The sequence below is a fragment of the Rhabdothermincola sp. genome (assembly GCF_036846205.1).
GTDB lineage: Bacteria > Actinomycetota > Acidimicrobiia > Acidimicrobiales > Acidimicrobilacustridaceae > Rhabdothermincola.
In genome coordinates this window covers 1-40,487 of record NZ_DAIUCK010000005.1, presented here as the reverse complement: position 1 = coordinate 40,487, position 40,487 = coordinate 1, and the positions used below count along the sequence as shown (strand labels likewise).

Annotated in this window: 39 protein-coding genes; 20 read left to right on the top strand and 19 right to left on the bottom strand. The window is 70.8% G+C overall.

Features of this window, described 5'->3' with window-relative positions; genetic code table 11:
- Positions 1 to 106: 106 nt before the first annotated feature.
- The 6 genes from V7004_RS01645 to V7004_RS01620 all read right to left on the bottom strand — a co-directional run bounded on the left by V7004_RS01645 (position 107) and on the right by V7004_RS01620 (position 5,182).
- Complete coding sequence (locus tag V7004_RS01645) at positions 107 to 1,267, bottom strand: hypothetical protein (protein ID WP_334141454.1); 1,161 nt, start codon at positions 1,265 to 1,267, stop codon at positions 107 to 109.
- Between the two features lie 73 nt (positions 1,268 to 1,340).
- Entirely contained in the window at positions 1,341 to 2,294 is a 954-nt protein-coding gene (locus tag V7004_RS01640) for an RNA polymerase subunit sigma-70 (protein ID WP_334141453.1), read from the bottom strand.
- Entirely contained in the window at positions 2,291 to 2,497 is a 207-nt protein-coding gene (locus V7004_RS01635) for a nuclear transport factor 2 family protein (RefSeq protein WP_334141452.1), read from the bottom strand. Before V7004_RS01635 ends, V7004_RS01640 begins: the two co-directional genes overlap by 4 nt.
- A 293-nt stretch (positions 2,498 to 2,790) precedes the next feature.
- A complete protein-coding gene (locus V7004_RS01630; protein ID WP_334141451.1) occupies positions 2,791 to 3,279 on the bottom strand; it encodes an SRPBCC family protein in 489 nt (162 codons plus the stop codon).
- Positions 3,276 to 3,641, bottom strand: a complete 366-nt coding sequence (locus tag V7004_RS01625) for an ArsR/SmtB family transcription factor (RefSeq protein WP_334141450.1) — start codon at positions 3,639 to 3,641, stop codon at positions 3,276 to 3,278. The genes V7004_RS01630 and V7004_RS01625 overlap by 4 nt, the downstream gene beginning before the upstream one ends.
- Before the next feature lie 158 nt (positions 3,642 to 3,799).
- The gene (locus V7004_RS01620; RefSeq protein ID WP_334141449.1) at positions 3,800 to 5,182 is read right to left on the bottom strand and encodes a hypothetical protein; all 1,383 of its coding nucleotides are present in this window, start codon (positions 5,180 to 5,182) and stop codon (positions 3,800 to 3,802) included.
- Positions 5,183 to 5,442: 260 nt separating this feature from the next.
- Between V7004_RS01620 and V7004_RS01615 the strand changes: the two genes are divergently transcribed.
- From V7004_RS01615 to V7004_RS01600, 4 genes are all read left to right on the top strand, one after another.
- Positions 5,443 to 8,145, top strand: a complete 2,703-nt coding sequence (locus V7004_RS01615) for a LuxR C-terminal-related transcriptional regulator (protein WP_334141447.1) — start codon at positions 5,443 to 5,445, stop codon at positions 8,143 to 8,145.
- Positions 8,146 to 8,237: 92 nt separating this feature from the next.
- Positions 8,238 to 8,435 (top strand): hypothetical protein, encoded by a 198-nt coding sequence (locus V7004_RS01610; protein ID WP_334141446.1) that lies wholly within the window; start codon positions 8,238 to 8,240, stop codon positions 8,433 to 8,435.
- Between the two features lie 11 nt (positions 8,436 to 8,446).
- On the top strand, positions 8,447 to 9,541 hold the full coding sequence (locus V7004_RS01605) for a hypothetical protein (protein WP_334141445.1): 1,095 nt from the start codon (positions 8,447 to 8,449) through the stop codon (positions 9,539 to 9,541).
- A gap of 97 nt (positions 9,542 to 9,638) precedes the next feature.
- Positions 9,639 to 10,127, top strand: a complete 489-nt coding sequence (locus V7004_RS01600; RefSeq protein ID WP_334141444.1) for a hypothetical protein — start codon at positions 9,639 to 9,641, stop codon at positions 10,125 to 10,127.
- Positions 10,128 to 10,220: 93 nt separating this feature from the next.
- On the opposite strand, the gene V7004_RS01595 is transcribed toward V7004_RS01600, so the two are convergent.
- On the bottom strand, positions 10,221 to 10,634 hold the full coding sequence (locus V7004_RS01595; protein ID WP_334141443.1) for a DUF1801 domain-containing protein: 414 nt from the start codon (positions 10,632 to 10,634) through the stop codon (positions 10,221 to 10,223).
- Between the two features lie 80 nt (positions 10,635 to 10,714).
- Between V7004_RS01595 and V7004_RS01590 the strand changes: the two genes are divergently transcribed.
- Positions 10,715 to 11,944, top strand: coding sequence for an MFS transporter (locus tag V7004_RS01590; RefSeq protein ID WP_334141441.1), 1,230 nt, complete (start codon positions 10,715 to 10,717; stop codon positions 11,942 to 11,944).
- A 52-nt stretch (positions 11,945 to 11,996) separates the two neighbouring features.
- Positions 11,997 to 13,253 carry a lipase family protein gene (locus tag V7004_RS01585; RefSeq protein WP_334141439.1) on the top strand — a complete coding sequence of 419 codons (1,257 nt, stop codon included), beginning with the start codon at positions 11,997 to 11,999 and terminating at the stop codon, positions 13,251 to 13,253.
- 18 nt (positions 13,254 to 13,271) lie between these two features.
- Here the strand turns inward: V7004_RS01585 and V7004_RS01580 are convergent, their stop codons facing one another.
- Together V7004_RS01580 and V7004_RS01575 are read right to left on the bottom strand one after the other, a co-directional pair.
- Positions 13,272 to 13,766 carry an SRPBCC family protein gene (locus V7004_RS01580; RefSeq protein WP_334141438.1) on the bottom strand — a complete coding sequence of 165 codons (495 nt, stop codon included), beginning with the start codon at positions 13,764 to 13,766 and terminating at the stop codon, positions 13,272 to 13,274.
- A gap of 16 nt (positions 13,767 to 13,782) precedes the next feature.
- Positions 13,783 to 14,118, bottom strand: coding sequence for an ArsR/SmtB family transcription factor (locus V7004_RS01575; protein ID WP_334141437.1), 336 nt, complete (start codon positions 14,116 to 14,118; stop codon positions 13,783 to 13,785).
- 119 nt (positions 14,119 to 14,237) lie between these two features.
- On the opposite strand from V7004_RS01575, the gene V7004_RS01570 reads away from it, so the two are divergent.
- Positions 14,238 to 14,681 carry a nitroreductase family deazaflavin-dependent oxidoreductase gene (locus V7004_RS01570; RefSeq protein WP_334141435.1) on the top strand — a complete coding sequence of 148 codons (444 nt, stop codon included), beginning with the start codon at positions 14,238 to 14,240 and terminating at the stop codon, positions 14,679 to 14,681.
- 10 nt (positions 14,682 to 14,691) lie between these two features.
- Here V7004_RS01570 and V7004_RS01565 read toward each other — a convergent pair whose 3' ends face one another.
- Positions 14,692 to 15,777 (bottom strand): helix-turn-helix transcriptional regulator, encoded by a 1,086-nt coding sequence (locus V7004_RS01565; RefSeq protein ID WP_334141434.1) that lies wholly within the window; start codon positions 15,775 to 15,777, stop codon positions 14,692 to 14,694.
- Between the two features lie 131 nt (positions 15,778 to 15,908).
- On the opposite strand from V7004_RS01565, the gene V7004_RS01560 reads away from it, so the two are divergent.
- Entirely contained in the window at positions 15,909 to 16,754 is an 846-nt protein-coding gene (locus tag V7004_RS01560) for an MBL fold metallo-hydrolase (RefSeq protein ID WP_334141432.1), read from the top strand.
- Positions 16,755 to 16,790: 36 nt separating this feature from the next.
- On the opposite strand, the gene V7004_RS01555 is transcribed toward V7004_RS01560, so the two are convergent.
- Together V7004_RS01555 and V7004_RS01550 are read right to left on the bottom strand one after the other, a co-directional pair.
- The gene (locus V7004_RS01555) at positions 16,791 to 17,543 is read right to left on the bottom strand and encodes a universal stress protein (RefSeq protein WP_334141431.1); all 753 of its coding nucleotides are present in this window, start codon (positions 17,541 to 17,543) and stop codon (positions 16,791 to 16,793) included.
- On the bottom strand, positions 17,540 to 20,056 hold the full coding sequence (locus V7004_RS01550; protein WP_334141430.1) for a glycosyl hydrolase family 65 protein: 2,517 nt from the start codon (positions 20,054 to 20,056) through the stop codon (positions 17,540 to 17,542). The genes V7004_RS01555 and V7004_RS01550 overlap by 4 nt, the downstream gene beginning before the upstream one ends.
- A gap of 390 nt (positions 20,057 to 20,446) precedes the next feature.
- Here V7004_RS01550 and V7004_RS01545 point away from each other — a divergent pair, with 390 nt between their 5' ends.
- Positions 20,447 to 21,097, top strand: a complete 651-nt coding sequence (locus V7004_RS01545) for a TetR/AcrR family transcriptional regulator (RefSeq protein WP_334141428.1) — start codon at positions 20,447 to 20,449, stop codon at positions 21,095 to 21,097.
- Positions 21,098 to 21,159: 62 nt separating this feature from the next.
- Positions 21,160 to 21,390: a hypothetical protein gene (locus V7004_RS01540; protein ID WP_334141426.1), complete on the top strand. Its 231-nt coding sequence runs from the start codon at positions 21,160 to 21,162 to the stop codon at positions 21,388 to 21,390.
- A gap of 48 nt (positions 21,391 to 21,438) precedes the next feature.
- On the opposite strand, the gene V7004_RS01535 is transcribed toward V7004_RS01540, so the two are convergent.
- Positions 21,439 to 23,619: a beta-glucosidase family protein gene (locus tag V7004_RS01535; protein WP_334141424.1), complete on the bottom strand. Its 2,181-nt coding sequence runs from the start codon at positions 23,617 to 23,619 to the stop codon at positions 21,439 to 21,441.
- Positions 23,620 to 23,770: 151 nt separating this feature from the next.
- On the opposite strand from V7004_RS01535, the gene nifJ reads away from it, so the two are divergent.
- The gene (nifJ, locus tag V7004_RS01530) at positions 23,771 to 27,403 is read left to right on the top strand and encodes a pyruvate:ferredoxin (flavodoxin) oxidoreductase (RefSeq protein WP_442967988.1); all 3,633 of its coding nucleotides are present in this window, start codon (positions 23,771 to 23,773) and stop codon (positions 27,401 to 27,403) included.
- Positions 27,400 to 28,440 (top strand): dihydroorotate dehydrogenase-like protein, encoded by a 1,041-nt coding sequence (locus V7004_RS01525; RefSeq protein WP_334141422.1) that lies wholly within the window; start codon positions 27,400 to 27,402, stop codon positions 28,438 to 28,440. Before nifJ ends, V7004_RS01525 begins: the two co-directional genes overlap by 4 nt.
- A gap of 58 nt (positions 28,441 to 28,498) precedes the next feature.
- On the opposite strand, the gene V7004_RS01520 is transcribed toward V7004_RS01525, so the two are convergent.
- Both V7004_RS01520 and V7004_RS01515 read right to left on the bottom strand, forming a co-directional pair.
- Positions 28,499 to 29,170, bottom strand: coding sequence for a hypothetical protein (locus V7004_RS01520; RefSeq protein ID WP_334141421.1), 672 nt, complete (start codon positions 29,168 to 29,170; stop codon positions 28,499 to 28,501).
- Positions 29,167 to 30,534 (bottom strand): DUF2252 domain-containing protein, encoded by a 1,368-nt coding sequence (locus V7004_RS01515; RefSeq protein WP_334141419.1) that lies wholly within the window; start codon positions 30,532 to 30,534, stop codon positions 29,167 to 29,169. Before V7004_RS01515 ends, V7004_RS01520 begins: the two co-directional genes overlap by 4 nt.
- A gap of 159 nt (positions 30,535 to 30,693) precedes the next feature.
- Between V7004_RS01515 and V7004_RS01510 the strand changes: the two genes are divergently transcribed.
- The 4 genes from V7004_RS01510 to V7004_RS01495 all read left to right on the top strand — a co-directional run bounded on the left by V7004_RS01510 (position 30,694) and on the right by V7004_RS01495 (position 35,165).
- Positions 30,694 to 32,070, top strand: a complete 1,377-nt coding sequence (locus V7004_RS01510) for a glutamate decarboxylase (RefSeq protein ID WP_334141417.1) — start codon at positions 30,694 to 30,696, stop codon at positions 32,068 to 32,070.
- A gap of 175 nt (positions 32,071 to 32,245) precedes the next feature.
- Positions 32,246 to 32,752 (top strand): DUF7144 family membrane protein, encoded by a 507-nt coding sequence (locus V7004_RS01505; RefSeq protein ID WP_334141415.1) that lies wholly within the window; start codon positions 32,246 to 32,248, stop codon positions 32,750 to 32,752.
- Positions 32,753 to 32,856: 104 nt separating this feature from the next.
- Complete coding sequence (locus tag V7004_RS01500; RefSeq protein ID WP_334141413.1) at positions 32,857 to 34,140, top strand: class-III pyridoxal-phosphate-dependent aminotransferase; 1,284 nt, start codon at positions 32,857 to 32,859, stop codon at positions 34,138 to 34,140.
- A complete protein-coding gene (locus tag V7004_RS01495) occupies positions 34,137 to 35,165 on the top strand; it encodes a phosphotransferase enzyme family protein (protein ID WP_334141412.1) in 1,029 nt (342 codons plus the stop codon). Before V7004_RS01500 ends, V7004_RS01495 begins: the two co-directional genes overlap by 4 nt.
- 28 nt (positions 35,166 to 35,193) lie before the next feature.
- On the opposite strand, the gene V7004_RS01490 is transcribed toward V7004_RS01495, so the two are convergent.
- Positions 35,194 to 35,760, bottom strand: coding sequence for a YceI family protein (locus tag V7004_RS01490; RefSeq protein ID WP_334141411.1), 567 nt, complete (start codon positions 35,758 to 35,760; stop codon positions 35,194 to 35,196).
- An 89-nt stretch (positions 35,761 to 35,849) separates the two neighbouring features.
- Between V7004_RS01490 and V7004_RS01485 the strand changes: the two genes are divergently transcribed.
- Genes V7004_RS01485 through hepT form a run of 4 tightly spaced genes read left to right on the top strand, consistent with a single transcriptional unit; the run spans position 35,850 to position 37,651 of the window.
- Entirely contained in the window at positions 35,850 to 36,326 is a 477-nt protein-coding gene (locus V7004_RS01485; protein ID WP_334141410.1) for a MarR family winged helix-turn-helix transcriptional regulator, read from the top strand.
- The gene (locus V7004_RS01480) at positions 36,323 to 36,784 is read left to right on the top strand and encodes a (4Fe-4S)-binding protein (protein ID WP_334141408.1); all 462 of its coding nucleotides are present in this window, start codon (positions 36,323 to 36,325) and stop codon (positions 36,782 to 36,784) included. Before V7004_RS01485 ends, V7004_RS01480 begins: the two co-directional genes overlap by 4 nt.
- Positions 36,785 to 36,809: 25 nt before the next feature.
- Positions 36,810 to 37,214, top strand: coding sequence for a nucleotidyltransferase family protein (locus V7004_RS01475; RefSeq protein ID WP_334141406.1), 405 nt, complete (start codon positions 36,810 to 36,812; stop codon positions 37,212 to 37,214).
- Entirely contained in the window at positions 37,211 to 37,651 is a 441-nt protein-coding gene (gene hepT / locus V7004_RS01470; RefSeq protein WP_334141404.1) for a type VII toxin-antitoxin system HepT family RNase toxin, read from the top strand. Before V7004_RS01475 ends, hepT begins: the two co-directional genes overlap by 4 nt.
- A 52-nt stretch (positions 37,652 to 37,703) precedes the next feature.
- On the opposite strand, the gene V7004_RS01465 is transcribed toward hepT, so the two are convergent.
- From V7004_RS01465 to V7004_RS01455, 3 genes are read right to left on the bottom strand one after another with little or no spacing between them, the layout of a single operon-like run.
- On the bottom strand, positions 37,704 to 39,209 hold the full coding sequence (locus tag V7004_RS01465) for a hypothetical protein (RefSeq protein ID WP_334141400.1): 1,506 nt from the start codon (positions 39,207 to 39,209) through the stop codon (positions 37,704 to 37,706).
- 43 nt (positions 39,210 to 39,252) lie between these two features.
- The gene (locus V7004_RS01460) at positions 39,253 to 39,558 is read right to left on the bottom strand and encodes a hypothetical protein (RefSeq protein ID WP_334141396.1); all 306 of its coding nucleotides are present in this window, start codon (positions 39,556 to 39,558) and stop codon (positions 39,253 to 39,255) included.
- Complete coding sequence (locus V7004_RS01455; protein ID WP_334141394.1) at positions 39,555 to 40,217, bottom strand: hypothetical protein; 663 nt, start codon at positions 40,215 to 40,217, stop codon at positions 39,555 to 39,557. The genes V7004_RS01460 and V7004_RS01455 overlap by 4 nt, the downstream gene beginning before the upstream one ends.
- Positions 40,218 to 40,487 lie beyond the last annotated feature (270 nt).

The window sequence follows — 40,487 nt, the reverse complement described above, 5'->3', positions numbered from 1 at the left end:
CCGGGGGGGTGGCGCCGGCAGTGGCGGTGAGTATCCCACGGTTCGGTGTCGGAGCCGACATGCCGTCGGGGGGTGACGGCCAGCGCCCGTCGCCGGTGAGGTCCGGTCAGTCCGTGAGATCCAGCAGGCGCTCGACCGTGGTCTGGATCCTGGTGAAGTACGGCAGCGCGAACTCGGTCTCGAACAGGCTCTGCATCCCCACCCGGTCCAAGGCTTCCGCCCGGATCTCGGCCCGGACGGCGTCGCGCCACCGCTCGGCGTCGATCGGCACCCCCTGCTCGTGCAGCGTGGACCTGGCCGCCTCGACCACCGTGTGGAACAGGTCGGGATCGAACCCGGGACCGAGACCGAAGGTGAGCAGCTCGACCAGGTCCCTGGTAGGGGTGTCGATCCGCGCGATCTCCCAGTCCAACGCGATCGGCCGGGGACCGGCGAACCCCACGTTGCGTGCGTTGTAGTCGTTGTGCGCGAGGGTGGCGACCAGCTCGTCCTTGGCCCGGTGCCACGAGCTGAGGGTGTCGAGCAGCGCGTGCCGCCGGCGCAGCACCGCATCGGTGACGACCTCCGGGAAGCGGCGATGGGCATCTTCGAGCACCGCCGCGTACAGGTCGGCATCGGCGACCCGGTCTGCCGTGCTCGGCCGGGGCGCGGCCCACGACAGCTCCTCGAGGTGGTCCGCGAGGGCTGCGTGCCAGCAGGCCGCGGCTCGGGCAGCCGCTTCCAGGCGGTGCGGCGGCCAGTCGAGGTGGGCACCACTGGCGTCGAGCCCGTCCAGCTCCACCCAACCGAGCACCAGCGCGTGCTCACCTGACGCGGGGTCGTCGATTCGCCCCAGGTACGGGGGTAGCACCGCCCGCAGCGCCGGCACCGCCTGACCGAGCTCGTACAGGTGAACCTCGCGCTCGCCGGTCGCCCGGGCTTCGGCGGTGGTCCGGAACGAGCCGTACGGCCGCGGCAGATCGATGTCCGCACGCTCGACGATCCAGGGGATCAGGGTTTCCCCGACTCCTCTGACCGGGTTGACCTTGATCGCCAACTTGGTCCGCTGGGGATCGGCGCCCGGTGTGGACCGGGTGGTGACCGTGACCGGCACGACGCCGTGCCAGGCCCGCCGCCCGCTGGGGCCGTACTTGACCTCCAGCCAGGGCTGCCCCGCTTCGGCCGATCGGTCGCGGTGCTCGTCGACCCGCTCGAGGACCAGCTCCGGTGCCTGCCACGCGGTGCGAAGGACCTCCGCCAGCCCCGCCTCGATGATCGTGCGATCCATCGAGCGATTCTGGCGCACGATCCCGCTGCGGCGGTGTGTCACCGGCACGAAGCCGCTGCGTCGGCCCGCAACGTCAGCGGCCGAGGACGCGAAGCGGGAGCTCGAAGGCCTGGAATGCTCGATCGCCGAGGAAGCAGCGGATGGCCACGATCCGCTCGCCTCGGATGTCGAGCACGTCGATGGACAGCGCCCGGTACTCGTCGTCGCCATCGCGGCGGAGGTAGTTGGCGGTGGCGGGCCGGCCGTTCGCGCGCACGGCCTCGAGCCTCCAGCTCCCAGGCCGATCGGGGCCGAGGATCGCGTGGAAGAACTCGGCCGCGGACGGCGCGCCGAGACACGGCGGTTCGGGCGGCATGGCGATGCGGATGTCGTCGGCGAGCAGGGCCATGATCCCCTCGACGTCGCCATGCTCGTGGGCGTGCACGTACCGGCGTACGAGCCGGGCTGCCCGTGGCTCGGGGACGGCTGTCCGAGGCTGGTCGAGATGGGGCCGTACCCGGGCCCGGGCCCGTTGCACCAGGCTGTTGGCGGAGGGGACGGAGGTCTCGAGCAGCTCCGCGGTCTCCGCGGCGGTCAGCCCGATGAGGTCCCGGGCGATGAACGCCACCCGCTGGCGAGGGGACAGGTACAGGAGGGCGGCCAGGACCGCCAGCTCGGTGGTCTCCTTCGACACCACGGCGTCGCTCGGATCGCCGGGCTCGCCGATCTCGTCGGGGTAGGGGTCCAGGTGGCGGTCCTGCTCGAGGATCGCCCCGGGGGATGCCCACCGCGTCGCCCGCCGCTTCCGTGCGAGGTGGTCGAGACACGCGTTGGTCGCGATGCGGTACAGCCAGGTGCGCAGCGACGCCCGGTGCTCGTAGCGGTCCCGGGCCCGCCAGGCCCGCAGGAAGGTCTCCTGCGTGAGGTCCTCGGCGTCGGTGACCGAGCCGGTCATGCGGTAGCAGTGGACGTGGATCTCCTTGCGGTGCTGGTCGAACGCGGCGGCGAGGTCGCTCGACCGCTCGGGTGGCTCGGGATCGACCGTCATGGCACCAGGCCGGTGGCGGCGAGGCCGGTGGCGGTGTCCACAGGGAACGACACGTGCTGGTGCACCATCAGCCACCGCCCGCCGATCCGGCGGAACACCCGAGTCCCGCGGGACCAGGTGACCTGCTCGTCGGGGCGACCAGGGTGGTTCGCCATGCGGTTGAGAGCCCGGATCTCACGTTCCGGATCGTGGTCGGTGTCCATGGCAGCTCCCTTCGCCGTGCTCACCAGTACAGACGAGCGGGACCGCCTCATTCATCGCGGAGCCGGCTCGAGCGGATGTCGCCCCTGGACGATCAGCTCCGGCGCAGTGGCCACGGCCGCCCTCGGGTCCCGGTGCCCGAGGACGCCGACGCCCAGACCAGGCTGCTGGTGTTCATCGGTCGCACCCCTTGAGCGCCGAACGGGGTGGTCCCCGGATGGCGGACGGGATGCTGGGACGATGGGAAGCCGATGGCGACGACCCCTCAGCCGCGGTCCTGCACGCCGCCGGGGGCTCAGGCAGCTCCGAGATGGCGAGCGAGCTTCTGCATCGTCTGCAGACCCAGTTCGACGGCGCCGAAGCCGATGACCGCGTTGCGCTGCTCCACCGTGGGGTGGAGCTGTCGCAGCGTGAGCACCGTCTTGCCGTCATCCTGCTCATCGAAGGTGATCGTGACCCGGAAACGGGACGGGTCGTCGTCGACGTCCGAGCCGTGGTCCATCACCAGCCGCTCGTTCAGGACGACCTCGACGTAGTCGAACCGGTTCGGGAACACCGTGCCGTCCGGGGTGGTCAGGTCGAAGCGGGCTCGCCCGCCGGGGCGCACGTCCATCTCGTGAACGGTGCAGCGGAACCCGTCGGGGCCGAACCACTGGCAGAACTCCTCGGCCTGGATCCAGGCGGCGAACACCGCCTCGCGGGGAGCGTCGATGACCCGGACGAGGACCGCTTCGCGATCGAGCTCCCAGGTCGTCGCGTTGCTGCCGGGCGGGTTGGTGCTCATCGTGCCTCCGGTCTCGATGGGTTGCGGGTTCGTGCGGCGGAACGGTGGACGTGGGCTTCCAGACGGTCGAGACGCTGTTCCCACGCGGCCCGGGTGTGCTCGGCCCAGGCCGCGATCTCGACGAGCGGCTCCGGCTGCAGTCGGCACGGACGCCGTTGCCCGTCGCGGCGGCGGCTGATGAGACCGGCCTGCTCGAGGATCTTCAGGTGGCGGGAGATGGCCGGGAGGCTGATCGGGAAGGGCTCGGCCAGCTCGAGCACCGTCGCCTCCCCCTCCGCGAGGCGCTGCACGATCGCTCGCCTCGTGGGATCGGACAGGGCGGCGAACACGGCGTCGAACCGGTCGAGGGCAGTGACCGTCATCGCACCTGGCGCGCCAACAGATAGTTCATCTATCAGTTATTTAACAGGAATGTGAACTAGTAGCAAGCCCTGTATGGCGGGAGATGGGGAGCGGGACGGACCCCGACTCCGGTCGTGCGCACCGCTTCGCTGCTGCGGCGGGCGCGCCCCGCCTCCGGTCAGTCCAGCGGGCAGGCGGCGGTCGGTGGGAAGACGTGGCTGGTCGAGGACTTCGCCAGGTCGACCTTGGCTGATGCCTCGTCGTTGATCCCGAAGCCGAGCAAGCCGAACTTCTGCTCGATGCCGGCTCGGCCGACCAGCGACAGGTCGAAGCGGTCGCACTGGGCCATGGCGTGCGCGCCAGTGGTGGTGTAGCCGACGCTGGTCACGAGGTCGACGAACACCCCGGCACTGATGGGCCCGAACCCGATGCCGAACCCGATCCGTGGGAGCTGCAACGCCACCACCATGCCGGCGGCGCCGAAGGTGCTCACCGCCGTGCTGGTCGGCGACTCGACCTCTCGGAGCACCAGCTCGGCGATCGGGGCGAGCGCCCGGTCCTGCAGGGTCCAACCACCGTTCCCGTCGAAGGAGATCTTCAGCGATGCACCGAGCTCGGCCGGTGACGTCGTGAACGACGGGGTGGCCGACAGGCTGGCCTTGAGACTCACGTTGAAGGGGATGCCCGCGATGATGATCGGGTAGCTCTCCTCCCAGGGGACCTTGATGAGGTCGTCGAAGGACTTGTCCCCATTGGTGAACCGGGCGGTGGCTTTCAGCTCGACGCTGCCCGACAGGCTCCCGACTTCGAACCGGCCGCCTCGGACGACCCCGCCGACCACGTCGAGCACGCCGTCGGCCCGGAACGGCTTCTGCGTGGCCTTCGCGCTCATCGTGAAGTCGATCCCGCCTCGGGTACCGGTGACCGCGATCTCCCGGGTCACGTCTCCGCTGGGCTTCTCGGTGGAGGCGATCTTGATCCGGTAGTCGCCGTAGGTGACCTGTGTGGACCCGCTCGACTCGAGCGGCACCCCTCCACCGGTCATCGACGCCAGCCGAGCCCGGGCCGCCCCTTGCGTCGTTGCCTCGGTGACATCGGGACCGGAGTCTTGATCGGAGGGCGGGACCCCGTAGGTGCCGGGGTCCACCGGCTCCTCCCAGACGTGCACGATCGCATCGGACGGTCGCAGCTCGGTCGAGTCGAGCTCGAGCCGGCCTTCCTGGACCAGATCGGTCAACGCCACGGGGCCCAGGGTCACCGCCACGCCGTCACCGGTGGGGCGCGTCGCCTCCACTCGCCCGGCGAGCATCCCGGTGACCAGCAGCACGGAGCCCTCCCTGATCTGGTCGACACCGGCGGCCGAGCGGGCGAGGGTGAACGTGCGGCCATCAGGGGTGACGTCGACCACGACCCCCCGACCGCCCGGCACCACCACCGTCCCGGCAGCGAGCGTGATGCCGTGGTCGCGGGGATCGACCGCCTCGTCGGGTCCTGGCACCCGGGGGAGCAGGTTCGATCCGGAAGGAGCGCCGACGTCTCGGGTGTCGTCGTTCCCCGCCACGGCTCCGGATCCGGGCTCACGGTCCTGAGCGTCGCCGCCGGGGCCTGAGCCGGAGCTGCACGCGGCCAGAACGGCCGCGATCAGCACGGTGGCGAGGACCCGGGTCGAGAGCCCGGGCTGACCGGGATGACCCGGCCGCCTTCGAGGTATGGGTCGTCCTGTCATCGATGCCAACGATGATCGAGCCTTCGGGCGGCGTCGTCCGTAGGCGGCTACGTAGCGCTGCGGCGGCTGAGGCGGTGGCTTGCCATGATGTCGTCGTGACCGTGGGGACGGACGGGGGCGCATCCATCGTCGGTGACCCGTCGACCCGGCGCGCGCAACAGCGGTGGCCGCTCACCGGCCGGGAGCACGAGCTGACCCTGACGGTGGAGACCCTGACGGGCGGACGCGGGGTGGTGCTGGCCGGGCGGGCCGGTGTGGGCAAGACCCGCCTCGCCCGGGAAGCGAGTGCCCGGCTCGCGGCGGGCCGGGACGATGGCCGGGGATCCCACGTCGAGTGGGTGACCGTCACCGCCGGCTCGGTCCCCTTCAGTCCGTTCGCCCACCTGCTCGAGCGGCTTCCCGCTCCCGCCACGGGGCCGCTGCTCAGCTCGCCCGTGGCCCTGGTGCGCCGCACGCTCGGCGACCGGGCCCAGGGGCGCCCCGTGCTGCTGGTGGTCGACGACGCGCATCTCCTCGACGAGCAGTCCGCAGCGCTGGTGCTCCACCTCGCGCGCTCGCCCTCGGTGACCGTCCTGGCCACCGTGCGGACCAACCACCCCTGCCCTGCGCCGGTGGTGGCGCTGTGGAAGGACGACGACGCGGTGCGCCTCGACCTGCAGCCTCTCACCCGCTCGGAGACCGCCACCTTGCTCGCGGCGGTGCTCGGCGGCCCGGCCACGGAGTCCACGGTGGACCGGCTGATGGCCGCCACGTGTGGCAACACGCTTTTCCTCCGCGAGCTGGTGGTCGACGGGCTGGCCAACGGAGCGTTCCAGTTCACGGGCGGGTGGTGGCGATGGACCGGGCAGCTGCGAGTCCCGGAACGGCTTTCCGAGGTGGTCGGCGCGCACCTCGGTCGGCTGGAGCCCGACCAACGCGAAGCGGCGGAGCTGGTCGCGTTGGCGGAGCCCGTCGCGCTCGCGGATCTGGTCGAGCTGGTGCCCGCCGGGACGGTGGAGCAGCTTGAGGAGCACGGTGTGCTGGACACTTCGTCCGAGGAAGGGGTGCTCACCGTGCGGCTCGGCCACCCGCTGATCGGAGAGGTCCTCCTGGCCCGCCTGAGTGCCCCCCGGCGACGCCGGCTGCTCGGGAAGCTCGCCGATGGCCTCACCACGACCGGGTCGCTGCGGGATCTCCTGCGGCGGGTGTCGTGGCTGGTCGAGCTCGAGCGGGAGGTCGCCGTGGCCGAGCTGCTCACCGCGGCCCACCAGTGCGCCATGGTGGCCCCGGATCTCGCCCGTCGCCTGGCGACGCGCGCCGCGGCCGCCGGCGAGCGAGCGGCCGCCGCGGTGGTGCTGGCCCAGACCGACATGTTCGCGGGGCGCAGCGCCCGAGCCGAAGAGACCCTCGCCGCGTTCGTGCCCCCGGAGCTGGACCAGCGCGGGGTGTCGATCGCGGTCATGCGGGCCAACAATCTGGCGTTCGGTCTGCGGCGACCGGAGGACGCGCTGGCGCTGCTCGACGAGCTGGGTGCCCGATCGACCGGTCCGGCCTCGGAGGGCCGCAACGCTGACCCGCTGAGCGGCCCTACCCGCCAGGAATGGCTGGACGGTCAACGGGTCCCCATGCTGCTCCTGGCCGGCCGGCTCGAGGAGTTGACCAACCTCGCGGAGCACCTGCTGGGCACGCCCGCCGCGACCGCGGAGGACCGGATGCGTGCCCGGTTCGGTCTCGTCCCCGCGCTGGCGCTCGCCGGCCGGATCGATGAGGCCATCGACACCGCGCAGGCGGGGCTGCTCGTCGCGCACGAGGTGCGCGATGAGCTGCCGCACACCGTCGGCCAGCTCGGCACCGGGTTGATGCTGGCCCTCCAGTGGTCGGGTCGTTTCGACCAGGCGGATGCCCTCGCTCGGATGGCCTACGAGCACGGTGTGGCAGACGACGTCGCCCTGCAACGGGGCGTGGCCGCACTGCACCTCGGTCTCGGGGCCATCTGGCGGGGTCTGCTGGAGGAAGCCGATCGATGGTTGGCGGCCGCGGTGGCCGACCTGCTCCCCGCCGACCTCGGCTTTCTGCCTTCGGCGGTGGACAACTGGCGAGCCACGCAGGCCCTGCTCGGTCGCCGGGCCCGGATCCCCGAGGTGGGGTCCCGGCTGCCGCTCTACGAGACCGAGCGGCTCCGGCTCGAGGGGGTGGTCGCCGCCGCCGGCGGTGCACTGGAGGAAGCCCGACGGTGCTCGCGGGCGGCGGCGGCGCGGGCCGCGGCGATGGGGGCGGGCACCTACGCCCTGTTCGCCTGGGTGGACGTGGCCCGCCACGGCGATGCCCCCGGGGCGGCGGCGGCGATCGACCGCCTGCCGGCGATGCCCGACGGGCCGCTCGCTCCGGGGTTGGCGGCCGCGGTGGCCGCCCTGGCGAGCGGCGCACCGGACGTGATCGCCGACCACGCTCGGGGACTCGAGGCGTTGGGTTTGCAGTTGCACGCGGCGGAGTGGGCTGCGGCCGCCGCATGGGCCTACCAACGGGCCGGGTCCTCCCGCCGGGCCCGGGCCGAGCAGCATCGGGCCCTGGAGCTGGCCCGCAGGTGCGGCAACCCGCGAACGCCGCTGCTGCGGCGGTTGGCCGAGCTCGAGCACCCCGCGCTGACTGCCCGGGAGCGGGAGGTGGCCGAGCTGGCGGGCGCCGGGCGTTCCAACGCGGAGGTGGCGGACCACCTGGGCCTGTCCGTGCGCACGGTCGAGACCCACCTGCAACGGGTGTACACCAAGCTCGGCATCAACAGCCGCCGCGACCTGGCCGACCTGTTCCAGCTGAGCTGACCGGGGGCCACCCGACACAGCGGGGCCGATCGCCGGGCCCTACGTAGCGCGCTACCGATGACAGGGGGCCGGCTCGGTCGCATCCTTTGCTCATGCCGCCCCGGGATCCCGTCGAGGAGCTGCCGCTGGCGCACCTCGTCGCGCTGCGTCTGGAGCAACTGGCCATCCCCGACCACCAGGCGGCGTGGGTGCTGGGCATGGCCCCGGAGGCGCTGGGACCGCTCCGGGAGGTGGCCCGCCGGCGACTGCGTGATCTGAGGACCGACCTCGACGGTGGGGAGGCCCCGTGAGCGGGCATCGGATGCCGTCGCACCGACCACGCCGGCCGCTCGTGCTGCTGACGCTGCTGGTCGGCCTCGCCGTGGTGGGGGTCGCCGCGGGGTGTGGGCGAGGTAGCGGCACGGCGGATCGATCGGCCGGGCCTGGCGCGGGAAGCGGGGAGGCAGGAGCATCGAGCCGGCCGCTGGCTGAGGGTGAGGCTGCCGACTCCTCCGAGCCGGTGCTGCCCGAGGGCATCTGCGCGCCGAGCCCCGATCTCGTGGACCGGCTGCTCGACGGCGAGCAGGCGAAGCCGGTGATCACGTCCAGCCGGGGCGAGCAGATCTTCTTCGAGGATGTCATCAACCTCGACACGATGATCATCGGTGAGCTGTCCACCTGCGTGTGGGACCCGCCACCGGTGACCACCCATCTGGCCACGTTCGTCGCGTGGGCACCCGGCGACCAGCTCACCTCGCCGGATGAGCTCGGCTCACGGATGTTCGATCGGCTGCTCACCCCTTACACCTCGCAGGGAGGCTCGGCCCCGCTGGTGGACGCCACCGTCCGCACGGTCGCCGGCCTGGGCGAGGATGCTCGGCTGGTCAGCTCACCCGTCGGGTCCGTGAGCTGGTTGATGGCCCGGGACGGGGGGCTGGTGGTGGTCGTGGCCACCCTGGCGGACCCACCCGACGAGGAGGGCCTGCGGGCGGTGGCGCAGGAGCTGCTGGACGCCGGTCGCCAGGCCGTCAGCCGTTCGTCGGTTTCCTCCCCCTCGTCGACGTCGAGCACCTCCGGTTCGGGCGCCGATCAACCGGTGAGCGGCCGGCTCGTCACCACCGGGGATCTGGCCGGTACGTGGTCCTATCGTCCCGGAGGTGCCTTCTCGTGCGACGGGGTGGTGGAGATCCCCCTGGTCAGCACCGACGCGTCGGCGATGGGCTACCTCGAAGTGGACCCGGACGGCTCCGCTCGCTTCGGCAGCGGTGCGCTCGGCCCGAGCCCGTTGCGGGGGCAAGCCGACCTGGCGCGGACCGGCCGCGACGGCGAGCAGACGATCGAGGTCGACGGCACGTTCACCGGCAGCGACGGCACGGTCGTCATCACCGGGACGTTGACCGTGCAGTGCCCCTCATGAGCGCGCCGGCCGGCGTGCTCCCGTGTGAAAGCGAGATGCCATGCATGTACCAGGCCTGATTCCTTCCGGCTCGACCGGGTCGCGGCGCCGAGCGGCGTTGAGCACCGTGCTCGGTCTGATCATGGTGCTGTCGGCCGCTGCGTGTGGCGGCGGTGGTAGCAAGACCACCTCCGCTGCTGGCGGCGACGCACCGTCCACGAGCACGTCGTCGAGTGCGTCCGGGGCCGATGCGGGTGGGGCTGCGTCGAGTGGAGGCTCCTTCACCGGCTCGGCGACGTTGCGTTTCGCCGGCCGCACCGAGACGTTCACGCTCGAGCCCTGCGTCAGCGCGACGGCACAGTCGATCCAGGGCGCCGGCAAAACCGCTGACGGGAAGTGGAGCCTGAGGCTCGAGGTCGATGACGGTACCGGCGAGGTGACCATGAGCGATGTGACCGACCAGATGTCGGTTGTCCTCGACGGGAAAGCCAAGACGCTCACGGTCTCCGACGACGGATCGTTCACCGGGTCCGGCACGGCGGTGTTCGACTTCGCCGAGACACCGTTCGAACTGAGCGGCACCTGCAACACGCTCAACTGGCGGTGACGCCTCCGGGGTGCGATCGGACGCCGTCCGGCCGACCCTTTGCGCCATGCTTCGGAGCGGTGGTCGAGCCGCCCGCCCGGGCTGTCCTGGCCGTCACGCCGGAGGCTCACCCCAACCGGGGGTGCGGCCGGCCTGCTCGATCCAGGCCCGCAGCTGAGGCCGGGCGATCTCCTCCAGGGCGAAGAGCTTCACGTAGCGGGACCGGTCGGTGTCGCCCAGCGGCGGGGGAGGAGCCAGGTCCGCACCACCGAAGAACACCACGTTGATCGACCGGTGGTACGCCGCCAGCTCGATGACCCAGCCGAGCCCGGGCACGCCGTAGTGCGCCTTGCTCCACTTCACCGCATAGTGCAGGTCCGTGATCGTGGCCCGGATCAACTCGTCGACGGCCCGGACGAGCGGAACCATCGCGGGCATCACCTCCCGCATCCAGTCGTCGATGACCTCGTGGCTCGTGGCCGGGACGGGTGGCCGGCGTGACGAGACGGGCTTGCGTGCTTTGGGCATGGCGGGGACGCTAGGCGATGCCCGGCGCCACAACGTCAGCGACTCACATGCTGCCCCGCGCACCGGCCTAGCGTGGGCGGATGGGCGCCGCCGCAGAAGGCCCGGGCCAGGGCCCGATCGCACGTGCCCCCGAGACCTGGCTCACGCCGGGGGTGACGGGCATCGGCGGCGCGAGCCTTCTGGCCGACGCCGGCCACGAGATCCCGACCGCGTTGCTGCCCAGCCTGCTCACCTCCACCCTCGGCGCCCCGGCCTCGGTCCTTGGTCTCATCGAGGGGGTCTCGGACGGACTGGCGGGCCTGGCTCGGCTCGGCGGCGGTGCGCTGGCCGATGATCCGCAACGCCGGCGCGCCATCGCGGTCGGTGGCTACACCACCACCGCGGTGCTCTCGGCCGCCACCGCCGGCGCCACCGCGGCCTGGCAGGTGGCGATCCTGCGCGCCGGCGCCTGGACCGCTCGGGGCCTGCGGGTCCCGGCCCGCAACGCGCTACTGGCGGACATCGCGCCACCCTCCACCTACGGGCGGGCGTACGGACTCGAGCGCGCGATGGACAACCTGGGTGCGGTCATCGGTCCGTTGCTCGCCATCGTGCTCGTCGGGGCGGTGGGTGTCCGCTGGGCCATCGGGTTGTCGATCATCCCCGGGCTGTTGGCGGCGCTGTCGATCGTCTACGCCATCCGCCACACCGTCCAGCCCCGGGTACGGGTCCGGGAACCGATCCGTGTCAGGATCCGTCCGGTGCTCCGGGGCCGGCTCGGTGGGGTGATGGCGGGCATCTCGATCTTCGAGCTCGGCAACTGCGCGGCCACGCTGCTCATCCTGCGGGCGACCGACCTGCTCGGGGCGGGCCGCGATGCCGAGACCGCCGCCCAGCTCGCGATCGGGCTGTATGTCGCCTACAACATCGCCGCCACCCTCGCCAGCATCCCAGCGGGACGCCACGGTGATCGCCGCGGCGCCACCCGCACCCTGGCGATGGGTGTCGCCTTCTTCGCCGTCGCGTACGCGCTGTTCGCCGTCGGCGCATCGACGGTCCTGGGGCTCGCTCCGGCGTTCGTCGCCGCGGGTGTGGCCATCGGCATGGTCGAGACGGCCGAGCACGCGGCGGTGGCGACGCTGGCCCCCGAGACCCTCCGGGGCTCGTCGTTCGGCCTGCTGTCCGCGGTGCAATCCGGGGGCAACCTCGCCGCCAGCGCGATCACCGGCATTCTCTACGGCCTCGTCTCGCCCGCCTGGGCGTTCGGTGCCCTGGCGGCGACGATGGTGGTGTCCTTCGCGGTGCTGGTGGCGACCGGCCGCCCGGACTGACCTCGCCAGCAGTGCCCGTCGTCGCCGAGGCCGCATGCCATGATCGAGGACGATGAAGGTTCTGCGAGTCCTCGGCGCCCTCGTCGGCGTGCTGGTCGTCGTGGCCGTCGTGGTCGTGATCGCGAAGTACATGAGCGACGAGCACCGCAGCCGCCAGGAGCAGCAGGCCCTCGATCCCTTCTACACCCCGCCCGACCCGTTGCCGTCCACCGATCCCGGGCATCTGATCCGCTACGAGCCACTCGGCGAGCAGATCGAAGGGGCCAGCGCGTACCGCATCCTCTACGTGTCCGAGGCCCCGGACGGCTCGCCGACCGTGAGCGGTGGCTTCATCCTGGTGCCCGATACGCCCGCTCCCCCGGGTGGTCGAAAGGTGGTGGCGTGGGCGCATCCCACCGTCGGGCTCGGCGACGCCTGCGCCCCGTCGCGGCGTCCGAGCCCCATCGCCGACAACCTCACCGAGCCCTGGATGCTGCAGATGGTGAAGTTCGGCTGGGTGGTGGTGGCCACCGACTACGCGGGCCTGGGCACCCCCGGCCCCTCGCTGTACCTGATCGGGCGGGCGGAAGCCTACGACGTCGTCAACTCGGTCCGTGCCGCTCGGCAGTTCCCCGGTGCTGAAGCCGGCACGGACTGGGCGGTCTACGGTCATTCCCAGGGTGGTCACTCGGCGCTGTGGACCGGCGTGCTCGCCGGGGAGTACGCGCCCGAGCTCGACCTGGTGGCGGTGACCGCGGCCGCGCCGGCTGCCGAGCTCGTGCCGTTGGTGGACGAGCAGTGGGACCAGGACGTCGCCTGGGTGATCGGGCCCGAGGTGGTCGAGGCGTGGCCGAACGTCTATCCCGATCTGCCCCTCGACGGCATCGTCAACCGGCCCCGCTCGGCCCGAACGGCGCGGCTGGCGGAGGACTGCGTGCTGACCGCGGCGCTCGAAGGGCTGCTACACCAGAAACTGGGGGAGCGTTTCTTCGCCCACAACCCGGCTGACGATGCCCAGTGGGCCGCGGCGCTGACCGACCAGACCCCGCCGCCAGTCACCAACGTCCCGGTCCTGATCGTGCAGGGCACTCACGACGAGGTGGTGGTGCCGAACACGACCGCGCTGCTGGTCGAGCGGTGGTGCGACGCGGGGTCGGACCTGTCGATGGTGTGGCTCGGTGGGCAGGGCCACACCGGAGCGGGCGAGCGGGCCGGCACCCTAGCCGGCGTGTATCTGTGGGACGTGTTCGCTGGCCGGGCCGTGGGCAACACCTGCCACATCCCGCCCACCATCGACCCGTACCCCGCCGCCGTGCCCTCGGGCGAGTGAGCGCCCCGGGCTCGATGCTCAGCTCGTGCCCGCCAGGACCGCGTCGATCTGACCCATCGCCTGCCGTAGCCCTTCTTCCATGCCCATCTCCAGCATGCGGGCCATGGTCTCGGTGGAGGTGAAGGTCGAGCGCACGGTCATGGTCGTGCCGCCGCCCGCCCGCTCGATGAGCTCCACTTCCATGTGGGTGGTGGGCATCTCCGGGTTCGGCTGGCCGTCGTCGTCGGCGAAGCCGTCCACCACCACGAACCGCCGCGGCGGATCCACCTCCAGCACGTCCCAGTAACCGGCGGACTTCTCTCCCTCGGGACCGGTCATCACGTAGGTGACGCGCCCGCCCGGGGTGAGGTCGTGGTCGATCACCGTCGCCGGCCAGGTGGGCGGACCCCAGAACCGCTCGAGCTGTCGAGGGTCGGCGTAGAGCTGCCAGACCCGCTCCGTAGGGGCGTCGTACTCGGCGACGATGGTCAGGGTATGGGCCTCGAGGTCTTTGTCCACTCGGACGATGGGCATCGTTCGCTCCTTCGGTTCAGGGGTCCTCGGCGAGAATCCGCTCCATCTGCGCGACCCGGTCGCGCCAGCGCTGCTCCAAGGCGTCGAGAACCCGGTGCACCGTCCGGACGCGGTCGATGTCACCGCGCACGAGCGATTCCCGGCCCTGCCGCACCTTGGCCACGAGCCCAGCGCTCTCGAGGACCGCCACGTGCTTGTGCACCGCGGTGAAGCTCATCGGGTAGTGGCGGGCCAGCGCCGACACCGAACACTCCTCGACCAGCACCCGACGGACGATGTCGCGCCTCGTCGCGTCGGCGAGCGCGTGGAAGACCCGGTCGGTCTCCGATGGACTCAGATCATCTATAACCATCTGGTTATAGTTTCTACCGTGACCCTCGGGTGGAGGCAAGGGCCGACGGCGACGCCGAGCACCTTCCGAGGAATGACCGAGAATGCCGACCCGGGGCGCAGGCGTGGAAGGATGGACGGATGTCAGCTTTCGACGCCGAATACGAGCCGAGCCCGTGGGAACCGATCGCCGCCGAGGTGGAGCGCTACGAGCGCAGCGGCGGCGCCGAGCCCAGCGAACTGGTCGGTGAGCACTGGATCATCCTGTGGACGTTGGGTGCCAAGTCGGGCAAGGTCCGCAAGACGCCGCTGGTCCGGATCACCGACGGCCAGGGTCGCTACGCGGTGATCGGATCCCAGGGCGGTGCGCCGACCGACCCCCAGTGGGCACGCAACCTGCGGGCGAACCCGATCGCCCGGCTGCAGGACGGCCCGGAGGTCCGCGACTACCACGTGCGGGAGGTCGTCGGTGACGAGCGGGCCACGTGGTGGGCCCGGGCGGTGGAGGTGTGGCCGGACTACGACGCGTACCAGGCCGGCACCGACCGGGTCATCCCCGTCTTCGTGCTCGAGCCCAGCGGCTGACCGCAGGAGGTCACTCGCTGCCCGGCGAGTAGACCGACACTGCGGCGTGGAAGCGCTCCATGATGTGGTTCGAGTAGAGGCTCGCGATGAGCTCGCCTCGACTCGACACGTCGGCCTTCTCGTAGATGGCCTTCAGGTGGTCGCGCACGGTGTGAGCGGAGATGCACAGCTCGGCGCCGATCTCCTTGGTCGACAGGCCCCGGGCCAGCGCCAGCACGATCTCGGTCTCCCGCTGGGTGAGCGCGTACGACTCGAGCAGGATGGGTACCAGGTCAGCGGGATGCGCAGGCTCGATCGTGACCGCCACCAGGTTCGCGTCACCCTCCATCGGCGTGACGTGCAGCCGCATCCACTCGCCGCTGCGGCCGCGCACCCGGGTGACCAGGTTCGTCGGGGTGCGGGCCCATCGAGCCCGGGTGGCCGCGGCACGCACACTGGTCGGGACCTCCGACGGCTCGACCTCCTGGGCCAGCTCGGCGAGCACCTGCCGTGCACCCACGCTCATGTGTGCCACCTCGCCGTCGACGTCGAGCATCACCACCACGGGTGCCATCTCGCTGGCGCGGGCATGGAACCGGCCGACCGCGCGGCGCAGCACCGCGGTGACGATGGGGACCAGCCTGCGGACGTCGTCGAGCTCGGCGCGGGTGAAGGTCCCGTCGCGCTCCGCTCGGACGAACGCACCGATGGCGACGCAGGACCGCTCCGATCCGAAGACCACCCGCAGCTCGTCCGCCGCGCCCAGCGGGGCGTACACGTCCCGGAACCGGGGGCTGCGCTCCAGCGCGCCGTCCACGGCATCGGCCAGCGTCGCCACCGGGTCCGTGCTGCGGGCCAGCACGTTGAACTTGTTGAAGTCGGGGTCGAGCAGCTCGTTGTCCCAGAACGGCGTGCACGCCTCGGGTGGGAACCCTTCGATCACCCCGCCGCTCGGCAGGAACGTGTCGGGATCGGTGGTCAGGACCGCGCACCACGAGAAGGTGGTGATCAGATGGAACGCCCGCACGATCTCCGCCGCGATCACGTCGAACCCGGCATCCGAGCGATCGGCGGCGAGCAACAGGTCACGTGCCCGGGTGAACCGCTCGACGCTCATCGCCGGCACCGTAGGCTCCCGCCGGACCTCACGCCATCCCCCGTCTGTAGGGGGTGCGTCCCCCGATCCGCCGGGACGATCCCCGGGGCTCGGGGATGGTCGCCCCGGCCGGTCCACCGTACGGTCCCGCCATGGCATACGAACCGTTCGAACCGATCCACCAGGAGCCGCTCCAGATCGCTCCCGAGACCTTCGTGGTGCGCTGCGCCCAGCGGGCGCTGGGCGCGCCGCTGTCGGTCTCGCTCAACTCACTCGTGATCCGAGCCGCCGAGCCGGTGCTCGTGGACACGGGCACCATCGCCGGGCGCGAGAGCTGGCTCGAGGACACGTTCTCGCTGGTCGATCCCGGCGACGTCCGCTGGGTCTTCATCTCCCACGACGACGAGGACCACACCGGCAACCTGGCGCAGGTTCTCGAGCGGTGCCCGAAGGCCACGGTGGTGTCCACCTGGGCCGGCAGCGAGCGGATGGGCAACGCGTTCGGGATCCCCGCGGCCCGGCTCCGCTGGGTCGATGACGGCGGCACGTTCGATGCCGGCGACCGTGTGATGCACGCGGTGGCGCCTCCCGTCTACGACTCACCCGCCACCCGCGGGCTGTACGACCCGAGCACGCACGTCTACTGGGCATCGGACTGCTTCGCCACCCCGATGCCCGCGGTGCCGGTCGACCGAGCCGGTGAGCTGCCGGCGCAGATGTGGGCCGAGGGCATGGCGATGTTCCACCATCACGCCCTCGCGCCCTGGCTGTCGATGGTCGACCGCGGTGCGTTCGTTGCCACTGTCCGGCGGCTCGAGGAGCTCGACATCGAGGTCATCGCCGGCGCCCACACCCCGACGGTCGACGGCACCGCGGTGCCGACGGCGATGGCGCAGCTCGCCGCCCTCCCCGACACGGTGCCGCCCCCTCACCCGGATCAAGCAGCGCTCGAGGCCATCATCAGTGGCGGACCCCCGATCGACCAGGCTTCCGTCTGACCGGAGCGTCGGATCCCGGTGGCGAAGTGATGGCGGTCAGCGGGTCCCGACGAGCAGCACCGGGGTCTCGCTCCGCTCGAGGATCTCCCGGGCCACCTCGCCATGACCAGGCCCGGCGCGGCGCGGCCATCCCACCGCCAGGAGCTCGGCGCCGACCGAGCGGGCGACGTCGAGGATCTCCTCTACCGGTGATCCGACCCGCAGCTCCAGGCGGGCGTGGATCGCACTCGGCAGGTTCCGGGCGAAGAACTCTGCCGCGTACACGTCGGTGTCGTGCTGGACCTGATCACAGAAGGGGGGAATGGTGCTCTCGTCGTCGACGTGCACCACGGTGATGTCGAGGCCACTGGCCGTCGCCAGCTCGATCGCCCGGCGGAGATCCACCGGTTTGGTCGGCGTTCCCTTCATAGCCACGAGCACCCGGCTCACCCGCTCCGGAGGGTGCGCGGTCGGGGGCACCACGATGACCGGGTTGTCCGTCCCACTGGCCAGCGCCAGGGGAAGGTGTCCGACACCCCGGCGGGTGCCCGGATGGCTGTGCGCGCCGAGCAGCATCGCCACCACGTCAGGCTCGTCTGCGACCCCTGCGAGCGCCTCGAGTGAGTCGTCCTCCAGTAGCCGAAGCGGCAGCCCCGCCGCCTCGGCCACGGCCTGGGCAGTCTGGAAGCCGTCTTCGACCACGTGCACGCACTCGATGTCGGACCCGACCACCGGCGCGACCGCCAGCGCCATGGCGCACACCGGTCGCGCGGCCACCGAGTTGTCGATTGCCGCGATCAGCTTCGTCATCGGCTCGCCTCCCAGAGGCTCCCCTTCCGGCGGAAGGACCGTCCCTCCGGTCCCGCTCGCCAGGGTTCGCCATCGACGAGCACCTCGATCGGGCGCTCGGCACTGATACGCAGATCCTCGCCAGTGCAGCGCACCATGACCCGGCTGCCGTGGAACCGGGCGGTGACCTCGAGCCCGGACCACCGGGGCGGGAGCACCGGGTCGACCTGGAGCCGCCCCTCCCGGGGCCGTATGCCGGCGAAGCCTTGGACCAGCGCCTGCCAGAGGCCACCCATCGTCGCGAGGTGCAGCCCGCCACCGGTGGTGCCGGTCAGGTCATCGAGGTCGACTCTGCTGGCGATCCGCAGCGCCTCGTAGGCCTGCTCGAGATCTCCGGCCCGGGCGAACAGCGCGGCGTGGATCGCGGGCGACAGCGAGCTGCCGTGTGCGGTTCGGGGCTCGTAGAACCGCAGGTTCGGCTCCAACGTGCCCGGCCGGAGCTCCTCGGGCACGAGATGGTGGAGCATGAGCACGTCGGCCTGCTTGACGACCTGGGCCTGGTGGACCCGTTCCGGGCCGAGCAGCAGGTCGGCGGCGATCGGGCGACGGGGAGCGATCTCGGCCATCACCAGCGGCTCGAGCTGAGAGAAGCCGCGGAACTGCTCGTAGATCCTCGTCTCGGGGTTGTAACCGTCCACGAGTGCCTCCGCGAGATCTCGCCAGCGGTGCCACTCCTCTGATCTGACCCCGAGGTCGCGCTCGGTCGCCACGGCCTCGACCAGCTCCGCGGCTCGGCGCAGGTTCCAGCGGGCCATGACGTTCGTGAACGCGTTGTCGTCGACGCATTCGTGGTACTCGTCCGGTCCGATGACCCCGTCGATGTGCGCGGCCCCGTCGGGATCGATGCGCACCCGCGAGGCCCAGTAGCGAGCTGTCTCGACGAGCAGTTCCAGGCCAGGCCCGCGCTGGAACTCAACATCGCCCGTCCATGCCACGTAGGTGTCTGCCGCCCAGGCCACGTCGGCGACGATGTGCTCCTCGAGCTGACCGGTGCGGATGGCGACGAAGCGGCCGGCACGATCGCGAGCCGATCGGGGGGTGACGTCCCGGCCGTCGTGAGCCGACTCCCAGGGGAAGCGGGCCCCTCGGCGCCCCAGCGACCGGGCGGTGGCCAGAGCCGCGGGCAGTCGCCGCACCCGGTACTCCAGCATCGCTCTCGCCGAGGGCGGGTGGGTGGCCGCGAGGAAGGGGAGCACGAAGACGTCTGCGTCCCAGAACACGTGACCCCGGTAGCCCGTGCCCGTGAGCCCCCGGGCCCCGACGGCCGCCTCGCCCTCGTCGCTCACCGAGCTCATCAGGTGGAACAGGGCGAACCGAGTGGCCAGCTGGAGCTCGTCGTCGCCTTCGATCACCACGTCCGCGTCGGCCCATCGATGCGCCCACTGCTGGCGGTGCTCGGCCAGTAGGTGATCGAATCCGAGCAGCTCCGCCTGGCGCGCCAGGCTGGTTGCGTGCTCGGGGTCGGGTGGGGCGGACGGGTCGGCGACGTACGCGGTGAACTGATCCTCGACGACCGGACGGTCGCCGGGAGGAGTGCCGGAGGCAGGATCGCCGGAGGGCCATCTGGTGGTGGCGACCGCGGCCACGATGCCCCCTCCGAGCGTGCCGGATCGGGTGCGCTGCCACCTGCTGTCGGCCGTCGTGCCCTCATCGGAGACCAGCTCGCCGACCGGCGCGGCCAACGGGCGGGTCGGCGGCGGGCAGGCCCGGGTCCATTCCGCCCGCCGCACCAGCAGGCCCGGTCGGGCCAGCGACGCGAACCGCACCACTCGGGTGATGAGGCCGTTGAGCTCGAAGGTCTCGTGCACCAGCCCGCCACGCAGGTCGAGCACCCGCCGGGCGCGGGTCTCGCTGTTCGCCTCGGTGGGGGACACTCCCGGGACGGGCCCGGGCAGCAGGTGGGTGTCCGCGCCCTGCCCGTCGTAGACGCCGGCCGCGAGCACCATCGCCGTCACCTGGGACTCAGCGAGCGAGGGCGCGCCGTTCCAACCGATCCGGCCGGCGGCGGTGGTCAGCTGGGCGGCGCGGGCCCGCTCGGTGTCGGGGTCGATACCGTCGAAGGTGAGCATCCAGCCCGCGGGCGCGCTGGCTCCGGGGGGCTCGCCGCGCTGGCGGAGCTCGATCTGGGTCGCGAGCAGGCGCGCCAACGCGTCGAGATCCTCCAACGGGGAGAGCGCCAGCGCGGTGGCGGATCCTGGTCCCATCGTCGCGGTCCCTACCCGCAGGCCAGCCTGGTCGTCGTGTGTCACCACCAGCACCGCGCCCGGAGAGATGCCGGCCTCCCAGAGCCGCTGGAGCGCGGCCTGCCATGCGGCCGACGGCTCGCCGTGGGGGAGGGGCGGGATCGACACCACCGGCACACCCGCCGCGGCGAGGGCCGCTGCGGCCGAGGCCACCGGCTCGGTGGCCACCAGCCGGTCGCTGGCGAGAAGCACGGACTCGACCCGTCGATCGGGTCCCTCAGCGCCTCCCATCGCGGGGGAACCTGGGCCGTCAGGAGGCACGTCCCCCCCGTTCCGGTCGCTCGCCGAGCCACCCCAGTCGCTGGATCTCGAGGGTCTGGCTGGCGAGCGCCCGCCGTTCTGCTCGGGTGCGCATCGTGGGCCTCGTCTACTCGGTTTCGGCTGCACCGGGCTGCAGCTTCGGGGTGAACCGCACCAGAGCATCGCAGCCTGCCACGGGTTGGGTGTGGTTGGGTCGCCCGCGCTTGAGTGACAGAAAGTGCGTACGTAGCCACTAAGAGTGATATGACGTGGGCCGTTCGGACCTGCTACGGAGTATCGGGTGATCGACACGATGCCGCTGCCGGGGAGTTGCCACCAGCGGTCCGCTGCCCTTCGCCACCACGCTCGATGGTCGGCGCAGTGATCGCCCCCGATGTGGGCGCGCACGCCCCGAAACGCCGTCGAGGACTGGCCACCAGACAGCGGGTGCTGCAGGTGGCCACCCAGGCGATCGACGAGCACGGGGAAGCGGCGCTGCGGGTGGAGGACGTGGCCCAGGCCGCCGGGGTGTCGGTGGGCACCATCTACCGCTACTTCGGCAACCGGGAGGGGTTGGTGGTGGCGGTCCGGGCCGCCCAGTTCCTCGGCGCCCTCGACGAGGACCTGGACCAGATGGAGCGCCTCATACGCAGCGTCTCCACCCCGGCGGAGTTCGTGGAATCCCTCCAGCGGCTGACCCGGGCGGCGGGGCACCCGTCCCGAGCTCCCCTGCGCATGCAACGAATCGAGATCATCGGGGCCAGCCGGGCCCGGCCCGCGCTGGCTCGGGCCATCGGTGAGGAGCAGGCCCGCATCACCGACCGGTTCGCGGCGATCCTTCGGCGAGGGCAGGAGCGGGGCCTGATCGACCCCTCACTGGACCCTCGGTCACTGGCCCAGTTCGTGCTGGCCTTCACCCTTGGGCAGGTGCTGGCCGAGATCGACACGAGCACACCGTTCGACCTCGATGGCTGGACCACGGTCGCCGAGCGTTTCGCGGCCGCGGTGGCAGCGCGGCCCGAGGCGGGGTAGGGAGCTGCTCGTGCCCGCGAGTGCGGGCCCATCTCAGCCGAGAGGAGGAGCATCCCATGGTCATGACCCATCCCGAGCTCGGGGAGATCACCGGCACGAAGGACAAGGACTACGACCTCATCTGGTTCGCAGAGACCTGCCTTCGCAACGTCCTGCGGCTCGAGGTCTACATCGCCGACGCCGAGCGCGAAGGTGACCAGGAGCTGGCGGAGCTGTTCCGGAAGGCCCAGCACGAGAGCCGCAAGGGCGCCGAGCAGGCCAAAGCGCTGTTGGCCGCCCGCCTCGCGAGCTGAGCCGACCCATCCGGCGGTGGGTACCGCCGGCCGGTCGAGGTCGAGCTGCTACAGGTCGACCTCGAAGGTCCACGCGCCGGGATCGCCGGCGTGGCGACCCACGGCGAGGTGGTGGCGCCCGGCTGCTGGTCGCCACCCGTGGCGCACCGGGTCACGGGTGGCCAGGCGGCTGGTCGGCACCCGCACCTGGAAGTGTGCCGTGCTGCCGGCGGGCACCTCGACCCGGGTGAACCCGGCCAGCCGGGCGGGTGCGTCGGGATCGGGAAGCGACGCGTAGACCTGCACGACCTCCGCCCCGTCGCGCCTGCCGGTGTTGCGGACCTGCCCGCTCACCACGAGGAGGCCAGGCTTCACGATGACCTCCACGCCGGTGAGGGCGAAGGTGGTGTAGGAGAGACCGAACCCGAACGGGAACGCCGGGCGGGTGCCCTGCCGATCCAGGTGCCACCACCCGTGCCACCGGTCGTAGCGGAAGCGGGTGGCGTCGCGATCGAAGGGCGGCAGGTCGGCCTCGTCCACCGGCACGCTGAACGGCAGCCGGGCCGAGGGGTTCACGGCGCCGAGCAGCACGTCGGCCAGTCCCGGGCCAGCCCGGCAGCCGCCGTACCAGGCCTGCACCACCGCCGGGACCTCATCGATCCACTCGCTGGTGAGCACGGCGCTACCGGCCTGGATGGCCACCACCGTTCGCGGGTTGGCCTGAGCGGCCGCCCGGATGAGCGCCACATCCGAGGGATGCAGTCGCAGCGAGGAGCGGTCACCGCCGGTGGCGAAACCTCCTGGGCGGTCGCCGAGCCGCTCCGGCTCGATTGTCGGGAGGCGTGGCTCGAGGGAGGCGTGGTAGCGCTCCACCAGCTCCGGGTCGTCGTCCGGCGGGAACAGCCCGCGGAGAGCGGGATCGGTCGGTCCGATGTACTCGCCCTCGTCGAGGTAGGTGTAACCGACGACCACCAGTGCCGCGTCGGCGCCGGCGGCCAACGCTGCCGCCCGGGCCGGGTCGCGACCGTCATCGTGGAGGATCTCGCCGCCGACCACCGCGGCCCGCAGGCCGTCGAGCACCGTCTGGCAGTCCAGGTCCCACACGTCGCTGGACCCTCCGTCGCCGAGGTTCACGGTGCCGGCGAGCCGGCCGAGCACCGCCAGCCGGAGCCCTTCGGAGGCGAGGGGGAGCACGGGTTGTGCCCCGACCGGTTCGTTCCGCAGGAGCACCACCGATCGGGCCGCGACCTCACGGGCCAGTGCGCGGTGCTCCGGCGATCCGAGGACCTCGGGGCCCGGAGCGGGTTTCGAGAGCACCCCGTCGAAGCGCAGCAGCGTGGCGACGACGCGGGCCACCGAGTCGTCGACCGCGGACCACGACACTTCACCCCGCTCGAGGGCCGCCGGCAGGTGCTGGGCGCGCACCATGCGATACGGCATCTCGACGTCGAGGCCCGCATCGAGGGACGCGGCCGCGTCGCGCAGCCCGAAGATCCAGTCGCTGATCACGAACCCGTCGAAGCCCCACTCCTGGCGGAGCACGCCGGTGAGCAGCGCACGGTTCTGGCCGCACCAGGCGCCGTTCACCGAGTTGTACGCGGACATGACCGCGGCCACCCCCTCGTCGACGATCCGGCGGAACGCGGCCAGGAAGACCTCGTGCAACGCCACCTCGTCCACCTCGATGTCGACCGAGAAGCGGGCGTTCTCCATCGAGTTGCAGGCGAAGTGCTTCACGCAGGCCATCACGTGCCGCTGCAGGCCGCGGGTCAGCGCCGCGCCCATCTCACCGACGTGGTGGGGGTCCTCGCCGTAGGTCTCCTGGGCTCGACCCCACGCCGGGTGGCGCAGGAGGTTCACGCACACCGCGCCGGTGAGGTTCGCCCCGACTGCCCGGAGCTCCCGGCCGATCGCGTCACCCACCCGTTCCTCCAGGTCCGGATCCCAGGTGGCGCCGCGGGCCATCGGCACCGGGAAGCAGGTGGCATTGCCCACCACGCAGCCTCGCGGCCCGTCGGCGAAGGCCAGACCGGGGAGACCCACCCGGTCGACCCGCGCCGCCACGAACGGCGCCTGGTGGTAGCCCCCCTGACCGAGGAAGGTCAGACCGGCCCAGGTCGGTGCATCGCCGTCGAGGCACCACAGTCGCTCGTCGGCGGTCATGCCGCCCACCAGCTCTCGCGCCGCGTTCTCTACGGGGAGTCCTGCGGCCACGGCCGCTCGCGCGTCCTGGAAGGTGGAGATGGTCATCGGCGTCCCTGCGGGCTCTTAGCTCGGCTGCATGGGGTGGTCGAGTCGCTTCACCCTAATTGCGGCTCGGCTCCGCAGGACGGCCGGTATCGGGACCAGGAGATGACGACCGCCCCTGGTGTGACGTCCTGTTACCCGTCACTGTTGACCCATGGCATCGCAAAGGATCTGCGTGGATGGCAACGAGGCCGCGGCGAGGGTCGCGTACGCGTTGAGCGAGGTCATCGCCATCTACCCGATCACCCCCGCCTCCCCGATGGGCGAACATGCGGACGACTGGGCGGCCGCCGGCCGGCCGAACCTGTGGGGCGTGGTTCCCGACGTCGTGGAGATGCAGTCGGAGGGCGGCGCGGCAGGGGCCTTGCACGGCGCGCTGGCCAAGGGCGCGTTGGCCACCACGTTCACCGCCTCACAGGGATTGCTGCTCATGATCCCCAACATGTTCAAGATCGCCGGTGAGCTCACACCCGCGGTCATCCACGTCGCGGCCCGGACCATCGCCACCCATGCTTTGTCGATCTTCGGGGACCACTCCGACGTGATGCACGCCCGCACCACGGGGTGGGCGATGCTGTGCGCGTCGTCGGTGCAGGAAGCGCACGACTTCGCGCTGGTGGCCCACGCCGCCACACTGCGTTCCCGAGTGCCGTTCCTGCACTTCTTCGACGGGTTCCGCACCAGCCACGAGATGGCGACCATCGAGCCGCTCGGCGAGGACGACCTGCGGACACTGGTCCGGGAGGAGGACCTCGTCGCGTTCCGGCTGCGGGGGATGTCACCGGAGCGGCCCGACGTGCGGGGCACCGCGCAGAACCCTGACGTCTTCTTCCAGGCCCGTGAGGCTGCCAACCCCTTTTACGGAGCGGTGCCCGGCATCGTGCAGGAGGTGTTCGACCAGCTCGCCGTCCGCACCGGCCGGCACTACTCGCTGGCCGAGTACCGGGGGGCACCTGACGCGCAGCGGGTGATCGTCGTGATGGGTTCCGCAGCGGGCGCGGTGGCCGAGACGGTGGACGAGATGACGGCCACCGGCGAGCGGGTAGGGATGGTGACCCTGCGCCTCTACCGGCCCTTCCCCGCCGAGGCACTGGTGCGAGCCCTTCCGCCGACGTGCCGGGTGATCGGGGTGCTCGATCGCACCAAGGAGCCCGGGTCGGTCGGCGAGCCGCTGTACCTCGACGTCCGGGTCGCGCTCGACGAGGCCATGGGAGGCGAGCTGCCGCCGTTCGCGGTGACACCGGAGGTCGTCGGTGGCCGCTACGGGCTTTCGTCCAAGGAGCTCACGCCGGCCATGGTGAAGGGGGTCTTCGACGAGCTCGCTCTGCCTCGACCTCGCCGCGAGCTCACCGTGGGCATCTACGACGACGTGACCGGGCTGAGTGTTCGACCCGACGAGACGTTCGCGGTGACTCGGCCCGCCGGCGAGGTGCAGGCGGTCTTCTTCGGACTCGGTTCCGACGGAACCGTGGGGGCGAACAAGTCCTCCGTCAAGATCATCGGTGAATCCACGGACCTGTTCGCGCAGGGCTACTTCGTCTACGACTCGAAGAAATCAGGCTCGGTGACGGTGTCGCACCTGCGCTTCGGTCCTGAGCCGATCCACTCCACCTACCTGATCGACCAGGCCGACTTCGTGGCGTGCCACCAGTTCGGCCTGCTCGAGCGGATGAAGGTGCTCGAGCTCGCCAAGCCCGGGGCCACGTTCCTGCTCAACAGTCCCTTCCCCGCCGACGAGGTGTGGGATCGGCTCCCACATGGCGTGCAACAGCAACTCATCGACAAACAGATCAGCTTCTGGATCGTCGCCGCCGACCGGATCGCGGCCGAAGCCGGGATGGGCAACCGCATCAACACGGTCATGCAGCCCTGCTTCTTCCAGCTCGCCGGGGTGCTCCCACCTGACGAGGCGATGGCCCGCATCAAGGCGTCGATCGAGCAGACCTACGCTCGGCGGAGTCCCGCCCTCGTGGAGCGGAACTTCGCTGCCATCGACCGCTCCCTGGCCGGGCTGCAGCGGGTCGAGCTGCCCCAGCTCGCCACCAGCGTCCACCCTGACCTCCGACGGATCCCCGATGACGCCCCGGACTTCGTCAAGCGGGTGACCTCGGTGTTGCTGGCCGGCGACGGTGACCTGCTGCCGGTCTCGGCGCTACCCGCCGACGGCCGGTTCCCCTCCGGTACCGCCAGGTACGAGAAGCGGGCGATCGCCAAGGAGATCCCGATCTGGGACCCCGAGGTGTGCATCGACTGCGGCACGTGCGCCATCGTCTGCCCCCACGCCACCATCCGCATGAAGATCTTCGAGCCGGACGCGCTCGACGGGGCGCCGCCGCAGTTCCTGTCCAAGCCGTTCCGGTCAAGGGAGCTCGAAGGCTTCCGTCTCACCATCCAGGTGGCACCCGACGACTGCACCGGCTGTGGAGTGTGCGTCGACGTGTGTCCCGCCAAGTCGAAGACCGAAGTCCGGCACAAGGCCATCAACATGGAGCCGGTGACCGCACACCGCGACGTCGAGCGGGTGCGCTGGGCGTACTTCTCGTCGATCCCACCGGTCGACCGCAGCCTGCTCGCCCACGACTCGGTGAAGGGGTCACAGGTTCTCGAGCCGCTCTTCGAGTTCTCGGGTGCCTGCGCGGGCTGCGGTGAGACGCCGTACCTGAAGCTCGTGAGCCAGCTCTTCGGCGACCGGGTCCTGATCGCCAACGCCACGGGTTGCTCGTCGATCTACGGCGGGAACCTGCCCACGACACCATGGGCGATGAACCACGAGGGGCGAGGCCCGGCGTGGAGCAACTCGCTGTTCGAGGACAACGCCGAGTTCGGGCTCGGCATGCGGGTCGGGCTGGAGGCCCAGCAGCGGCAGGCCCGGCTGCTGCTTCGCCGCCTGGCGCCCCAGCTCGGTTCTGAGCTGGTCGAAGCCATCCTCGACGGGCGGCAAGCGACCGAGGACGAGCTGGTCGCCCAGCGGGAGCGGGTGGCGCGACTTCGAGCGATGCTCGAGGCGATCGTCGCCTCGAGCTCGGGTGAGCGGGCCGCGGCGGCCCAACTGCTGTCGCTCGCGGACGTGCTCACACGGCAGGGGGTGTGGATCGTGGGCGGCGACGGTTGGGCCTACGACATCGGCTTCGGCGGTCTGGACCACGTGCTGTCGACCGGGCGGGACGTGAACATCCTCGTCCTCGACACCGAGGTGTACTCGAACACCGGTGGCCAGGCTTCCAAGGCGACCCCCCGCTCCGCGGTGGCCAAGTTCGCCTCTGCCGGCAAGGGCGTGGGCAAGAAGGACCTCGGTGCGGTGGGGCGCGAGTACGGGAACGTCTACGTCGCCCAGATCGCGATGGGAGCCAACGACCTGCAGGCCACCAAGGCGCTGCTGGAAGCCGACGCCTGGCCGGGGCCGTCGTTGGTGATCGCCTACTCCACGTGCATCGCGCACGGCATCGACATGTCGAAGTCGATGACCCATCAGAAGGACGCGGTGCGTTCGGGGTACTGGCCACTGTACCGGTTCCGCCCCTCGGAGGCCGAGCATGGTCACCCCTTCAGCCTCGACTCCAAGGCGCCGTCGATCCCGGTGGCCGACTTCGTGGAGACCGAGGCCCGGTTCGCCGTCCTGCGCCGCACCGACCCCCGGCGCGCTCGCGAGCTGGCGGAGCTGCTGCAGGCGGACGTGGACGAGCGATGGCGGTACTACGGCCAGCTCGCGGGTCTGGAGCGCACCGTGCCACACCCCAGCGGTCGTGAGAAGCAAGACGAGGAGCGTGACGAGGAGATGGAGCAGTGAGCGCGGATCTGGCGACCCGCTATCTGGGGCTGGAGCTGTCGTCGCCGGTCGTCGCGTCGGCAAGCCCGCTCACCGGTGACGTGGAGACGGTGCGAGCACTCGTCGACGCGGGTGCAGCGGCGGTGGTGATGCCGTCGCTGTTCGAGGAGGAGATCCTCCAGGAGGAGCTCGAGCTCACCCGGGCGCTCGAGGCCGGCGCCGAGCACTTCTCCGAGGCCGCCACCTACTTCCCCTCCGTCCCGGAGCTGGTCAACGCCGCCGACCGCTACGTGGCCTGCCTCGCCGAGCTGAAGGGCGCGGTCGCGGTCCCGATCGTCGCCAGCCTCAACGCGGACACCAGGGGCGGGTGGGTCCGCCACGCCGGCCGGCTGGCGAGCGCGGGGGCCGACGCCATCGAGCTCAACCTCTACACGGTGGCCGCCGATCCCGAACGCTCCGGGGTCGAGGTCGAGGCCGAGCTGCTCGGGGTGGTGGCCGACGTCCGCCGCGCCGTGGAGGTGCCGCTGGCGGTGAAGCTCAGCCCGTACTTCTCGTCCATGGCTCACATGGCTCGCCAGGTGGTGGGAGCCGGGGCGGACGGGCTGGTGCTGTTCAACCGCTTCTACCAGCCCGACATCGATCTCGAGGCGCTGGACGTGGTGCCCCGGGTGGAGCTCTCGTCCCGCTGGGAGCTGCGGCTGCCGCTGCGATGGATCGCGATCCTCCGTCCTCTCCTGCCGGACACCTCGCTCGCCGCGACCAGCGGGATCGCCTCGGGCCAGGACGTGGCCAAGGCCGTCGCCGCTGGGGCGGACGTCGCCATGATGACCTCGGCGGTGTTGCGCCACGGGCCGGGTCATGTGTCGACCGTGATCGGTGAGCTGCGCCGCTGGCTCGACGACCACGGGTACGCGAGCGTCGGGCAGCTGCGGGGAAGCATGAGCTACGCCGCCAGCGCCGATCCGTCGGCGTTCGAGCGGGCGAACTACCGCCAGGTGCTCCACTCCTGGACCTCCCCGGGGGAGCTGTCGTCGCCGCTGCCGCCGCCCCCCTCGTAGCGATCGGCCAGCCGGCGGCGCCGCAGGTGGGGTGGGCATGATGGGCTGAGGGCCGGCCTCACACGGGAGGTTTCGGAGCGAGGACCAGCAGCACCGTCGACCAGGCCAGCACCGCTGCACTCAACCCGACCAGGCCGTAGCGGGCCGCTCGCAGGTGGAAGTGGCTGCTGATGCCCACGAGGAACAGCACCGATGCCAACAGCACCGTGATGCGCACGTAGTCGTCACTGGTGCCGCCCGCTTCCGCCCCGTGCGCGTAGAGCTCGTCGGCGGTACGTGACAGCTCGGTGCTGCGATCGCGGTCCGGCTGGGCGTACTCGGGCATGTAGGTGGGGCCCGGTGGCGCGTTCGGGTTGTTCGCCGGGTCGGTCGCGAGCCAGGCGTCGAAGGCCACCCGGAACTCGGGCCGGAACCGCTTGACCGCCAAGGCCATGGCCTCGGTGTCGGACCGGGCCCACGCCCCGAACCAGGCGTTGAAGGTGAGACCGTCGAAGTTGCGTGCTTCGAGGGCCCGGAGGTCGGCGTCGTTGGCTTCGGTCCTCGCGGTGGAGGCTCGGGCCAGCGCGAGGCGTGACTCGGTGCTCCACTTCGCAGCCGCGAAACCGGACCATGCGGCGAGCAAGGTGACGGTGGCGAGCAGGACCGCTTCGACGATCCTGATGGCCGACGGTTCGTCGCTCTCGTCACGGTCGTCGGTGCGGTCCTGCTCGACGCCGTTGAGATCGGTCATGGCGATCCACGGAGATCTGTGGTCTCGACAGTTGTGGGCAGGCGGCCCGAGACGATGGCCTCGAGGAACCGCTCGTAGTCTTCGAGGTTCTGCGCGGCGTAGGCCTCGGCGAAGGCGGTGATCGCCCGGTCGAACGTGGCGCCTCTCCCGAGATACGAGCTGATCGCCACCGGATCACCGGAGCGGGCATGCCCTCGGGCGAGGATGCGTCCGCACAGGTGCGCGTAGAAGCTCAGCTGGTCGGGCGTCGTGCCCTCGATGTCGACCGTCCCCTTCCAATCCCTGAGCTGGCGCACGTAGTAGTGGTGGCCCCCGATGTGCTCGGAGGTCCAGCCGAGGAAGGGGTCGGACTGCGCTTGTACCAGCCGCTGCCCCTCCACGACCCGTTGACCGTGGTTGGGGTAGGGGCTCGGGCCGAGGTGGGCCTCGAGCACCGACGGACCAGCCTCCTTGGCTTGCAGTAGGAGCGGATCGTGCTCGTCGCGGCCGCGCAGCAGCAGGATCAGGCAGCGGGTGCCCACGCTGCCCACCCCGACCACTTTCACCCCGATATCGATCACCTCGTAGCGGGCGACGAGGTGATGGCGAGCATCGTCGAGGGTGTCGAGGTAGTCGGCGAACGCGGACAGCGTGACCTCACGCAGGACGTCCTGGTCGTAGCCCAGCGGGGCGTCACGCAACGAGAACAGCACCGGTGGCCGGTGAGCGATTCGAGGCTGGCCGTCGACGATCTCGGTGAGCTTGCCGACCGCCTGCAGGCTCGTCCGGTGCATGGCCCGCCGCTGGAAGCGCTCGATCCGCATGGCGAGCTCGTCTGCGGTCACACCAGCGGTGGTAGTCAGGTCCTCCACCCGCAGCGTCTGGTACCACAGGTCGAGGAACCCCATCTCCGCGTACTCGGCCATCGCCTGGCGGTAGGCCCGGGTCACCCGGGCGGTGGCCCGCCTGGTGACCTCGGCCGGGAAGCCGAGGTACTGCCCGGCGATCGTGAAGCTGGTTGCCAGACGCTTCAGATCCCACTCCCAGGGGCCACGGAGCGTCTCGTCGAAGTCGTTCGCATCGACGACGAGGTGGCGTTCGGGTGAGGCGTACGCACCGAAGTTGGACAGGTGCGCGTCGCCGCCGAGCTGCACGGTGAGGCCGCTCACCGGGGTCGAGGCCAGATCGCCGGCCATGATCGCCGCCGCGCCCCGGTAGAAGGCGAAGGGGTTGGCCCCCATGCGCTGGTGGCGTACCGGCACCAGGAACGCGAGCCGGGAGTGGTTCTGCCCGTCGATGACGGCGATCGGGTCGGGCCGACCGTCCGGGGTGACCCACTGGGCGTGCGAGGAACGGGGCGCGACCGCCCGGGCGGCGCGCCCCATCTCACGTCGTTCGTCGAGCGATGCGCTTCCCATCGAGGAGGTACCAGGGGTCGAGTTACGAGCGGTCCGCATGGTTGCGGGCGGTACGCTACCGGCGCCCCAGCGGGAGATCCCGATGGGTGGGGGCGGCGTGGCCGCCGACGGATGCGAGGAGCGACGATGGTTGCACCCGAAGGCGGTACGGACGGTGTCCCCGGCACGCGCTACTTCGCGCAACCACTGCCCCGTGATCGTTTCCCCGACGAGGGCATGGATGCCCGAGATGCGTACGAGCTGATCCACCTCGGCCTGCGGGTCGACGGGCAGCCGTCGATGAACCTCGCGTCGTTCGTCACCACGTGGATGGAGCCCGAAGCCGAGCAGCTCATCCACGAGGCGATGAGCACCAACCACATCGACCACGAGGAGTACCCGATCGCGGAGCGGATCGAGACGATCTGCGCTCGGATGCTCGCCGATCTCTGGCACGCGCCGTCACTGGACGACGCGGTCGGGGTGGCGACCATCGGCAGCTCCGAGGCGATCATGCTCGGTCTGCTGGCGGCGAAGTTCCACTGGCGGAACCGCCGGCAGGCCGAGGGTCGGCCCGCCGACCGGCCGAACGTGGTGTACGGAGCCGAGACGCACATCGTCTGGGACAAGTTCGCCCGCTACTTCGACGTGGAGATGCGGAAGATCCCTCTCCGTGCGGACCACTTCGTGCTCCACCCCGACGATGTCGCCGAGCGGGTGGACGAGAACACCATCGCGGTCGGCGCAGTGCTGGGCACGGCCTTCATCGGTGAAAACGACCCGATCGGCGGGATCAACGACGTGCTCCTCGACCTGAAGGCCAGGCGCGGCTTGGACATTCCCATCCACGTCGACGCGGCCAGCGGGGGCTTCATCGCGCCGTTCAGCCGCCCCGACGAGCGGTGGGACTTCCGTCTCGAGCAGGTGGTCTCCATCAACGCTTCGGGTCACAAGTACGGGCTCGTCTACCCCGGGGTGGGTTGGTTGGTGTTCCGCGACCGTTCACGCCTGCCGTCCGATCTGGTGTTCAACGTGAACTACCTCGGCAGCGAGCAACCGACCTTCACCTTCAACTTCTCCCGCAGCAGCGCCATGATCCAGGCGCAGTACTACAACTTCGTGCGGCTCGGTCGGCGCGGATACACCGCGATCGTCGAGACCATGCTGGCGAACGCCCGGTACCTGAACGAGCGGCTCGCGGCCACCGGCCGTTTCCAGGTCCTCAACCCCGGGCTGGCCGAGCCGGTGGTCACCTTCCGGTTGGTGCCGGGTCACGATTTCGACGAGTTCCACCTCTCGGATCGTCTCCGCCAGCACGGCTGGATCGTCCCCGCGTACACGCTGCCCCCGAACGCGCAGCACGTGAACGTGCTGCGGGTGGTGGTCCGCAACGACATGAGCCGAGACAAGGTGGACATCCTGATCGCCCATCTGGAGGAGGCGTGCCGCGAGCTCGACGGCAGCGGCATGCCGCCCACCGGCGCGGGGCGGCGCACCCACGAGCATCAGCGGCGCCGCTGCTGAGCCACCGGGACTGCTCGGTCGGGAGGGGTCCTGCTGGCCCCAGGATCACGCTCCGTCGATACCTCTCTGCCCAGCGCGTCTGCAGCGGTGCCGCCACGCTCACGTGGGGTCTCGGGATGGTCGCCCCGGGGGTAGGGAGCAACGTGGCTCTCCCGTCGGACGAAAGGAGCCGGAGATGGCTGAAGTCAGAGCAGAGCAGACGGCGGCCACAGCGAGGCCCGAGGCGGCTCCCCGAGTGGTCGAGGAGTACGAGGAGTTCACCGGCTGGATGGGGTGGAACGTCTTCGCCGCCACCATCATGATGATCGCCGGCACGCTCCAGGGGCTCTCCGGGCTCATCGCCATCGTGAACGACGACTGGATCGTGTGGACCAACCGCGGCAGCCTCTACATCGACATGACGGCGTGGGGCTGGGTCCACCTGGTGATCGGCGCGGTGGTGTTCCTCGCCGGCCTCGGCGTGCTGACCGGGAACCTCCTCGCCCGCATCGTGGGTGTGGTCCTCGCGGCATCGAGCATCGTTGCCAACTTCCTCTTCCTGCCTGCGTTCCCGATCTGGTCGATCACGGTGATCGCCCTCGGGGTGATCGTGATCTGGGCCCTCACCGCCCACGGCCACGAGATGCGCGACCGCACGCGCCCCACCGAGATCGATCTCCGGACGCCCGCGCCCACCCGGTAGCGCGATCGATCGCGGTCCCCGCGGGGTGGGGTCGCATTCGATCCCGACCCGGCGCGGTCGTACACTCGCCCCCGGTAGGCCGGCACCGAGCACCGAGGAGCTCGATGGGTTACGAACCGCCTCCGGGCACCGGTGCGATCAAGGCGGCGACGTTGCGGCGATCGCATCGCTACCTCATGCCGCACCGGGTCGAGTCCTTCGACCGGATGGGCGTGTCGTTCGTCATCGACCGTCGGGAGGGCTACCGGCTCTGGGACCTCGACGGTCGGGAGCTGCTGGATCTGCACCTCAACGGAGGCACGTTCAACCTGGGACACCGCCATCCGGTGCTCGTGGCGGCGTTGATCGAGGGGCTGGAGCGCTACGACATCGGCAACCACCACTTTCCCTCCGAACCGCGCAGCCTGCTGGCCGAGGCGCTGGCGGACGCGTCACCGGCGGGCGCGCTGCGCAAGGTCGTGCTCTGCACCAGCGGCAGTGAGGCGATCGATGTCGCCATCCGCTCCGCCCGCCACGCCACCGGTCGGCGCCGAGTCGTCGCCTACGACGGCGCGTTCCACGGCCGCAGCGGGCTGTCGGGCGCGGCGGGCGACGACCGGGCAGCGCGGCTGTTCCACAGTGAGAGCGGCGACTTCTCCGTGCTGCCGTTCGACGATCTCGATGCGGCCGAGGCGGCACTGGCGGGGAACGACGTCGCCGCGTTCCTGTGCGAGGTGCTGCCTGCCACCGCGGGGTTCCTGATGCCGAGCGACGGCTACCTCACAGGCCTGCGAGAGCTGTGCGACCGGCACGGCACGATGCTCGTCGCCGACGAGGTGCAGACCGGGCTCGGGCGAACCGGGGGGCTGTGGGCCATCGAGGGCTTCGGGGTCGTCCCAGACATCCTGGTCACCGGGAAGGGTCTCTCCGGGGGGCTGTACCCGGTGGCGGCGGTGCTGCTCCACGAGCGGGCCGCGGGCTGGATGCACGAGGACGGGTGGGCGTACGTGTCGACCTTCGGTGGATCGGAGCTGGGGGCGGTGGTGGCCCGCCGGGCTCTCGAGCTCTCGGCGGACCCGGCGACCCTCGCCAACGTCACCGAGGTGAGCGAGGCCTACGGCCGAGGCTTCGCCGACCTGCAGCGCCGGTACCCGTTCCTGGCCGAGGTCCGGCGCCGCGGGGTGGTGATGGCACTGCGCTTCGACCATCCCTGGGGCGGGATCACGATGGCCCGCCACCTGTTCGAGGCCGGGGTGTGGGCCATGTTCTGCGGATTCGACCTCTCGGCGTTGCAGTGGAAGCCCGGCCTGCTCGTCGACGAGGCGTTCGTCGCCGAGTCCCTCGAGCGGTTCGAGCGGGCCCTCGCCGCGGCCAGCGACGAGGTCGCGGCCGGGAAGGCGCCGGCGTGAGCGGCTTCTACGAGCTGCCGTCCGAGCAACAGGTCGACGCGCTGCGGGACCTGCTGATCGACGCCCTGGGGGCGTGGGATCTCGGTGCCCTGGAATCGGTCGAGCTGCTCGCGGAGCGGGAGAACGCGGTGTTCGAGGTGCGCAGCGGTCGGGGTCGCTTCGTGGCCCGGGTGCACCGCGCCGGGTACCACACCGACGACCAGCTCCGCTCCCAGGTGGCGTGGATGCGCGCCCTCAGGGCGCAGGGGGTGGTGGAGACCGCGGACGTGGTGGACACCCGGGCAGGTGACGTGTTCACGGTCGCCACTCGGCCTCCCGTGCCCGAGGCCCGGCAGGTCTCGGTGCTGGAGTGGGTGGGCGGCGAGCAGCTCTCCTCGCGCCTGCAGGCCGCGGGTGGGGACGAGTTGGCGGGCTGGTACCACCGCATCGGTGCGCTCGCGGCCGGGCTGCACGAGCAGGTCCGCACCTGGCGGCGCCCGGCGGGCTTCAGCACCATCACCTGGGACGTCGATGGCCTGCTCGGCGAGCGAGCGGTGTGGGGACGCTTCTGGGCGCTGGAGGGGATGGCGGCTGATGACCGGACGGTGATGGCCGAGCTTCGGGCCCGGGCGATGGCCGAACTGGCGCGGCTCCCTCGCGACCCGGACCGCTACGGGCTGATCCACAACGACTTCCTGGCCGAGAACCTGCTGGTCGACGGTGACCGGCTCACGCTGCTCGACTTCGACGACTGCGGCGAGAGCTGGTTCGCGTGGGATCTGACCCCGGCACTGGTGTCGATCGCCACCCGGGAGGACTACCCGTCGCTGCGGGACGCGCTGGTGGAGGGCTACCGCGAGGTCCGCCCGCTCGGCGAAGACGAGCTCGCCCGCTTGCCGTTGCTGTTCGCCTTGCGGATGGCCACCTACGCGGCGTGGCTCGACACGAGGAGCCACACCCAGTTCGCGAAGGACCTCGGGCCGGTCATCGTGGCTGCGGCGGTGGATGTCGCCCGCCGGTACCTCGCAGGGGAACTCGAGGTCTGACCGGTACCGGCGAGCCGAGGCGGCCCGTTCAGCTCTCCTCGGGGAGGCGGATCGCGGAGACCTCGAACTCGAGCTCGACCTTCTCACTCACGAGCACCCCACCCGCTTCCAGGACGGTGTTCCAGGTCAGGCCCCAGTCCTTGCGGTTGAGCACCCCGCGACCCTCGAAGCCGATCCGGTGATTCCCCCACGGGTCGACGGTCGCTCCCGTGTAGGTGAATTCGACGGTCACCGGTCGCGTGACGTCCCGGATCGTGAGATCGCCGCTGACCCGGTACCGGTCGCCGTCGAGTGGCTCGACCGCCGTGGACACGAAGCGAATCTCCGGGAAGTGCTCCACGTCGAGGAAGTCCGGGCTGCGCAGGTGGGCGTCGCGGTCATCGTTGCGCGTGTTCACGCTGGCGGCGTCGATCGTCAGCTCGAGGTGGGAGTTCGTGGGGGAGCTGGCATCGAAGTAACCGGTGCCCTCGACCCGGTCGAACGAGCCGCGGACCTTGGTGATCATCGCGTGGCGGGCCACGAACCCGACCGTGCTGTGGGCGGGATCCAAGCGGTAGGTGCCGGTCAACTCGGTGGGGAGCGTCGGAGTCTGCATCGGTCGTGTTCCTCCTCGTGCGAGTGAGATAGTGACATGTCATTCAATCTGGTTGAGATGTCATCTATTCCCGGCACTAGGGTGACTCCGTGGGGGAAGTGCGATGGCTGGATGAACGAGAAGCGCGCGCCTGGCGGTCGCTGCAGCTCATGCAGATGCGGTTGACGGCGGCGCTCGCCCGCCAGCTCGCCGAGGAAGCGGGCATGTCCTACCAGGACTACGTGGTGCTCGTGGCCCTCACGGCTGAGCCGGAGGGGCGCATGCGGCTGGTGGACCTCGCTCGGGTGCTCGGCTGGGAGCAGAGCCGGCTCTCCCATCACGTGGCTCGCATGCAACGTCGCGGATCGGTGACCAAGCGGCGATGTGAGGCCGATCGCCGGGGCTGGTGGGTCGTGGTCACCCCGCGAGGGCGGCGAGAGATCGAAGCCGCCGCTCCCGGACACGTCGCCGAGGTGCGACGATTGTTCGTCGATCAGCTCACCAGGCGGGAGCTCGACACGATCGCCTCGGTGGCCGAACGGGTCCTGGCGGCGATAGACGAAGCGGAGACAGGAGGTCCTCGATGACGGCAGATGATCCTCGTCAGGCCGGCGAGCCGCGGACCCGGGACGTGACCCGCACCTACGAGAACGACCACATCCGGGTCTTCTGGGATGCCACCCGTTGCATCCACACCGCCATCTGCCTGCGGCAGTTGCCGGAGGTGTTCGACGTCGCTGCCCGCCCCTGGATCGATCTGTCGGGGGCCGAGGCGGAGGCGATCGCCGCGACCATTCGGGCCTGTCCCACGGGCGCACTGCGCTACGAAGGTCTGGCGATCGCCGACGAGCAGCCTGACGAACCGGCCACGATCGAGATTCGACCGAACGGCCCGCTGTTCGTGCGTGGCCGGGTCCGGCTGCAGCGCGCGGGCGGGGAGACGCTCGCCGAGGAGTATCGGCTCGCGCTGTGTCGTTGCGGGGCCAGCGAGAACAAGCCGTATTGCGACAACAGCCATCGCCTCATCGGCTTCCGCGACGCCTGACCGGCGTGCCGCTACGCTCCCGAAGGTGGCTGTGCCAGATGCCCGGGCCGCGCTCGATCGGTTGCTGGCCGCCGCCGATGATGGCCGTCTCGACGAGCTCTGCGAGCGGCTCGGGGTGCGGGTGCTCGCCGCGTTCGGTAGTGCCGCGTCGGGCGAAGGTGACCCGAACGACCTCGATATCGCCGTGGGCTTCCTCGGGAGCCCTCGGGTGTTGGAGTTGCTCGACGGGCTGGTCGCGCTCGCCGGCTACGACCGCATCGACCTCGCGATCCTCGACGGCGCGGACCCGGTGTTGCGGAGCGAGGCCCTCACCGGCACACCACTGTTCCAGCACGCGCCGGGGGTGTTCGCCACCGAGCAGATGGCCGCGCTGGCCGAGCGCCGGGACACCGAGTGGCTCCGGCGGCTCGATGTGGAGGCGATGCGGTGAACGTGCCCCGACTCGACACCGACGTGATCGCTCGCCGCCTCCGCCTCCTGCGCGACACCCTCGATGAGCTCGCCGCTCTGCGGGGCGTGACCGCGGCACGACTGGGGGCGGCGCCGCTCGAGCGTGCGGCGGCGGAGCGCTTTCTGCAGGTGGCCGTGGACCTGGCGATCGACATCAACGCCCATGTCGCCGTCGCGCTCTCGGGGCGGGCACCGGCGACGGGGCGCGAGTCGTTCCTCGCCATGGGAGCCGCAGGCGTGCTCCCGGTCGAGCTGGCTGAGCAGCTCGCGCCGGCTGCTGGGCTGCGGAACGTCCTTGTGCACCGGTACGTGGATATCTCGCTCGACCTCGTGGCCCGAGCGGTGCCGGAGGTGCTCGATGGTCTCGGCGCCTACGTCGAGCAGGTGGCGACCTTCCTGGCCAGCCGCTCGGCATGATCCCCGCACTCCGTCGCGCAGCACGATCCGTCATGAGGTGTGTGCCAGCCCATCACCGGGCACCGCTGGATTCGCCCGCACTCGCGGACTCGTCGGTTGGGAGAGCGCGCGGGGCGCGCTCCGTGTCGGGGCCGCCCCATCGGTGGGCGATGGCCGTGACGGCACCGGGCGGCGTCGCGTCGTGCGGTAGCTCGCCGGGGGAGTGTGGCTCGGCATCCTCGAGCAGATCCCGCGGCGGTGGCTCAAGGTCGATGCCTGCTTCTTCGGCGGCAGTCCGACCCCCTGCCGGGAGTCGTGGTGCCCGGGGAGTCCACGGCCGCAGTTGCTGTACCACGGTCTCGTAGAAGTCGTCGATGGCCGCCAGCACGCTTTCTATGAACGAGCCACGCCCCGTCCCGCGCTTGGTGCCAGCGGCCGTCGTGGCCGCGATGCGGAACATGCGGAAGTCCCGGCGAGCGTCCTCAACGAGGGTCTGGGGACGTTCTCGCACCGTCTTGAGGAGCTCGCTCGTGGAGGTACGGGACCCGAACGTGAAGGCGTCGATGCGAAGGTCGTCTGGCGCGTCGCGCAGCTGCCGGATCAGCCAGTTCACTCGGGTGGAGGCCCGACCTTCTCGGGGCGCACCAACGTCGACCGAGACAGTGACCCTCCCCGCACGTAGGTCGGCAACGAGATCGACGGGGGCGATGGCGTCAGGGATGAGCAGCGCTCCGGTCAGGCGACCGTGCCTGACGAGCGATTGAGTCTGGGCCGCAAGGCGCGAAGCGGGGTCGGCGGACTCCTTTCGCGACAGGTGCACCTGCACGCCGGCACCGAGCTCGCGCCCGAGCCGCAGAGCCGCGAATCGGAGCAACTGATCCCACCTCGACACGACCTCGGCGAGGCCCGGGGAGTTCGCACGTAGCGTCCCGTTGGCCACGGCTTCACGGACCGGTACCCACGTGGGGCCCATGTCGGAGAAATCCAGCGCACCGGACTTCGGGTGTTCGAGGTACCGGATCAGTTCCTCCAGGATCCATGCCTGGTCGGGGTCGGACACGCCTCGGTGGACTCGCTGCTGGACAGCGATTGTGAGCACCTCGGCCCACGAGAGGTGGTGCAGCGCGGTCCTGCGCAGCTTGCGCTTGTCGACCTCCACGGGGTGGATACCAGGAGCGGGCGCGATCTGGTTGGAGATGGTCAGGACGGCGTCGAAGCCGTTGTCGCGAGCAACATCGAGGTATCCCTCGAGCTGCGGTCTCTCGAGGACCGCGCTCCCGGTCTTGACCTCGACCAAGGCCGTCCAGGTGCGGTTACCGCGGCGGCTCTCGATGATGCCGTCGGGGTACGCCGAGCGCCCGTCGATCTCGAACGGCACTTCGATGAAGGTGGTGATCTGCCCCGTGGGTGCGCCCAGCGGCTTGATGATGGCCAGGCCGAACTCGCGCACGGAGCGCATCACCGCGAGCAGTGCAGACGTCGCGCGCCGCTCTGCTTCTTCCTGGCCGCTGATCCCGCTGGTCGGGATCAGCCGCGCCTGCTGCCAGTGCTCCTCCGCCATCCCGCTGACCTTTACCATCAGCCACCACTAGGCACCCGCATGCTAGTGGAGGCACCGAACCTCAGTGGCCGAGCAGCCGGTCGAGGTCCAAGCGGGCGTCGGTGGTCGCCATCAGCCGGATGACCTCGGGGATCTGCTCGAAGGGGAGCTCACCTCGCTCGGCGCGCGCCAGCTCGTCCGGATCGATACCGAGCTCGCCGGCGAAGTGGCTGCGATCGACGCCCGCTCCACCCCGAACGGCCAGCGCAACGGCCCCCGCCACGGGGAAGGGAGCCCCTTGCCCGGCGAGCCGCTCCGCGAGCCGTTCGCAGAGGCGGGTGACATCGGTCGGCCAGCTCTCCGGTTGCATCGTGGTGGTGGCGCTCATGCGGCGAGCCATCCTCGCCCGTCGAGCTCACGGTACCGGTCATCGGTGGTGATGAGCCGTCGGAGCCCGGCCCTCATCCGATGCACGATCTGGCGGACGTGATCAGGTCTGAGCTCGAACTGGGTGGCGACCGTGGTGGCCGGGCTGCGGTCGCCATTGGACTGCTGCGCCAGGTACTCGTGGTAGACGGCCTGGTCGCGAGGGGAACCAACCCGTTCGACCGCCTCGCAGAACAGGGCGAAGTCGGCGTGGCGGGCACGCAGCGCGGCCCGGTCGATGTCGGCCGTGGTCTGCGCCGCGAGCGACCACGGTCGGCCCGCGTCGTCAAGCTGGCAGAGGTCGAGATCGGTGGTCGGATGCCCGATGGCTCGCACGATCGCCGCTCGGATCGCCCGCCTCGCCCACACCCACGGCAGGGTGCCGGCCGGATTCCAGGCGCCGGCCCGGTCGAAGATCACGAAGGCCGCTTCCTGCACCAGGCCGTCGAACTCGTCGGGGTCGTTGAGAAGATCGACCCGGCCGAACTCGCGCAGGACAGCTTGCACGGCGCGGGCAAGTGCACCACCGAACTGCGGTACGAAGGTGAAGAGGGCTGCGGCATCGCCAGCGGCCATGGCGGCCATGAGCTGCTCCAGCAGCACTCGGTCGTCTCGTTCCAAGGTTGCTCCTTCCTCCCAGGGGGCCGGTGGCCCACCGATGCCCCTCACCTCGAGGGCTTCCCGGATTCTGCGGAGGAGCAGGGACAAGTTTCAGCGTTGTGATTCGCGCGTGCCGCCCCACCTAGCCCGGTTCTGTGCATGGATTCGCGGTTGTGGGCCGCGGATCGATGAACAGTTCGATGGTTGATCCGGTTCTGTTCACCGATTCGCGTCTGGCGGCCGCGGATCGATGAACAGTTCGGAAGGAGGGGGCGAAGGGGGCGAAGGGGG

Excerpts from the sequence above, each read along its gene's own strand:
- V7004_RS01645 (WP_334141454.1), bottom strand. The coding sequence starts at position 1,267 with ATGGATCGCACGATCATCGAGGCGGGGCTGGCGGAGGTCCTTCGCACC.
- V7004_RS01640 (WP_334141453.1), bottom strand. The coding sequence starts at position 2,294 with ATGACGGTCGATCCCGAGCCACCCGAGCGGTCGAGCGACCTCGCCGCC.
- V7004_RS01635 (WP_334141452.1), bottom strand. The coding sequence starts at position 2,497 with ATGGACACCGACCACGATCCGGAACGTGAGATCCGGGCTCTCAACCGC.
- V7004_RS01630 (WP_334141451.1), bottom strand. The coding sequence starts at position 3,279 with ATGAGCACCAACCCGCCCGGCAGCAACGCGACGACCTGGGAGCTCGAT.
- V7004_RS01625 (WP_334141450.1), bottom strand. The coding sequence starts at position 3,641 with ATGACGGTCACTGCCCTCGACCGGTTCGACGCCGTGTTCGCCGCCCTG.
- V7004_RS01610 (WP_334141446.1), top strand. The coding sequence starts at position 8,238 with ATGCCGCCCCGGGATCCCGTCGAGGAGCTGCCGCTGGCGCACCTCGTC.
- V7004_RS01605 (WP_334141445.1), top strand. The coding sequence starts at position 8,447 with ATGCCGTCGCACCGACCACGCCGGCCGCTCGTGCTGCTGACGCTGCTG.
- V7004_RS01595 (WP_334141443.1), bottom strand. The coding sequence starts at position 10,634 with ATGCCCAAAGCACGCAAGCCCGTCTCGTCACGCCGGCCACCCGTCCCG.
- V7004_RS01590 (WP_334141441.1), top strand. The coding sequence starts at position 10,715 with ATGGGCGCCGCCGCAGAAGGCCCGGGCCAGGGCCCGATCGCACGTGCC.
- V7004_RS01585 (WP_334141439.1), top strand. The coding sequence starts at position 11,997 with ATGAAGGTTCTGCGAGTCCTCGGCGCCCTCGTCGGCGTGCTGGTCGTC.
- V7004_RS01580 (WP_334141438.1), bottom strand. The coding sequence starts at position 13,766 with ATGCCCATCGTCCGAGTGGACAAAGACCTCGAGGCCCATACCCTGACC.
- V7004_RS01575 (WP_334141437.1), bottom strand. The coding sequence starts at position 14,118 with ATGGTTATAGATGATCTGAGTCCATCGGAGACCGACCGGGTCTTCCAC.
- V7004_RS01570 (WP_334141435.1), top strand. The coding sequence starts at position 14,238 with ATGTCAGCTTTCGACGCCGAATACGAGCCGAGCCCGTGGGAACCGATC.
- V7004_RS01565 (WP_334141434.1), bottom strand. The coding sequence starts at position 15,777 with ATGAGCGTCGAGCGGTTCACCCGGGCACGTGACCTGTTGCTCGCCGCC.
- V7004_RS01560 (WP_334141432.1), top strand. The coding sequence starts at position 15,909 with ATGGCATACGAACCGTTCGAACCGATCCACCAGGAGCCGCTCCAGATC.
- V7004_RS01555 (WP_334141431.1), bottom strand. The coding sequence starts at position 17,543 with ATGACGAAGCTGATCGCGGCAATCGACAACTCGGTGGCCGCGCGACCG.
- V7004_RS01550 (WP_334141430.1), bottom strand. The coding sequence starts at position 20,056 with ATGGGAGGCGCTGAGGGACCCGATCGACGGGTCGAGTCCGTGCTTCTC.
- V7004_RS01540 (WP_334141426.1), top strand. The coding sequence starts at position 21,160 with ATGACCCATCCCGAGCTCGGGGAGATCACCGGCACGAAGGACAAGGAC.
- V7004_RS01535 (WP_334141424.1), bottom strand. The coding sequence starts at position 23,619 with ATGACCATCTCCACCTTCCAGGACGCGCGAGCGGCCGTGGCCGCAGGA.
- nifJ (WP_442967988.1), top strand. The coding sequence starts at position 23,771 with ATGGCATCGCAAAGGATCTGCGTGGATGGCAACGAGGCCGCGGCGAGG.
- V7004_RS01520 (WP_334141421.1), bottom strand. The coding sequence starts at position 29,170 with ATGACCGATCTCAACGGCGTCGAGCAGGACCGCACCGACGACCGTGAC.
- V7004_RS01515 (WP_334141419.1), bottom strand. The coding sequence starts at position 30,534 with ATGGGGCGCGCCGCCCGGGCGGTCGCGCCCCGTTCCTCGCACGCCCAG.
- V7004_RS01510 (WP_334141417.1), top strand. The coding sequence starts at position 30,694 with ATGGTTGCACCCGAAGGCGGTACGGACGGTGTCCCCGGCACGCGCTAC.
- V7004_RS01505 (WP_334141415.1), top strand. The coding sequence starts at position 32,246 with ATGGCTGAAGTCAGAGCAGAGCAGACGGCGGCCACAGCGAGGCCCGAG.
- V7004_RS01500 (WP_334141413.1), top strand. The coding sequence starts at position 32,857 with ATGGGTTACGAACCGCCTCCGGGCACCGGTGCGATCAAGGCGGCGACG.
- V7004_RS01490 (WP_334141411.1), bottom strand. The coding sequence starts at position 35,760 with ATGCAGACTCCGACGCTCCCCACCGAGTTGACCGGCACCTACCGCTTG.
- V7004_RS01480 (WP_334141408.1), top strand. The coding sequence starts at position 36,323 with ATGACGGCAGATGATCCTCGTCAGGCCGGCGAGCCGCGGACCCGGGAC.
- V7004_RS01465 (WP_334141400.1), bottom strand. The coding sequence starts at position 39,209 with ATGGTAAAGGTCAGCGGGATGGCGGAGGAGCACTGGCAGCAGGCGCGG.
- V7004_RS01460 (WP_334141396.1), bottom strand. The coding sequence starts at position 39,558 with ATGAGCGCCACCACCACGATGCAACCGGAGAGCTGGCCGACCGATGTC.